The sequence below is a fragment of the Aeromonas sp. QDB30 genome, from assembly GCF_027707645.1.
GTDB classification, from domain to species: Bacteria; Pseudomonadota; Gammaproteobacteria; order Enterobacterales; family Aeromonadaceae; genus Aeromonas; species Aeromonas caviae.
In genome coordinates this window covers 1-45,633 of the sequence record NZ_JAPCIY010000021.1, presented here as the reverse complement: position 1 = coordinate 45,633, position 45,633 = coordinate 1, and the positions used below count along the sequence as shown (strand labels likewise).

41 protein-coding genes and 4 tRNA genes are annotated in these 45,633 nt (G+C 61.2%); 18 read left to right on the top strand and 27 right to left on the bottom strand.

Going from position 1 to position 45,633, the window contains the following annotated elements; genetic code table 11:
* From PG896_RS08905 to PG896_RS08890, 4 genes are all read left to right on the top strand, one after another.
* Positions 1-77: transfer RNA gene (locus PG896_RS08905), tRNA-Met, on the top strand.
* 46 nt (positions 78-123) lie between these two features.
* A tRNA-Gln gene (locus tag PG896_RS08900) sits at positions 124-198 on the top strand.
* A gap of 36 nt (positions 199-234) precedes the next feature.
* Positions 235-311: transfer RNA gene (locus PG896_RS08895), tRNA-Met, on the top strand.
* A gap of 8 nt (positions 312-319) precedes the next feature.
* Positions 320-403, top strand: a tRNA-Leu gene (locus tag PG896_RS08890).
* A gap of 242 nt (positions 404-645) precedes the next feature.
* Here the strand turns inward: PG896_RS08890 and PG896_RS08885 are convergent.
* Positions 646-2,478 carry an SLC13 family permease gene (locus tag PG896_RS08885; RefSeq protein ID WP_029314126.1) on the bottom strand — a complete coding sequence of 611 codons (1,833 nt, stop codon included), beginning with the start codon at positions 2,476-2,478 and terminating at the stop codon, positions 646-648.
* A 270-nt stretch (positions 2,479-2,748) separates the two neighbouring features.
* Between PG896_RS08885 and yqfB the strand changes: the two genes are divergently transcribed.
* The 3 genes from yqfB to PG896_RS08870 all read left to right on the top strand — a co-directional run bounded on the left by yqfB (position 2,749) and on the right by PG896_RS08870 (position 4,537).
* The gene (yqfB, locus tag PG896_RS08880; protein WP_010673841.1) at positions 2,749-3,081 is read left to right on the top strand and encodes a N(4)-acetylcytidine aminohydrolase; all 333 of its coding nucleotides are present in this window, start codon (positions 2,749-2,751) and stop codon (positions 3,079-3,081) included.
* Positions 3,082-3,168: 87 nt separating this feature from the next.
* Positions 3,169-4,089: an alpha/beta hydrolase gene (locus PG896_RS08875; protein WP_010673840.1), complete on the top strand. Its 921-nt coding sequence runs from the start codon at positions 3,169-3,171 to the stop codon at positions 4,087-4,089.
* A gap of 61 nt (positions 4,090-4,150) precedes the next feature.
* Entirely contained in the window at positions 4,151-4,537 is a 387-nt protein-coding gene (locus tag PG896_RS08870) for a DUF1622 domain-containing protein (protein WP_010673839.1), read from the top strand.
* Positions 4,538-4,641: 104 nt separating this feature from the next.
* Here PG896_RS08870 and PG896_RS08865 read toward each other — a convergent pair whose 3' ends face one another.
* A complete protein-coding gene (locus PG896_RS08865) occupies positions 4,642-6,006 on the bottom strand; it encodes an MDR family MFS transporter (protein ID WP_103243569.1) in 1,365 nt (454 codons plus the stop codon).
* Between the two features lie 164 nt (positions 6,007-6,170).
* Between PG896_RS08865 and PG896_RS08860 the strand changes: the two genes are divergently transcribed.
* Positions 6,171-6,797: an HAD family hydrolase gene (locus PG896_RS08860; RefSeq protein WP_103243570.1), complete on the top strand. Its 627-nt coding sequence runs from the start codon at positions 6,171-6,173 to the stop codon at positions 6,795-6,797.
* A gap of 39 nt (positions 6,798-6,836) precedes the next feature.
* Here PG896_RS08860 and PG896_RS08855 read toward each other — a convergent pair whose 3' ends face one another.
* From PG896_RS08855 to tapM, 19 genes are all read right to left on the bottom strand, one after another.
* Positions 6,837-7,088, bottom strand: a complete 252-nt coding sequence (locus PG896_RS08855) for a hypothetical protein (RefSeq protein ID WP_048207156.1) — start codon at positions 7,086-7,088, stop codon at positions 6,837-6,839.
* 179 nt (positions 7,089-7,267) lie between these two features.
* The gene (locus PG896_RS08850; RefSeq protein WP_103243571.1) at positions 7,268-8,065 is read right to left on the bottom strand and encodes a DUF1338 domain-containing protein; all 798 of its coding nucleotides are present in this window, start codon (positions 8,063-8,065) and stop codon (positions 7,268-7,270) included.
* A gap of 69 nt (positions 8,066-8,134) precedes the next feature.
* The gene (gene astD, locus PG896_RS08845) at positions 8,135-9,604 is read right to left on the bottom strand and encodes a succinylglutamate-semialdehyde dehydrogenase (RefSeq protein ID WP_103243572.1); all 1,470 of its coding nucleotides are present in this window, start codon (positions 9,602-9,604) and stop codon (positions 8,135-8,137) included.
* A 67-nt stretch (positions 9,605-9,671) separates the two neighbouring features.
* Complete coding sequence (astA, locus tag PG896_RS08840; RefSeq protein WP_039039587.1) at positions 9,672-10,691, bottom strand: arginine N-succinyltransferase; 1,020 nt, start codon at positions 10,689-10,691, stop codon at positions 9,672-9,674.
* 75 nt (positions 10,692-10,766) lie between these two features.
* Positions 10,767-11,984 carry an aspartate aminotransferase family protein gene (locus tag PG896_RS08835; RefSeq protein ID WP_039039586.1) on the bottom strand — a complete coding sequence of 406 codons (1,218 nt, stop codon included), beginning with the start codon at positions 11,982-11,984 and terminating at the stop codon, positions 10,767-10,769.
* Between the two features lie 278 nt (positions 11,985-12,262).
* On the bottom strand, positions 12,263-12,844 hold the full coding sequence (locus PG896_RS08830; protein ID WP_041215622.1) for an aminodeoxychorismate synthase component II: 582 nt from the start codon (positions 12,842-12,844) through the stop codon (positions 12,263-12,265).
* A gap of 321 nt (positions 12,845-13,165) precedes the next feature.
* Entirely contained in the window at positions 13,166-13,381 is a 216-nt protein-coding gene (locus tag PG896_RS08825) for a hypothetical protein (RefSeq protein WP_010673831.1), read from the bottom strand.
* Between the two features lie 119 nt (positions 13,382-13,500).
* Positions 13,501-14,505 (bottom strand): tryptophan--tRNA ligase, encoded by a 1,005-nt coding sequence (gene trpS, locus PG896_RS08820; RefSeq protein WP_010673830.1) that lies wholly within the window; start codon positions 14,503-14,505, stop codon positions 13,501-13,503.
* A 39-nt stretch (positions 14,506-14,544) separates the two neighbouring features.
* Entirely contained in the window at positions 14,545-15,210 is a 666-nt protein-coding gene (locus PG896_RS08815; protein WP_270835620.1) for a phosphoglycolate phosphatase, read from the bottom strand.
* Complete coding sequence (gene rpe, locus PG896_RS08810; RefSeq protein ID WP_010673828.1) at positions 15,197-15,871, bottom strand: ribulose-phosphate 3-epimerase; 675 nt, start codon at positions 15,869-15,871, stop codon at positions 15,197-15,199. Before rpe ends, PG896_RS08815 begins: the two co-directional genes overlap by 14 nt.
* Before the next feature lie 190 nt (positions 15,872-16,061).
* Positions 16,062-16,934 (bottom strand): Dam family site-specific DNA-(adenine-N6)-methyltransferase, encoded by an 873-nt coding sequence (locus PG896_RS08805; protein ID WP_270835619.1) that lies wholly within the window; start codon positions 16,932-16,934, stop codon positions 16,062-16,064.
* Positions 16,935-17,004: 70 nt separating this feature from the next.
* On the bottom strand, positions 17,005-18,561 hold the full coding sequence (locus PG896_RS08800) for an SPOR domain-containing protein (protein WP_270835618.1): 1,557 nt from the start codon (positions 18,559-18,561) through the stop codon (positions 17,005-17,007).
* On the bottom strand, positions 18,551-19,633 hold the full coding sequence (aroB, locus tag PG896_RS08795) for a 3-dehydroquinate synthase (RefSeq protein WP_270835617.1): 1,083 nt from the start codon (positions 19,631-19,633) through the stop codon (positions 18,551-18,553). The genes PG896_RS08800 and aroB overlap by 11 nt, the downstream gene beginning before the upstream one ends.
* Positions 19,634-19,650: 17 nt before the next feature.
* Positions 19,651-20,169: a shikimate kinase AroK gene (gene aroK, locus PG896_RS08790; RefSeq protein ID WP_010673824.1), complete on the bottom strand. Its 519-nt coding sequence runs from the start codon at positions 20,167-20,169 to the stop codon at positions 19,651-19,653.
* Between the two features lie 191 nt (positions 20,170-20,360).
* Positions 20,361-22,586, bottom strand: coding sequence for a type IV pilus secretin PilQ (locus PG896_RS08785; protein ID WP_128344347.1), 2,226 nt, complete (start codon positions 22,584-22,586; stop codon positions 20,361-20,363).
* A 26-nt stretch (positions 22,587-22,612) separates the two neighbouring features.
* Positions 22,613-23,140, bottom strand: a complete 528-nt coding sequence (locus tag PG896_RS08780) for a pilus assembly protein PilP (RefSeq protein WP_039039609.1) — start codon at positions 23,138-23,140, stop codon at positions 22,613-22,615.
* A gap of 2 nt (positions 23,141-23,142) precedes the next feature.
* Positions 23,143-23,739, bottom strand: a complete 597-nt coding sequence (gene tapO, locus PG896_RS08775; RefSeq protein ID WP_041212566.1) for a PilO family type IV pilus biogenesis protein TapO — start codon at positions 23,737-23,739, stop codon at positions 23,143-23,145.
* Positions 23,736-24,305 (bottom strand): PilN family type IV pilus biogenesis protein TapN, encoded by a 570-nt coding sequence (tapN, locus tag PG896_RS08770; RefSeq protein ID WP_039039579.1) that lies wholly within the window; start codon positions 24,303-24,305, stop codon positions 23,736-23,738. Before tapN ends, tapO begins: the two co-directional genes overlap by 4 nt.
* Entirely contained in the window at positions 24,293-25,354 is a 1,062-nt protein-coding gene (tapM, locus tag PG896_RS08765; protein WP_041212565.1) for a PilM family type IVa pilus assembly protein TapM, read from the bottom strand. Before tapM ends, tapN begins: the two co-directional genes overlap by 13 nt.
* A gap of 298 nt (positions 25,355-25,652) precedes the next feature.
* On the opposite strand from tapM, the gene PG896_RS08760 reads away from it, so the two are divergent.
* On the top strand, positions 25,653-28,142 hold the full coding sequence (locus PG896_RS08760) for a penicillin-binding protein 1A (RefSeq protein WP_270835616.1): 2,490 nt from the start codon (positions 25,653-25,655) through the stop codon (positions 28,140-28,142).
* A 69-nt stretch (positions 28,143-28,211) separates the two neighbouring features.
* Here PG896_RS08760 and oxyR read toward each other — a convergent pair whose 3' ends face one another.
* The 3 genes from oxyR to PG896_RS08745 form a co-directional block, all read right to left on the bottom strand.
* The gene (oxyR, locus tag PG896_RS08755) at positions 28,212-29,108 is read right to left on the bottom strand and encodes a DNA-binding transcriptional regulator OxyR (protein ID WP_010673817.1); all 897 of its coding nucleotides are present in this window, start codon (positions 29,106-29,108) and stop codon (positions 28,212-28,214) included.
* A 129-nt stretch (positions 29,109-29,237) separates the two neighbouring features.
* Positions 29,238-29,882 (bottom strand): DsbA family protein, encoded by a 645-nt coding sequence (locus tag PG896_RS08750; RefSeq protein ID WP_270835615.1) that lies wholly within the window; start codon positions 29,880-29,882, stop codon positions 29,238-29,240.
* Between the two features lie 75 nt (positions 29,883-29,957).
* Complete coding sequence (locus PG896_RS08745) at positions 29,958-30,815, bottom strand: Vmh family MBL fold metallo-hydrolase (protein WP_270835614.1); 858 nt, start codon at positions 30,813-30,815, stop codon at positions 29,958-29,960.
* A 120-nt stretch (positions 30,816-30,935) separates the two neighbouring features.
* On the opposite strand from PG896_RS08745, the gene PG896_RS08740 reads away from it, so the two are divergent.
* Positions 30,936-31,880 carry a LysR family transcriptional regulator gene (locus tag PG896_RS08740; RefSeq protein ID WP_270835613.1) on the top strand — a complete coding sequence of 315 codons (945 nt, stop codon included), beginning with the start codon at positions 30,936-30,938 and terminating at the stop codon, positions 31,878-31,880.
* A gap of 30 nt (positions 31,881-31,910) precedes the next feature.
* On the opposite strand, the gene PG896_RS08735 is transcribed toward PG896_RS08740, so the two are convergent.
* Both PG896_RS08735 and PG896_RS08730 read right to left on the bottom strand, forming a co-directional pair.
* Positions 31,911-32,693: a BPSS1780 family membrane protein gene (locus tag PG896_RS08735; RefSeq protein ID WP_270835612.1), complete on the bottom strand. Its 783-nt coding sequence runs from the start codon at positions 32,691-32,693 to the stop codon at positions 31,911-31,913.
* Positions 32,694-32,733: 40 nt separating this feature from the next.
* Positions 32,734-33,054, bottom strand: coding sequence for a hypothetical protein (locus PG896_RS08730; protein ID WP_270835610.1), 321 nt, complete (start codon positions 33,052-33,054; stop codon positions 32,734-32,736).
* A 137-nt stretch (positions 33,055-33,191) separates the two neighbouring features.
* Between PG896_RS08730 and PG896_RS08725 the strand changes: the two genes are divergently transcribed.
* Positions 33,192-34,019 carry a M23 family metallopeptidase gene (locus tag PG896_RS08725; RefSeq protein ID WP_039039573.1) on the top strand — a complete coding sequence of 276 codons (828 nt, stop codon included), beginning with the start codon at positions 33,192-33,194 and terminating at the stop codon, positions 34,017-34,019.
* 87 nt (positions 34,020-34,106) lie between these two features.
* Here PG896_RS08725 and PG896_RS08720 read toward each other — a convergent pair whose 3' ends face one another.
* Entirely contained in the window at positions 34,107-35,441 is a 1,335-nt protein-coding gene (locus PG896_RS08720) for an MATE family efflux transporter (RefSeq protein WP_223919427.1), read from the bottom strand.
* A 153-nt stretch (positions 35,442-35,594) separates the two neighbouring features.
* On the opposite strand from PG896_RS08720, the gene mscM reads away from it, so the two are divergent.
* From mscM to frdD, 7 genes are all read left to right on the top strand, one after another.
* The gene (gene mscM / locus PG896_RS08715) at positions 35,595-38,870 is read left to right on the top strand and encodes a miniconductance mechanosensitive channel MscM (RefSeq protein WP_270835609.1); all 3,276 of its coding nucleotides are present in this window, start codon (positions 35,595-35,597) and stop codon (positions 38,868-38,870) included.
* Positions 38,871-38,899: 29 nt separating this feature from the next.
* Positions 38,900-39,577 carry a glycerophosphodiester phosphodiesterase gene (locus tag PG896_RS08710; RefSeq protein ID WP_043156366.1) on the top strand — a complete coding sequence of 226 codons (678 nt, stop codon included), beginning with the start codon at positions 38,900-38,902 and terminating at the stop codon, positions 39,575-39,577.
* A gap of 156 nt (positions 39,578-39,733) precedes the next feature.
* Complete coding sequence (locus PG896_RS08705) at positions 39,734-41,611, top strand: methyl-accepting chemotaxis protein (RefSeq protein ID WP_043156361.1); 1,878 nt, start codon at positions 39,734-39,736, stop codon at positions 41,609-41,611.
* Positions 41,612-42,126: 515 nt separating this feature from the next.
* Positions 42,127-43,911 (top strand): fumarate reductase (quinol) flavoprotein subunit, encoded by a 1,785-nt coding sequence (frdA, locus tag PG896_RS08700; protein WP_010673806.1) that lies wholly within the window; start codon positions 42,127-42,129, stop codon positions 43,909-43,911.
* Entirely contained in the window at positions 43,904-44,638 is a 735-nt protein-coding gene (locus tag PG896_RS08695; RefSeq protein ID WP_010673805.1) for a succinate dehydrogenase/fumarate reductase iron-sulfur subunit, read from the top strand. Before frdA ends, PG896_RS08695 begins: the two co-directional genes overlap by 8 nt.
* Positions 44,639-44,654: 16 nt before the next feature.
* Positions 44,655-45,053, top strand: coding sequence for a hypothetical protein (locus tag PG896_RS08690; protein WP_010673804.1), 399 nt, complete (start codon positions 44,655-44,657; stop codon positions 45,051-45,053).
* A gap of 112 nt (positions 45,054-45,165) precedes the next feature.
* Positions 45,166-45,522, top strand: a complete 357-nt coding sequence (gene frdD / locus PG896_RS08685) for a fumarate reductase subunit FrdD (RefSeq protein WP_010673803.1) — start codon at positions 45,166-45,168, stop codon at positions 45,520-45,522.
* The last annotated feature ends 111 nt before the right edge of the window (positions 45,523-45,633 follow it).

Here is a 45,633-nt window from a genome sequence, read left to right as displayed (position 1 = left end):
GGCTATGTAGCTCAGTTGGTTAGAGCATCGCACTCATAATGCGGGGGTCACAGGTTCGAATCCCGTCATAGCCACCATGTTTGAAAAACGTTCCTTCAATCATCCGATTGCAAAGAACACTGTTGGGGCATCGCCAAGCGGTAAGGCAGCGGGTTTTGATCTCGCCATACCTAGGTTCGAATCCTAGTGCCCCAGCCATTTTTGCTTGTATTCGACGCAAGTCGTGCACAAGACGGCTATGTAGCTCAGTTGGTTAGAGCATCGCACTCATAATGCGGGGGTCACAGGTTCGAATCCCGTCATAGCCACCATTATTCTTGCGGAAGTGGCGAAATTGGTAGACGCACCAGATTTAGGTTCTGGCGCCCTAGGCGTGAGAGTTCGAGTCTCTCCTTCCGCACCATCGAAAGCAGTACCAAACAGACCAGCTCAGGCTGGTTTTTTTGTATCCGGCGTTTGCCGCTCTTCTTCCCCTCTCCACGCCATCGCACGCCTGCAACGCCACCTCATGTCTCAACGGCTGAGCCTTGTGCTCTCCTCTAACGGCGCTATGCCCTGCTCCGGCGTGATGCCGCCCTTTTCATCTCGCAGAGCGCTGCGGGCAATAAAAAGGCGGCCCGCAGGCCGCCATATCGTTTGCTGTCGTCAGAACGGGAAGAACCAGGGGATGGCGATGACGCTGACCACCATCACCAGCAAGGTGAAGGGCACGCCGATGCGCACGAAATCCATGAACTTGTAGTTGCCCGGGCCCAGCACCAGGGTGTTGACCGGCGACGAGACCGGCGTCATGAAGGCTGCCGAGGCGGCGATGGCGATGGTCATGGCAAAGGGATAAGGCGAGACCCCCATCTGATGGGCCGTCCCCAGCGCGATGGGCGCCATCAGCACCGCCGTCGCCGTGTTGGAGATGAAGAGCCCGATGACGGCACAGAGCGCGAAGAGGCTGGCCAGCATCACCCTGGGGCCCATCTCCCCCACTGCCGAGATGAGCGCGCCGACGATGAGATCCACCCCGCCGGTCTGCTGCAATGCAAGGGCAAAGGGCAACATGCCCACGATGAGGATCAAGGTCGGCCAGTGGATGGACTTGTAGGCACTCTCCAGATCGATGCAGCGGAACTTGCCCATCAGCAGGCAGGCGATGAGCGCCGCGATGACGTTGGGCACGGGATCCGTCACCATCAGCACTATCATGACCCCGAGGGCAATCAGGGCGTGGATGGCCTGGCTGCGGGCCGGCGCCATCTCGTCCACTTCCGCAGGCAGGCCCAGCAGCAGAAAATCGCGATGATGGGTCTGCAACTGACGAATGAGGCTCCAGTTCCCCACCACCAGCAGGGTATCCCCCATCTGCAGCGCCTCGTCCACCAGCTTGCCGGTCAGCGCCTCTCCATCCCGGCGGATCCCCACCACACTCAGACCGTAACGGGAACGGAAGGTCACCTCGCGGATGCTCTTGCCGAGCAGCCGGGAGCCGGGGATGAGGGAGACCTCCGCCATGCCCACCTCCCGCGCCTGATCGGAGAAATACTCCCCGCGCAATATCATGGGCTCGAGCCGCGCCTCGCTGCAAAACTCCCGCACATCCACCTCGGGATCCGACATGTCGATGAGCAGCACATCCTTGGCCTGAAACTCGGTCACCCCGGTGACACTGACCATCACCCGCCTGAACTTGCGCCAGCGCTCCATCCCGATGACGTTGGCCCCGAAGCGGGCACGCAATTGCAGCTCGTCCAGGGTCTGGCCGATCAGGGGGGAGTCGGGCCGGATCGCCAGTCGGCGTGCTCGCCCGGCCAGCCGGTAGTCACGGATGAGATCTCGCATGGTGCTGCGTCCCATCTGCTTGCCCTTGCCCTCTTCCCCTTCACGCACCAGACGGTTGCGCATCAGCAGCATGTAGAGGATCCCCATCCCCAGAATGATGACACCCATGGGAGTGAAGCCGAAGAAGCCGAACCCCTGGATGTCGTGGCGCATCAGTTCACTGTTCACCACCATGTTGGGAGGGGTTGCCACCAGCGTTATCATGCCGCTGATAAGGCCGGCAAAGCCGAGCGGCATCATCAGTCTGCCCGCCGGGATCCCCATCCGGTTCGCCACGCTCAGCACCACGGGGATGAAGATGGCCACCACCCCGGTCGAACTCATCACGGCCCCCAGGGTCGCCACCGCCACCATCAGCAGCACCAGCATGCGGGTTTCGCTGCTGCCGGCCACCTTCACCAGGGCATCTCCCACCTGATAGGCGATGCCGGTACGCACCAGCCCCTCCCCCACCACGAACAGGGCGGCAATCAGAATGACGTTGGGATCGCTGAATCCTGCCAGCGCCTGCGGCAGGGTCAGGGTGCCGCTCAACACGAACAGGATGATGATCAACAAGGCGACCACGTCCATGCGTACCTTGTTGGTAATAAACAGGAGAATGGCACCCACCAGCATGCTGAGCACCCAGATCAACTCGGAATTCACACTTGCTCCTTTTGTTCAACGTCAACCACGGCCGGCCCCGGACGCCATCAGACCACAGAGCCCGTCCCCTTGATTTGTTACATATCAAGAAAGAGGAGGCCGCATCATCTCACATCCAGGTTCAGTTGCGGCCATTTTACCGGTCCGTGAACGCAGTCGGTCGCCCTTCACATGTCGGGGTAAAAAGTGCTGCACGCTCCCCCCGCCCCTCCTAAAATGGGCCCGCCGCGGCCTGAGCCGCCCTCTCACCCCTTGCCCTTCGGAGACGACATGGCCCAGCACACCCCGGCCTACCCGGCATTCACCTTCTTCAGCCGCTTTGTCGCCGACATCCAGGCTGGCCGAAAGACCATCACCATCCGCGACGAGAGCGAGGCAAACTGGCAGCCCGGCCAGCGCCTGGCCCTGTTCACCAACCCGGAACACCAGCCTTTTGGCACCATTGAGGTCATCTCGGTCAAGGCGGTCGCCTTCGAGGCGCTGAGCGACGAGCACGCCCGTCAGGAGAACATGACCCTCCCCGAGCTTAAAGATGTGATCCGCGATATCTACCCCGCACTGCCGCCCCTCTATGTGATTGAATTCGTGCTGATTGAAGCCTGATTTTGTGAGCTGCCTCAGCTAACGCCGGTTGCGCTCACGGGCCAAAAGCGCACAATGACTGTTTTTATATACAGTCATTGGTGTCTTATGGAAAAACAACTCGAACCGGCCATCGCAGCCATGGTGGCAGACTTCATCGCCGCAGGTCGTCCCAAGGCGAGCCAGCTGAGCTGGCAGGCGCGCCGTGACGGCTACCTAGCCTCTGCCCTGTTGGGCGGTGAGCGGGAAGAGGTGGGCGCCATCGAAGAGTGGCAGGCCGATCACCACGCCATCCGCTGCTATCGGCCCGCAGACAAACCGGACCCCGCGTATCCGGTGCTGATCTATTTTCACGGCGGCTGTTTTGTCAGCGGGGATTTCGAGACCCACGATCGCCAGATGCGGATGCTGTGCAACCGGGCCAGCACCCTGATCTTCGCCGTACACACCCGCCTCGCCCCGGAACACACCTATCCTGCGGCTCACGACGATGCGCTGGCCGCCACACGGGCCATCATGGCCGAGGTGGAGAAATGGCATGGGGATCCGGCACGTCTCGCCATTGCCGGCGACAGCGCAGGGGGTCATCTCGCCCTGGTCACCACCTTGCGGCTCAAGGCTGCCAGCGCCCCCTTGCCCAAGGCCCTGCTGCTTCTCTATCCCATGCTGGATGCCCTCTGCGAGAGCCAAAGCTACCGCGATCTCGGTGACGACTACCTCATCACCCGGGACATGCTCGAAAGCGGTTTTCACGCCTACCTGGGCAGCCTGCCCCCCAGCCATCCCGAAGCCAGCCCGCTCCACCATCCCGCCCTGTCAGGATTACCGCCGACCCATATCGTCACGGCGGAATATGATCCGCTGCGCGACGAAGGGGAAGCCCTGTATGGCAAGCTGGTGCAGGCTGGCGTCGATGCCACTTGCCAGCGGCAGCATGGCGTCATTCATGGCTACTTCCAACTGGCGGCCATCAGCCCTGCCGCTCGTCAGCTCATCGACCAGATAGCCATGATGCTCAGAAGACTCTGAGTTGGAACCGGCCCCCAAGCCGTGTTAAAAGTGTCTCTTTTGAATCAGGGAGGTAACCCGAGTGTTCGAGATAGCGAGCCTGAAAGAGGGCATGATGCACGGGGTGGAGCTGTTCCAGCTGCTGCTGGAGATCATCTCCATCGCATGCGTGGTCATCGGCCTTGGCAAGACCCTCTGGCTGGCGGCCAGAGTGCGGGATCACGAGCCCGGCTTTCCCCGCATCCGCCTCTGCTTCGGCAGCTGGCTCATCCTGGCGCTGGAGTTCCAGCTCGCCGCCGACATCCTGGCCACCACAGTGGCACCGAGCAAGGAGGAGCTGGTGCGCCTCGCCATCATCGCGGTCATCCGCACCTTCCTGAACTACTTCCTCGGCAAGGAACTCGATGCCCAGGCCGAGCGCCAGCAACCCGAGCCTGTCAGGTCACCTTCCCGCCCCGACGCCCGATGAGCGGGCTGAGTGGCACAAGGCCCCGACACGGAAGGAAAGGCACCAGCCTGATCCCATGAAGAGGGCTCCCCGCGGGGAGCCCTCTTTGTATCCGATAGCAACTATCAGACGTGCTTGCTGGCCAGCTCGTGGCGCTTCAATGCCAGCAAGGTGACCAGCAGGGCGGCGGTGGCGATCAGCGCCATGCCGATATAGGTGGCGCTGAAACCGGGTGCCAGTTCGGCCGGGCTCAGGCTGACCAGATTGGGGCTGCTGCCTGCTGGCAGGGCGGCATGGAACAACACGGCGCAGATGGCGACACCGACCGCCCCACCCAGCTCCCGGCAGAAGTTGAACAGGGACATGCCGATACCGCGATCTTCCCGCGGCAGGGCATTTTGCACCACCACCGACAGCGCCGGCAGCACCAGACCCAGCCCCAATCCGGCAAACCCCAGTCCCACTCTGGCCCAGACGTCGAAGTGGATCTGCCACAGGGCCAGCGCTGCCAGGGCAAAACCTGCCACCACGAAACGCTTGTAGTGACCGGTGCGACCGATGAGCTTGCCGCCGACGAAGGCCCCTGCCGTGATGCAGACCATGAAGATCACCATGATCCCGCCACTGTCACTGGCACTCATCCCCTTTTGCCACTGCATCTGCAACGGCAGGTAGACCAGCACGGCAAACATCAGCAGCTGCGAGGCCAGCGCCAGCAGCACGCTCACCAGATAACCCGGCAGGCGCACCAGGTGGGCCGGCAGTATGGGGTCGTGGGCCCGCCGCTCCACCAGGATCAGCAGCAACAAGGCCGCCCCCAGCGCAGCCGCGAGCCAGACGGCGGGCAAGGCCGCCTCCGGCGAGAGCAGCAACAGGGTGAGGGTGGTGACCGTAATGAGCAGTGCCGCTCCCTTCCAGTCGAAGCGGCTGTAGCGGCGCACATTGAGGTGACCCAGATTGCGGTTCACCAGCCAGAGGGCGATAGCGCCGAGCGGCAGATTGATCCAGAAGATCCAGCGCCAGCTGAGCTGCTCGGTAAAATAGCCACCGAGCAGCGGGCCTGCGATGCTGGAGACCGCATAGACCGCCGAGATATACCCCTGATACTTGCCCACCTCCCGTGGCGGAATACAGTCGGCGATCACGGTAAAGGCGAGTGCGATCAGCCCCCCGCCCCCCAACCCTTGCAGCACGCGGGCGGCCAGCAGGGTTGGCAGATCCTGGGCCAGGGCGCAGGCCACGGATCCCGCCAGAAACAGGCCGATACCGATGTTGAGCATGCGTACCCGGCCGAACATGTCGCTCAACTTGCCATAGATGGGCAGGGCCGCAGTGGCCGCCAGCAGATAGGCGGTCACGACCCAGGTGAGGGCGGCACCGGCGTTCAGCTCAACCCCTATGATGGGCAAGGGCGTGGTGACGATGCTCTTTTCCAGTGAGCCCAGGGCGATCACCAGGGCCACGCTCGAGAAGACGGTTTTGGGGGACATAGGCAGGCTCGCTCATGTGAGATATCGGCACAGGGGGTACAAGGCACATTATTGTCTCATAAATCATTAGCCGATGGTCAAAACCACTGCCAACCATGATGAAGGTCGCGACATCTGCGAGCCGGATCTGCTAGGGTGAGTCTTTGCCGAAGAGGACGCCCCCCATGCCCCAGTCATCCCCCTGCGATCATCACCAGAGTGAACAGCCCCGATTCGACGAGTACGACGCCCTGATCTTCGACATGGATGGCACCCTGGTGGACTCCATGCCTCTGCACCTGGATGCCTGGGAAATCACCAGTGCCGAGTTCGGCCTGCCGTTTGATCGGGCACAGCTCAACGAGTACGGCGGCATCCCCACCCGCAAGATAGTGACCATGCTGGCAGAGCAGCACGGGATGACCATCGACGTGGAAGCCTTTGCCCGGCGCAAGGTGGCCCTCTACCTGGCACGGATCGACGACGTCCGGGTGTTTCCCGCCATGTGGGAGCTGGTCAGGCAGTACCACGACAAGGTGCCCATGGGCATAGGTACCGGCTCAACCCGGGAACATGCGGCGCACATCCTGCGTCAGACCGGGCTCGATGCCTTCATCTCCGTGCTGGTGAGTGCCGATGATGTGGTCAATCACAAGCCCCACCCGGACACCTTCCTGAAAGTGGCCGAGCAGCTCGGCGCCAACCCGGCCAACTGCCTGGTGTTTGAAGACACCCGGATAGGCATTCAGGCGGGCAAGGCCGCCGGCATGACCACCTTGCTGGCCACCGAAGGGGCACTGCAACGGGTGTGAGCGGTGCGGGCCCATCCTAACCGACTGGCCCGCACCAGTTTACTCGGCCTCATTCTCCCCCTGCTTCCCACCTGCCGGTGCCGGGCCGTCCGGCCGCTCAAATCCCAGATCTGACATGCAGTTGTCAAATTCCGACTCCCCCGGTTTGCCATGCTCCTTGCAACTCTCAAACGCCGCTTTCATCTCGGCCGACAGCTCGCGCGGAGGCTTGGGTGGGGTACGGCTGCCCTGATCGCCCGCTGCGGCGGTCAGAGTAGTGAGGGAAAACAGCAAAGGCAGAACAATCTTCATGGCATGACTCCAAAACGGGTGGCATACACCGGCACGGTGCGGCGATGGCCCACGGCAGCGGGCGGTATCATGCTAGCGAATCGCCGCGAACTGATGGGTTAAGGGGAGGTAAAGAGGTGTCAGGTCGGCGTAAATCTATAAAAAACGCCCCAGACGGGGCGTTGTTTTCATGGCGGCCATTACATGGCGTTGGTGGATTCGAAGATCTTGTCGGCCGACGCTTCGACGAAGCCAGGGTAGAGCACGCCATCGGCCTGCGGGTAGCGCAGGGCAAACTCGTAAAAGCAGCTCGGGATGGTGCGCACGCCGTCGCTGAAGGGCACCTCGGCCTTGTCTGCCATGGTGGAGGATTGCTCCAGCATCACCTCGGGATCGCCCTTCACCTCGCCGCCAACGGTGTTGAGCACGAAGCCTGCCGCCTTGAGCGCCGCATTCACCTGCTGGATGGTGTCGAAGTCCTTCAGGCGGTTGATGTTGACGGTGAAGTGGTTGGCACGATAACCCCAGGCGGCCATCCAGGCGGCATACTCGCTCTCTGCCAGCAGGGTCTGGTAGTCGGTGTGGGAGACCTGCCAGGGCGCGCCGGCGTAGAGGAAAGCCGGGGGGTCGGTGAGGTGATCGGGTACCTGATCCACCAGCTTGTGGATGATGGCCTGGGCACCTTCGGAGAGCTCTTCCACCTTCAGCTCGCTGATGAACACCTTGGGCGCATCAGGATCTTTATGCTCGAAGTGTTTGGCATAGAGCTTCTTGGCCTTGAACACATACTCGCCCTTCTCTTCGTACCCCAGGGTACGGAAATGGGCCGCCAGTTTCTCGAGACCGAGCTTGGGCAGGTTGTAGGTCCGAAACGCCACGTGATCGTTGATGATGGGGGCACCGCCGCCCAGCAGTTGATGAACCTTGTGAGCACTGGGGGTGACCTGAATGTAGTTGTCCCACAGATGGCCAAACAGGGTGTCGATATCCTTTTGCATCTCTCTTTCCTTTGATTGCGGGTACAGACAGGGGCACCTGTTCAGTGCCCCTCTTTTATTTTCTTGTTATCAGAAGGTCAGACCGGGAGACAGCTGATCCGGCATAGCAGCCTTGCTGTCTTCGACGGAGGCGACCGGGTAAGCACAGTAGTCGGCGGCGTAGTAGGCGCTCGCTCTGTGATTGCCGGAGGCACCGATGCCGCCGAAGGGGGCGGCACTGGAAGCACCGGTAATGGGCTTGTTCCAGTTGACGATACCGGCACGGATGCGCTTGAAGAAGTGGTTCCAGTCCGCTTCGTTGTCACCGAGCAGGCCGGCCGAGAGACCGAAACTGGTGGCGTTCGCCTTCTCGATGGCCGCATCGAAGTCGTCGTAGCGAATGAGCTGCAGCAGCGGGCCGAAGTACTCTTCATCCGGCAGCGCGCTGACCGCGGTCACGTCTATGATGCCCGGGGAGACAAAGCCGGTGCCCGCTTCCAGGTGCTTGAGGGCAAGCAGGCTTTCGCCACCGAGGCGCTGCAGGTTGGCTTGCGCCTCGACCATGCCGAGTGCGGCCTTCTCGCTGATCATGGCGCCCATGAACGGCTGCTCGGCGGCGTCATAGAGGCCGACCTTGATCTGGCCGACCACCTCCACCAGGCGCTTGACCAGGGCATCGCCCCGTTCGCCGCGCTCGACAAACAGACGGCGCGAGCAGGTGCAGCGCTGGCCGGAGGTAATGAAGGCGGACTGCACGATGGCATGGACGGCGCCGTCGATGTCGCTCACATCTTTCACGATCAGCGGGTTGTTGCCACCCATCTCCAGTGCCAGGATCTTGCCCGGCTGGCCGGCAAACTGCTGATGCAGGAAGTGGCCGGTACGGGAGGAGCCGGTGAAGAAGAGGCCGTCGATGTCCGGGTTGCCGGCCAGCGCCTTGCCGGTGTCGACCTCCCCCTGCACCAGGTTGAGCACCCCCTTGGGCAGCCCCGCCTCCTGCCACACCTTGACCATGGCTTCAGCCACCATGGGAGTCAGCTCGGAAGGCTTGAACACGACCGCATTGCCGGCGATGAGCGCTGGCACAATGTGGCCGTTGGGCAGGTGGCCCGGGAAGTTGTAGGGGCCGAACACGGCCACGACGCCATGGGGCTTGTGGCGCACGAACGCCTTGGCGCCCGGCATGGGATTTTCCACCGTGCCGGTACGCTCGTCATGGGCGCGGATGGAGATGGCAATCTTGCCCTGCATGGCCGCCACTTCGGTGCGGGTCTCCCACAGGGGCTTGCCGGTTTCACGGGCGATGGTCAGGGCCAGCGCCTCCTTGTGCTCGCCGAGCAGGTCGGCATAGCGGCGCACGATGGCAAGGCGCTCTTCAAGGGCCAGATCGGACCAATGGTAGAAGGCCGTGCGGGCCGCCTTGACGGCCGCATCCACCTGGGACTGGCTTGCCGCCTCACCCCGCCAGATCACCTCGTTTTTGGCCGGGTCGATGGATTCGAACGGCTTGCCTTCACCGGCCAGCCACTGGCCATCGATAAACTGGACTAAAGACATCATCAATTCACTCCCTGTGGGTACGCAGGCCGCCTCGGCAGCCTGTCTCAATGCTGTGGTGCGGGGCGGGTCAATCCAGATCGACGACGCGCACCATGTCGCCATTTTCCACCTTGAGGGCGGCCGCCATCTTGGGCGGAATGATGGCTTCGTGCTTGTCCAGATCGACCCGGATGTTGCCGTAGCAGGCGCGGTATTGCTCGAACCTGGTGTTGCAGATGAGGTAGGTATGGCCGCCGATGGGCTCACCCACCAGCACCGCCAGCTTCTGGCTGCGGCGCACGCTGCGAATGTTCTTCACCTCGCATTCGACGGTGGGGCCGGCGTCGAAGATGTCGACATAACCGCGATTCACGAACCCCTCATCCTGCAGCATCTTGAGGGCAGGCCGGGTCTTTTCGTGGGTCTTGCCGATGACGGCGCGCGCCTCGTTGCTCAGCAGATTGACGTAGATGGGGTACTTGGGCATCAGCTCGGCGATGAAGCGCTTCTTGCCGATGCCAGTCAGATAGTCGACGGTGGGAAAATCCATCGAGAAGAAATGTTTTTGCAGCCACTCGTAGAAGGGGCTGTGGCCGTTGCCATCGGAGACACCACGCATCTCGGCAAAGACGGTACTGTCAAACAGCTCGGGGTGTTCGGCCATGAACAGGAAACGGTGCTTGGAGAGCAGACGGCCGTTGAGCCCCTCGCGGGCGCATTCACGCAGAAACAGGGTGCAGAGCTCGGAATTGCCGGTGTAGTCGTTGGAGAGGGTGAGGGTTTCCACGACATTGTAGATGCCGAGCTTGGGAGAGGAGTGCACCACCTTGCCGATGTGATAGTTGTAGAACGCCTGGGACAGGCCGACCGCCGCGTCGATGGCGCAGGTACCGACCATCTCCCCGGTCTCCAGATCCTCGGCCACGAAGAAATAGAGGCACTCGCCCTTGCCGGCGGGCTTGTCCAGGAAGGTCTGGGTCGAGGCATCGATCTTGCGTTGCAGCAGCTCGTCGTTGACCGGCAAGGATGTCATGCCGGTGCCGGATTCGATGGCACAGGTCTTGAGGCCGGCGAAGTCGCGCTGCTCGATAGGACGGATAACCAACATAAATGACAACTCCCTTTCATTGACGACAGGTGGGGTCCCGGCTCCTGCCGGGAGGGCTCCCCACCTCAATTTGGATCAGGCGTTGACCACCTGAGCGACCGCTTTCTCGAACCGTGCCAGCCCTTCCTTGATGTCCGCTTCCGGGATCACCAGGGAGGGGGCAAAACGCACCACGTTGGTACCGGCAACCAGCGCCATCAGGCCTTGATCGATGGAGGCGAGCAGGAAGTCTCGGGAGCGGCCCTTGAAGTCATCGTTGAGCACGGCGCCCAGCAGCAGGCCCTTGCCGCGCACTTCGCTGAAGCAGTGGTACTTGGCGTTGATGGCTTCCAGCCCTTCGCGGAACAGCTGCTCGCGCTGCTTGATGCCGCTCAGCACTGCCGGGGTGTTGACCACGTCGATCACCGCCTCGGCCACGGCACACGCCAGCGGGTTGCCGCCGTAGGTGGAGCCGTGAGTGCCCACTTTCAGGTGGGAGGCGATCTCGGTGGTGGTCAGCATGGCCCCGATGGGGAAGCCACCGCCCAGCGCCTTGGCGCTGGTGAGGATGTCCGGGGTGATGCCCAGACCCATATAGGCAAACAGCTCGCCGGTACGACCGACACCGGATTGCACCTCGTCATAAACCAGCAGGGCGTTGTGCTTGTCGCACAACTCGCGCACCCCCTTGGCAAACTCGTCGGTGGGGCTGATGATGCCACCCTCGCCCTGCAGCGGCTCCATCACCACGGCGCAGGTGTTGTCGGAGATGACGGCAGCCAGCTCCTCCAGGTTGTTGTAGGCGACGTGGGTGATGTCGGCAGGCTTGGGACCGAACCCATCGGAGTAGGCAGCCTGGCCACCCACGCTGACGGTAAAGAAGGTACGGCCGTGGAAGCCCTGGTGGAAGGCGATGATCTGGGTCTTGTGGGCCCCGAACTTCTCGATGGCGTAGCGGCGGGCCAGCTTGAGGGCCGCTTCGTTCGCTTCGGCACCGGAGTTGCAGAAATAGACCTTCTCGGCGAAGGTGGCGGCGACCAGTTTCTTGGCCAGGCGCAGGGCCGGCTCGTTGGTCATCACGTTGGAGAGGTGCCACAGCTTCTCACCCTGGGATTTCAGGGCCTCGACCAGTTTGGGATGGCAATGGCCCAGGCCATTGACCGCGATCCCGCCCGCGAAATCCACATACTCGCGGCCTTCCTGATCCCAGACACGTGACCCCTCGCCGCGCACCGGGATGATTTTGGCCGGCGCATAGTTGGGAACCATCACTTCATCAAACACTTCACGTGTCACTGCCAACAACTCTGACATATTGCTCTCCTGCTATCTCGCGGCAGAATAATCCACCGCCCAAAAGTTAAATTCGTGTAAACGTGGCGGAATTATCACAGAAAAAAAGTAAAAAGTCTGTAACTTAACCGCCTATAAGGAACAATGTTCGATTGCCTTTGAGATTTTAGGCAACCGCATTGCATAACGGCTCAGGGGGTGTTGGCAAGAGATAATTTGGACAGGGAGGAGGGTGAATAAAGTCTCAGGGAAATTTTTTTTTGCCTCATGACGGTTTTGAGACAGACATCGCAATTTTTTCAGGAAACGGCCAAAAAGTTGGCCAGCAACTGGTGCCCCTGTTCGCTCAAGATGCTTTCCGGATGGAACTGCACTCCCTCCAGCGCCAGTGTTTTATGCCGCAGCCCCATGATCTCGTCCTGGCTGCCGTCGGCATGTTCGCTCCAGGCGGTGACCTCAAAACAGTCGGGCAGCGACGCCGCCTCCACCACCAGAGAATGATAGCGGGTCACCCGCAGCGGGTTGTTGAGCCCCTTGAATACCCCCTCCCCTTTGTGACGGATGAGAGAAGTCTTGCCGTGCATCACCTGACGGGCACGCACCACCCGGGCACCAAAGGCCTGTGCCAGGGACTGATGGCCGAGACAGACGCCGAGGATGGGGATCTCGCCGGCAAAACGGGAGATGGCGGCCAAAGAGATGCCCGCCTCGTTTGGCGTGCAGGGGCCGGGAGAGATCACCAGATGGCGGGGGGCAAGCCGGGCTATCTCCTCCAGGCTCAGCTCATCGTTGCGCCTGACCACCACCTCTTGCCCCAGAGCGCCGAAGTATTGCACCAGGTTCCAGGTAAAAGAGTCGTAGTTGTCGATGAGTAGCAGCATGCAAACACCCTGGGAATAAGACAGAGACGGTGATCGGACAGCCCGTTACGAGCGCGGGCAGACAAACGCCGCGCATTCTGGCATGTCTCATTGCGTTAATAAACCGGCGATCACCTCACCTGCTGTGCAGTCTGTCCGCTCTTCAATGGCGATCCGGGCCTGTCGACCCCACCCGGCGGTGGGCCTGTCCCCGATCGGGCAGCATCAGCCGCTCCATGTCAGGATGGCAAGGTAAAAGAGACGGGAGGCGACCGGGAAAAGGGCACAGGTCGTGACAGGCAGATGGGAAGGAGTCACCTTGGCAAGGGCTGACAACGGACCTCAGCGGTCCAGATAACGGCCCTGTTCCAGTTCCCGTTCCCGCTGGCACTCGGCCAGATAGATGGCAGCCGCGATGGCCGGGGTCTTGTGGTGCTTGTCGATGGCGTTGGAGACCATCAACTGCAAGGTATTGAGGCTCTTGGCCTTGCGAAACTTGCGCAGCCAGTGACCCTTGTCACCCAACTCTTCACTCAGGGTTTGTGATTCGACAGACATGCTTTCTCTTGGGGCAAAGCCCGTGTTTGACATTGGGGAGGTTGCGACAAACCGGAAGGTGTAAAACAAAGAAAGCCAGGCATCCACCCAGCTCTCTTCTACTACACCTTCCCAGTATGTCAGGCTCGAGGAACGAAGCCGACGACATCATATACGCTGATCAGGGTTTTTTCAGCCCTTTCACGCGCCTTTTGTGCGCCAGCCGCCAAAATGGCCTGCAGATGGGCCTCATCCTGACGCAGCTCGCGGAAGCGCGCCTGGATGGGTTCCAGCAAGGCGACCACGGCATCGGCCGTTTCACTCTTGAGGTGGCCGTACATCTTGCCTTCGAAGTGCTGCTCCAACTCCGGGATGGAGCGGCCGGTCACACCGGACATCAGGGTCAGCAGATTGGAAACCCCCGGCTTGTTTTCGGGATCGAAACGCACCACGGCCGGTTCGTCGGAGTCGGTCATCGCCCGCTTGATCTTCTTGACGATCTGCTTGGGATCTTCCAGCAAGCCGATGAAGTTGGCCTCGTTGTCGTCGGACTTGGACATCTTCTTGGTCGGGTCCTGCAGGCTCATCACCCGGGCCCCTTCGGTCGGAATGAAAGGTTCCGGCAGGGTGAAGACTTCGCCATAGAGGTTGTTGAAGCGGGTGCAGATGTCGCGGGTCAGCTCCAGATGCTGCTTCTGGTCATTGCCAACCGGCACCTGATTGGCCTGATAAAGCAGAATGTCGGCTGCCATCAGCACCGGATAACCGAACAGACCGACGTTGACGTTGTTCTCGAAACGGGCGGACTTGTCCTTGAACTGGGTCATACGCGACAGCTCGCCCATCTGGGTGTAGCAGTTCAGGATCCAGCCGAGCTCGGCGTGCTGGGGCACGTGGGACTGGATGAAGACGGTGCTCTTGGCCGGGTCGATGCCCACCGCCAGATAAAGGGCGGCTGCGTCGAGGCACGCCTTGCGCAAGGCGGCCGGATCCTGGCGGGTGGTGATGGCGTGCAGATCGACGATGCAATAGAGGCAGTCGAAGTCATCCTGCATGCTGACCCACTGACGCAGGGCTCCCATGTAGTTGCCGATGGTCAGCTGGCCCGAGGGTTGGGCACCGCTCAATACGATTGGTTTAGTCATCAGAGTAGTAATCCTTGTTATCCGCCAGCCCGGTCTGGATCAGACCAGCAGGGCGTCGAGTTCGGCAAACTGCTCGCAAACCCAGTCGGGGCGGGAGTCTGCGATAGGGCGGCCATAGTTGTAGCCATAGGTGAGCCCCACCACCTTCATGCCGGCGGCCTGGGCGGCCAGCACGTCATTTTCGGAATCCCCCACCATCAAGGTGCGGGACGGGCTGACACCCAGCTCGTGGCAGGCGTGCAACAGCGGCTCCGGGCTCGGCTTCTTGACGGGTACGCAGTTGCCCCCGAGCCAGAGTGCGAAACAGTCGCTGATGCCGAGGGCCTCCAGAATGGGCTGCACGAAGTGACTCGGTTTGTTGGTCACCACGGCCTGGCGATAGCCGAGCCGTTGCAGGCGACGCAGGCTCTGCTCGACCCCTTCATACATCCCCAGGCCTTCCAGAAGACAGGCCTGATAGTGACGGTCGAACAGGGGGCGGGCCTTGGCAAACTGCTCCGGGGCGTCGCGGTAATCGAGAGCCCGCTGGATCAGCTTGTCGGCGCCGTTGCCGACCCAGGTACGCACCACGGCCTCGTCGGCCTCGGCCAACCCCAGCTCCGCCAGGGTACGATTGACCGCCAGCGCCAGTTGCGGGGCGCTGTCAATCAGCGTGCCATCCAGATCGAACAGCACCAGGTCAAAGGGGCGATCAGCGACGGACATGGGCAAGCTCCGCGCGCATCTGGTCGATCACCGCCTTGTAATCCGGCTTGCCGAAGATGGCAGAGCCCGCCACGAACATGTCGGCACCCGCCTCGGCAATCTCGCGAATGTTGTCGACCTTGACCCCGCCATCGATTTCCAGGCGAATGTCGCGGCCGCTCTCGTCGATCAGGCGGCGCACCTGGCGCAGCTTGTCGAGGGTGCCGGGGATGAAGCTTTGACCGCCAAAGCCCGGGTTGACCGACATCAGCAGGATCACGTCCAGCTTGTCCATCACGTACTCCAGGCAGGTGAGCGGGGTCGCGGGGTTCAGCACCAGACCAGCCTGGCAACCCTGCTCCTTGATGAGGCCCAGGGTGCGATCCACGTGATCGGAGGCTTCCGGGTGGAAGGTGATCAGGCTGGCACCGGCCTTGGCAAAATCAGGCACGATGCGATCCACCGGCTTGACCATCAGGTGCACGTCGATGAGCGCTTCGATGCCGTAATCGCGCAGCGCCTGACAGACCATGGGGCCTATGGTCAGGTTGGGGACATAATGGTTGTCCATCACATCGAAATGGACCACGTCGGCCCCGGCGGCCAGCACCTTGGCCACATCCTCACCCAGACGGGCAAAGTCGGCGGAGAGGATAGAGGGGGCAATCAGAAAGTCTTTCATCAGCGTCATCCATTGGCAGCGTGGCAGAAAAAACGGCGCAATTTTATCGCAAAAGGGCGATGAAAACGACCCGCATCTACAGAACACGCCGCTCCGGCACCATGGCCGGCAAACGATGCCAGGCGCGGCTCACGGAATACCAGCGGCAGCATCAGAAATGACAACGGCCCCCTCAGGGACCGTTGTTCACTCAGCCGACGGCAACCAGCTCCGCCTCACCGGGATAATAGCCCTGTTCGGGCTCGATGCCGGGCGGATAGAGCGCCAGCAGCTCGGCCACCTTGTTGCGACCACCGCCGTTACGGCTGATGGTGCGCTTGACCAGGATTTCGTCGAGCCGGGCGCCGCGATAGAGCTCGCGGGTCAACTCGATGTCATGGTTGCTGATGAGCACGGGCACCCCTTTATGGGCGGCGATGTGGCGAGCCAGCCTGGCCAGCAGCGCCTGATCGTCCAGGGTGAAACCGCCTGCCGAATAGGTGGTGAAACTCGCCGTGGTGGAGAGGGGGGCATAGGGCGGATCGCAGTAGATCACCCAGTCTTCCTCTGCACGGGCCATGGCGTCGGCATAGCTTTCACAGATGAACGTCGCCTTCTGCGCCTTCTCGGCAAACGCCCACAGCTCTTTCTCCGGGAAGTAGGGTTTCTTGTAGGAACCGAAGGGAACGTTGAACCCCCCCTTCTTGTTGTAACGGCACAAGCCGTTGAAACCATGGCGATTCAAAAACAGGAACAACTGAGCCCGTTCAAACCCGGCCGCGGTCTGGTTGAACTGGGTACGCAGCCGATAATAGGCGGTCTTGTGGTTGTGCTCGGCCACGAACAGCTTGCGGGCCTCACTGATGAAGCTGTCCGGCTGCTGCTTGAGGTGGTTGTAGAGGCCAATGAGATCCGGATTGATGTCGTTTAGCACATAGGCGTCGTAATCCGTGTTGAGAAACACGGATCCCGCCCCGACGAAGGGCTCCAGCAACACACGCCCGGCCGGCAAACGCTCGGCGATCTCTTCGACCAGGGAGTATTTTCCCCCGGCCCATTTTAAAAACGCGCGTGTTTTTTTCATGGAAGTCCGGTGTTGACAAGGCTATGCCCAAAAAAGGGGGGTGATTCTACCCCCTTCTTCGGGTGGCTGGCTATTGCTTCAATTCTTTTTGTATCTGGGCGAATGACTTGGGCCAGGGTTGTCCCTTGAGCAAGGCAGGCGACAGCTTGCGAATGGCCGCCTTGGCCTGGGCACTGTTGGCGTAGTCTCCCTGCACCACTACATACCAGGGACTGCCACGGAAGCGGGTCTTGTAGACCCACACCTTGCCCGCCAAGCCATGCTCGGCCACAAAGCTGTCTACCGCCTTGGTGTTGCTCGCCCCCATCAACTGGATGCTGTAGTGATTCTTCGGCTTCTTGTTGAGAGTCGCCACCGGCGTCAACGCCACCTTGGCCGCTGGGGCCGCGACCGGCGCTGTCTGCGCGCCACTGGCCGGTTGAGCCTCTGTCCGGGCCGGGACACGGCTCGGGGCCGGATTCTTGACCTGGGCCGTCGTTCCGGTCGGGACCGCACGGGAACCGCTCCCCACCAGCTCATCCACCACGGCCGTGGGCAAGGCGCCGCTGACGTTCGGCTGGTTCATCAATTTCTCGACCACTTCGTCGGAGATGACGACCCGGCGCCCCTCATAGTTGGTTGACTCCGTGGTGACCGTCTCACTTTCGACCTTCTTGGGCAAGGGCTTGGCATCGGACTGCCAATCGCGGGCAACCTGATTCCCTGACGGGATGGCAGCGGCGCCACTGTTCGCCTGAGTACCCAAAGCCCCGCTCGCCGCACCGACGTTCACAGGATCGCTTGAGACGGGATCGGGCAACGCCATCCCCTGGGACGGAGCCTGGGCGGGGTCCTGGCCTGCACTGTCGAACAGGGGCAGATAGCTCAGGGCCAGCAACCCGCCCGCCACCAGGGCAAGCACGATCGCTATCTTCTTGACGGGCAACTCGGCCTGACGTTTCTTGGGCCTTCTGTCGGTCATGGTATCCTCCAGTAACTGCATGATGGCTGACGGATGTCCGCCCGCCCCATTCAGGATCTCTTCCACTTTCGGCTTGGGCAAGAGGGCTGTCGGGATCTTGAGCTCTTTGGCCTTCTCATACAAGAAGATACGTTGCTCAGGAGCGCTCAGTGGCGCGACCTCCAGCTCGAGGGCTGGCATGGCCCGTCCCTTGAGGAGCGCCTTCTGGTTACGACACCAGGCGTCATCACCCGAGAGCAGGATGGCCAGTTTATGAGGAGATGCCAGGGTATCGTTGTGACGACAGAGCGCCCACAACTCCCCCACCAGCTCGGCAGGCAAGGTATCGGCACGTTCGATGATGAGCAGCAGTCTGGCAGGCTTGTCACCCACCATGCGAAAGAAGCTGTCCGCCAGGGCATCCTGCGCGTTGAACAGGGGACGTGCCACCACCTGCTGCAACAGCAACTGGCGCACATCCGCCATCTTCATGGACGGGCTGCCGATGAGGCTGGCCACCCGCACCGCATCGGGCAGTTGGGCAAGCAGCGACTCGCACAGTGTGCCACGGCCACTGCCTGGCTTGCCGGAGAGAAAAACAAAGGGGTGGTTGAACTCGATCAGGTGCAGCAGCCGGTCAACCAACTGCCGCTGAGAAGGCAGTTTGAGCAATTTATTAGTGGTCACGACCAGACTCGATCACCGCCATCAATTGCTCGTCTGTCACATCGGCCACGACCTGGGCCTGTCCGATCCCGATCGGCAGCACCAGCCTCAGTTTGCCTTCCAGCACCTTCTTGTCACGGCGCATATGGCGAATGAAGGCGGCAAAATCCATATCGTACGGTGCCTTGACCGGCAAATCGGCGGCCAACAGCAGATCGCGGACTCGTACCACCTCTTGCGCCGTCATGTCGCCACGGGCCAGGGCCGTCTCGGCCGCCAGCATGGTTCCCGCCGCCACGGCTTCACCGTGCAGCCAGTTGCCATAACCCTTCTCCGCCTCGATGGCATGGCCGAAGGTATGTCCCAGGTTCAGCAAGGCGCGCACGCCGTGCTCGGTCTCGTCCTGACCGACCACATCAGCCTTGATCTCGCAGCAGCGGCGAATGGCATAGGAGAGTGCATCACCGTCGAGGCGCTGCAGGCGAGTCATGTTGGTTTCGAGCCAGGAGAAGAAGGCGGCATCCCAGATGATGCCGTATTTGATCACCTCGGCCATGCCGGCGGCAAATTCCCGGGCAGGCAGGGTCTTGAGGCAGTCGGTATCGATGATCACATGCTTGGGCTGATAGAAGGCCCCCACCATGTTCTTGCCGAGAGGATGGTTGACGGCGGTCTTGCCGCCGACGGAAGAGTCAACCTGGGAGAGCAGCGTGGTAGGCACCTGAATAAACGGAATGCCTCGTTGGTAGCTTGCCGCAGCAAAGCCGACAACATCGCCTATCACACCGCCCCCCAGAGCGATCAGAGTGGTATCACGACCATGGCTGGTTTCCAGCAGAGCAGACATGATCCGCTCGAAGGTCGCCAGGGTTTTGTAGGCCTCGCCATCGGGCAGGATCAGGTGTTCCACCTGAAAACCGGACAGCAACTGAATGATCTGTTCAAGATACAGGGGCGCGACCACGGTATTGGTCACTATCATGACCCGCTTGCCCTTGATCGTCTGCGCCAGTACCTCGGGGCGTTGCAGCAGACCGGCAGCTATCTCTATCGGGTAGCTGCGTTCACCCAGTTCGACCTTCAACCTTTCCATGGACGTCCTCTAATGAATTACATACCAATCAACTTGACGATTTGATTAGCGACAACTTTGGCACTCTGGTCATCCGTCTGGATGACAAAATCGGCAACCTCTTCGTACAGGGCGTTGCGCTCTTGCGCAAGACGCTCAAGCACTTCACGGGGCGGCTCTTCGGTTTGCAGCAAGGGACGACGCTTGTCTCTCTGGGTTCGCGCCAATTGCTTTTCAATGGTGGTTTCGAGGTAGACCACGATGCCGCGTGCGGAGAGTTTGTTGCGGGTTTCACGGCTCTTGATGGCACCGCCACCCGTTGCCAGCACGATACCCTGCTGTTCGGCGAGCTCACCGATCACCTTCTCTTCGCGGATCCGGAAACCTTCTTCGCCTTCAACATCGAACACCCAGCCGATATCGGCACCACTGCGGCGCTCAATCTCATGATCTGAGTCGAAAAACTCCATGTGCAGTTGTTCTGCCAGATGTCTACCTATGGTGCTCTTGCCCGCACCCATGGGACCTATCAGGAAAATATTGCGTTTCTCAGCCATGTCTTTTCGTTAGTAATTACAAACTGTATGGCCCCGGTAAACACTCGACCGGGGTACCTATGAACCTTATCTTGCGATGGATCAGGAGGGGGATTATCTCAGTAGAAACCAGGACTGGCAACCGCAGCCCTTACGCCCCAGCCTCATCGGGGCGTAAGGTTATATGTGTTTTACTCTCACAAGTAAAGTTTTCAGAGGGCGTCGGTCACTATCCTCGGGGTCACGAAGATCAGCAGTTCACGCTTCTTGTTTTCACTGGTGGTTTTCTTGAACAGATAGCCCAACCCGGGGATATCCCCCAGCAGCGGCACCTTACTGACATCACTCTTGATGGTCTGTTGATAGATGCCGCCAAGCACCAGAGTTTCACCGTTGTTGACCAACACCTGGGTGGTGATGGACTGGGCGTTGATGGACACCGCATCCCCGGTTCCGGTCGGCACGGTTTCACCCTTGGTATCCTGAGTCACGGTCAAGTCCAGGATCACCCTGTTGTCCGGGGTGATCTGCGGCGTGACCTTGAGGCTCAGTACCGCCTTCTTAAAGGTGACCGAGGTCGCCCCGCTGGAAGAGGACTCCACATAGGGGATCTCGGTCCCCTGCTCGATCAGGGCCGGCTTCTGGTTGGCCGTGGTGACACGCGGACTGGCGATGATCTCGGCCTTGCTCTCCTTTTCCAGAGCCGAGAGTTCAAGATCCAGCAGAGTACCATTGGCAAGACGGGCGACCTGGAACGCCAGCGTGCCGGCCGCGTTGGTCACCGGCAGGTTAACGTTGAGTCTGTCTTCTACGTTGGGGCGAGTGATGGTGGAACTGCCATCATTGTTTCCGGCGCCATCATTACCCTCTATGGTGCCCGAGGTGCCGTTGCCATGACCGTCTGTCTTGGTCACACCCCAGCGCACCCCCAGTGCCTCATCGAAACCATCATCAATGGTCACCATGCGCGCCTCGATCACCACCTGCTTGACCGGGATATCGAGGATATCCAGCATCCGCTTGACGTTGCTGATGACATCCGCCGTGTCCTTGACCACAAGCACATTGGTACGTTCATCCACGCTGACCGCCCCTCTGGGGGAGAGCAGCTTGGTGCTCTCGGAGGAGAGCAGGGCCGCCACTTCCGATGCCTTGGCATAGTTGATCTGCAGATACTCGGTGTAGAGGGGAGCGAGATCCGCCACCTGGTTGCGGCTCTCCATCTGCTGTTTCTCGCGAGCGGCAATCTCGTCCGCCGGTGCCACCAGCAGGATGTTGTTGTCCAGCCGTTTGTCCAGCCCTCTGACCTTGAGGATGATGTCCAGCGCCTGCTCCCAGGGCACGCCATCGAGACGCAGCGTGATGTTGCCGGAGACCGAGTCCGTGGTCACCAGATTCAGATTGTTGAAATCGGCGATGATCTGCAACACGGTACGAACAGGAATATCCTGGAAGTTCAATGAGATGGGCTTGCCTTGGTACTGCTTCGCCGCCGTGGTGGCCACCCGTTTTTTCACCTCGATGATGAACATCTTGTCGGCCTGATCGTAACGGTAGTCAAACTGGCCGTTCACCGAGAGCTCGAACAGGGTGTCATTGCCCTGGCGGAACACCTCCACCTGGGAGACCGGGGTAGCAAAGTCCTGCACATTGATGAGGTTGAGCTGATCATCAGGCACCCGGGTACCGTGGAACTTGGCCAGCACTTTCTGACCACGGCTGCTGACATCCACCGCCGCCGAACTGTTGTCCAGCGTCACGAGGAACTCCCCCTGACCTTCCTTTCCACGACGAAAATCCACGCCCTTGACCGAGTTGAAGTAGGCGCCACCCATGTTTGCCTGAGACACGGACAACACCGGCTTGCCGGGGGCAACGGGCGAAGGAGCCACGGTAGGCGTGGCAGCCACGGCAGGCTGAGCCTGATACTGGGACTGGTTCTGGGCAACCCGCTGGGTGTCAATCAGCGCAGACTGGGTCACTGGCTGGCTTCTGACGAGCGCAGACTGACCGGCTGCAACAGGCGCCGCCGAGGAGGCGACCGGCTGCCCTGCCTTGTCTCCCAGCGCCACCAGCAATTTATTGCCCTGCTGATGGACCTGATAGGGGGTGAGCTGATCGAGGGCGATCTTGATGTCGAGCCCCTGCCCCTTCCCCTCCACCAGGAGGTTGTTCACCCCTTGCTGCTTGATGGGCAGGGGATTGACCGTCAGGGCACCGATGGCCCCGGGTACGTGCAGCAGAAGCTGATTGGGTTCATAGGTCAACCTGTCCGTAAAACCGCTGACCGGTTCGCTGAAGCTGAGCTCCAGCAGGAGTTGATCGGCCAGCAGGGGATTCACCTTGACCTCCTGCAACGCGGGTACTGCCCACACCTGAGTGCATCCGCCCAGCCACAGCAGCGCCACACCGGTCATCCTTCTTATTGTTGTTCTCATCTCTGCTCATCCCTGATCATCCCTGATCATAGTTTTGCGTCGAGATTGGCCATGGCCAGCTGGGTTTCTCGGGTGACCCAGCATCCTTTGCCATCCGGTACCGTCTCCATCAAGTCAACATGCGTGTTCGTTATCTTGATGACCCTGCCCTGATCCAGCCCCATGTGCTGGTTGAGCCCGACGCGCACGGCTTGCCCGTCCGGGGTTTTGATCAATGCCCACAACTGCCCCTGCTTGCCGATGGAGCCTTTCATGCTCAGGCTGGCAAGCGAGTAGCGTTCCAGCACCTCCTTTTCCCGATTGGCCACTATCTGGGCACAGTCCGGCTTGGCCTTGGCGTCCAGCCTGGAACTGGTTTCCGGCTGGGGTGCAATGAACGGACTGCGCTGATCGCTGCGTTGATAGACCATGGGAGAGAAGGGCTTTATCTCCGGCAAAGGTTCGATCGGTACCGGCTTTCTGGCCTTGGTCTGTTTGACATATTCATCCATGTCCTCCTGTCCCCCACAGGCCGTCAACAGCAGCGCCGACAAGAGAAGTACGCCCGCTCTCATGCTCATGGCTTTTTCTCCACGGTTTTGCCGTTGTACTTGTAGGTCTTGGCCTGCATGGACATACCGATCAGCTCCCCCCCCTTCCCCTGGCTGAGCTGGAAAGAATCCAGGATCACGATGCGCGGCAAAGCAGCCATGTCCGCCGTGAACTTGCCAAGTTCGTGATAGGTGCCCACGACCTCGATGCGCATGGGCAGCTCGGTGGAGAACTCGTGTTTCACCTCTGGCTCCCAGTTGATCCTGTTCAATGTCAAACCGTTGTCGGTGGCAATGAAGCTGATGTCATCCAGCAAACCGGCGACTTCGTGGGTGTTGGGCAGCTGTTTGAGCTGGGTGTCGACCAGATGTTCCAGCTGGACCATCTGCTTTCTGTATGCTTCCAGGTTCGCGGCCAGCATGGCCTTGCTCTCGAATTGTCCCTTGAGCTCGGTCTCTTTTGCGGCTTCACGACCCAGAGCCGCCAGGGAATTGGCAATCACGTAGTAATAGAGTGCCCCGCCAAGCAGAGCACAGCAGAAGAAGACAAAGATGCCCTTGGCGATCGGCGGCCAGCGGGCAATGTCATTGAGATCCAGGTCGTTGAGTTGTTGCAGGTTCATTTTTGCCCCTTAGCCACGTTGGGTAGCGCCGTGGCAATCTGGAACATCATGGAGAACTGGCTCAGGGCGATGGGGGCCACCTCGGCCGTGAAAATGGTGCTGAGCTGGGATTGTGTCAGCCAGCCGGAACCGTCGATTCGGCGCATCATGCTGGCAACCCTGCCATAGGCTTCGGTCTTTCCCTTCACGTCTATCTTGTTGTTTTGCAGAGCAAGGCTATCAAGATACACCCCGTTGGGGACCAGCACCGGCAGCTGATTGAACAGACGCACAGGGATGTTGCGGCGCATCTGCAACTGCTCGATGAGTTGCATGCGGTCAATCAACTCCTTGCGCCGTTCCTTGAGAAGCCTGATCTCCCCAAGCTGGGTGTCCAGGGTTGCCATCTCCTGCTGCAACCGCTGATTGCGCTGCTGCTGGTAACCGATCTGCTGCTGCACCAGCCAGTCTGCGGCAAAGGCGATGGCTGCCGTCCCCGCCAGGAACAGACCGAACAGGATGCCGAATTGTTTCTTCTGACGCTGCGCCCGAGCCTGCCGCCAGGGCAGAAGGTTTATATTTGACATGGTGTGAAGCTCCTCAGTGCCAGCCCGAGCGCCGTCATGTACTTGGCCCCATGAGTCAGCCCCCCCTCTCCCTGCGGCTTGCCAAAGAGTGCAAAGGGATCGGGATGCAGCACCTCGCAGTTGAGCTCGCTGCCGATTTGTCCGGCCAGCCCCGGCAGCAGGCTACCCCCTCCGGTCAGCACCAGCCTGGAGAGCTCCTTGTTCCCCGAAGAGCTGCAAAACAGCTGCACGTTGCGCCGTATCTGCAACACCAGGGTGCTGAGGTGAGGCAACAGGACATCCACCTCATGATCCGCAGGCAAGGAGCCCTGGAGCTTGGCCAGTTCCGCCTCTTCCATACTCATGCTGTAAAAAGAGGCTAATGCCTGGCTGTATTGATCACCACCAAAATTCTGCAACCGGGAATAGATGACCTGGCCCCGTAGCAGGGCGGCGAAAGTCAGGGCGCTGGCACCGATGTCGACGATGCCAACCGGTTTCTCCGAGGTTTGCAGGTCGGGCAGGCAGGCCAGCACGGCGCGTCCGAGCGCATGGGCCCCCACATCCACCACCATGGTCGTCATGCCTGCCTCCGTCAGGGCACTGACCCGACCACTGACGCTCTCGGTCCGCGCGGCACTGAGCAGGACCTCCTGACGCCCGTTGTCGCCCGCCATGCCGAGGATTTCAAAATCCAGGCTCACTTCATCGAGGGGAAAGGGGATGAGCTGCTCAGCCTCCAGGTGAACCTGGTTCTCCAGCTCGCTCTCGTTGATGTTGGTATCGACCTGAATGATCTTGGTGATGACGTTGGAACCGGTCACGGCCGTGGCCACGTTCTGGCAATCCCCTTGCACGAGCCGCTTGAGCGACTTGAGAGACTGACTGACCCGTTCAATGTCCTGAAGTTGATAGTCGACCAGCGTTCCTCTTGGCATGGGGATCTCGGCAACCGAGCCGAGGTGCACCTTGCCGGGACGTCCGCTGATGGTGACGGCCTTGATGGTTTGACTGCCAAAATCAATGCCCGCCATGGAGACGAGGGATCCCTTACTTAATAGCCCAAACATATACACATCCATGCGTTATTGGGTTTTCGGACTTATTGTAGGACAGCGCGTCATGATGTGACGGCTTAACTCAATATAATGCTCTATCTATCAATGTCATAAAGTTTGTGTCAAAAGTTGACGCCCCTCTCCTTTCGGCCTTGATTGCGGCCCCCTTGGTAATTGTGCCCTGGAGTGCTACCCTCCCGCCTCTTCTCGGGGTCGCCTGTTTGCGGACAGGAAAACCTCGAATCCGCGAGGGTAAAAAGGCTATACTCTGCGCCCGTTGGCTAATTTTAAGACGATTGGTAGTTCTTCCATGCTGAAATGGCTCGTTCGCCTGTTTATTGTCATGATGCTGGGTGCTGTGCTGGGCGTTGCCAGCCTCATCGGCATCTACTTCTACATCAAGCCCCAGTTGCCGGACGTCAGCGCCCTGCGCGATGTCAAACTGGCTACCCCCATGAAGGTCTACAGCCGGGACGGGGAATTGATCTCCCAGTTTGGCGAAATTCGTCGCATCCCCCTGCGGCTGGACGAAATTCCCCAGTCCATGATCGATGCCGTACTCGCCACCGAAGATGCCCGCTTCTATGAGCACCCGGGCATTGACCCCATCGGCATCATCCGTGCCGCCACCGTCTGGGCCGTCTCCGGCCAGGCGCGCCAGGGCGCCAGTACCATTACCCAGCAGGTGGCTCGCAACTTCTTCCTGAGCAACGAGAAGACCCTGGTACGCAAGATCAAGGAAGTGTTCCTCGCCTGGCGCATCGAGCAGAACCTCTCCAAGGACGAGATCCTCACCCTCTATCTCAACAAGATCCCCCTCGGCTACCGGGCATTCGGGGTCGGCGCGGCCGCCCAGGTCTACTTCGGCAAGGAGGTCAAGGATCTGACCCTGGACGAGATCGCCATCATCGCGGGTCTCCCCAAGGCCCCCTCCATGCTGAACCCAATCCGCTCCCCGGAGCGCGCCTTCGCCCGCCGCAACGTGGTGCTGGGTCGCATGCTGGAAACCGGCAAGATCACCCAGGCCCAGTATGACGAAGCCTCCAAGATGCCGGTCAAGGCCCGTTTTCACGGTGCAGAAACCACGCTGAACGCCCCTTATCTGAGCGAGATGGTACGCCAGAAGATGGTGGAGCAGTTTGGTGAAGATGCCTACACCATGGGGCTGCACGTCTACACCACCGTCACCGCCAAGCGTCAGCGCGCCGCCCATCAGGCGCTGCTGGACGGTGTCTTCGACTACGACACCCGCCACGGCTACCGTGGCCCGACCGCCTTGCTGTGGAAAGCCGGTGAAACGGCCTGGGACTACGAGCAGATCATGGCCCATCTGGCCAAGCAGCCGACCTATCAACCCCTGATGGCCGCCGTGGTCACCCAGCTCGGCGACAAGAGCGCCACCCTGGTGCTCAAGAATGGCAAACAGGCCGAACTGGGCTGGAATGGCATCAAGTGGGCGCGCGCCTTCATCACCGACGATCGCCAGGGTTTTGCCCCGAAATCGGCGCGGGATGTACTCAAAGTCGGCGCCCAGATCTGGGTCAGGGAGAAAGGGGAAGAGTTGCTGCTCTCCCAAATCCCCGACGTCAACGCCGCCCTGGTGGCCATGAACCCGCAAGACGGCGCCATCGAGGCCCTGGTCGGCGGCTTCAGCTTCGAGCTCTCCAAGTTCAACCGGGTCGATCAGGCCCGTCGTCAGGTCGGCTCCAACATCAAGCCTTTCCTCTATGCCACCGCGCTGGAGCAGGGCTATACCCTGGCGTCCCTCATCAACGATGCACCGATCAACCAGTGGGATCCCGCCAAGGGCCCCATGTGGCAGCCCAAGAACTCGCCCGCCATCTATGAAGGGCCGACCACCTTGCGCCTCGGCCTTGCCAAGTCCAAGAACGTGATGTCGGTCCGGCTGATGCGCGCCATCGGGCTGGATACCTATATCGACGGCCTGACCCGCTTCGGCTTCGCCCGTGATCACATTTCCGCCAATGAATCCCTGGCGCTGGGTGCGGCGGAGTTTACCCCGCTGGAAGTGGTGCGCGGCTACTCGGTGCTGGCCAATGGCGGCTTCCAGGTCACCCCCTACTTCATCACCGAAGTGACTGACAGCTTCGGCACCCCCCTGTTCGAGGCCAACCCGGCCGCCGCCTGTCGCGACTGCGGCGTGTTGGCCGCCGCCGGTCTCGACAGCGCGGATGCCTATGCCAATACCACGGCAGACTGGAAGGCCCAGTGCCCCATCGATCCTGTCGTGCCCAACAACATGGCACCGCAGACCATCAGTGCCCAGAGCGCCTTCCTCATCACCGACACCCTGACCACCGCCATCTGGGGTGGCAATGGCTGGCGTGGCACCGGCTGGCGGGCAGCCCGTGACCTCAAGCGTCACGACATCTCGGGCAAGACGGGGACCACCAACGAATCCCGGGATGCCTGGTTCTCCGGCTATACCCCGAATCTGGTGGCCACCTCATGGATCGGTTTTGACAACCACCAGCGCGGTCTGGGCCGGGCCGAGTTTGGCGGCGGTGCCGCCCAGCCCATCTGGATTGACTTCATGAAGACGGCTCTGCACCAGGTGCCCGAACGCAAGATGCTGGTCCCCGAAGGGATCATGCAGGTCCGCATCGATCGTGAAACCGGTCTGCTGACCAATCGCGCCGATGGCAGTACCACGGAGGAGTTCTTCAAAGAGGGCACAGAGCCCACCCGCTACGCGAGCCAGATCTCCGATGGCAACCAGGTGTATGGCGGTGACGATGCGACCACAGACGGTCCCGTCTCCACCGACGACATCTTCTAGGTCCCCCTGGAAACAACAAAACCGGCGCCCAGGCGCCGGTTTTTGTTTCGGGATGACGAGCGGGCTGCGTCAGCCCAGCAGGGCTTTCATCAGACTCGAGATGCGGGCCGCCAGCTCATTGAAGCAGGGGCGGCGAACCGAGTAGTGACGATATAGCAGGGAGATGGTGCGCCCCGGCACGGGGTTGATTACCGGGCGATAGCTGACGCCCCCCTCCTCCGGGTTGGCGGGCACGGCGAGCCTGGGCACCAGCGTCATGCCGCTGCCGGCGGCGACCATGTTGCGCAAGGTCTCCAGACTGGTGCCCTTGAAGCGCTGATCCTCACCGATGCCCGCGGCAAAACAGAAACCCATCGCCTGATCCCGCAGGCAGTGACCGTCGGCCAGCATCAGCAATTTCTTGCCCTTGAGATTGTGCAGGGGCACCGCCTTGGCGCTCGCCTCCGGGTGATGCTGGGGCACGGCCAGCCACATGGGCTCCTGATAGAGAGGGATGGCGCCAAACCCCTCCATCCCTTCCAGCTCCGCCAGCACGAGGCAATCCAGCTCCCCCTCCTCCAGCCGCTTGAGCAGCACCTGGGTCTGATCTTCGTAGAGGTAGAACTCCAGCTTGGGGAAGTGTTCACGCAGATCCTGGATGATGTGGGGCAGCAGATAGGGGCCCACGGTGGGAATGAAACCGATGTGGATCTCGCCGGACATGGGCTCGGCGAAATGCTGGCCTATGCTCTTGAGCTCTCGCGCCTCTTTGAGCACCTTGCGTGCCTGACGGGCCATGGCATCGCCGGCGGGCGTGAACAGCACCTTGCGGGAGGTGCGCTCGATGAGGATCACCCCCAGTTCATCTTCCAGCTTGCGCAACTGTCCACTCAGGGTCGGCTGGCTGACAAAGCAGCGCTCCGCCGCCTTGCGAAAGTGTTTCTCCTCTTCCAGCGCTACCAGATATTCGAGATCGCGAAGGTTCATAGGTACTGCATCCTGCCGTTCAATGAGGCCGATAGCATGCACAAGAACGGTGCGGGGGACAAGGGAGGCGCGCAGACGGGTCTGCCCTCTCCCTCTCCTTTGACAAGCCGCAGGCGATGGGTGAGAGACTCACCCCATCAGGGAAGCGATGTGATCCGCGAATGCCGATGGCTCTCCCAGATAGGAGGAGACAGGCAGCGCAACGACGCGCTCCCCTTGCATCAATCCCAGGGTCGGGAACCCCTGCCCGCCGAGCCGGCGCAGCCACGCCTGGCTTGTGGCCAGATGGCCCACAAGATCGACCCGTCCAAAGGCCAGGGCGAATGCCTCCGGTGTCAGCCCCTGCTCCCGCGCGAGCGCCGCCAGCCGTGTCGGGGAACCGACCCATTCCCCATCCCGGTAGTGGGTCTCCTGGATGCGGTGCAACAAGGCAAGGCCGTCGCCGCCAAGCTCGCTCACCGCCAGAACGGCGCGAATGGGCGGCTCGGAGTCGAGGAGCAGTGACTCGTTGAGCAGGAGCTCGTTGAAGTAGAGCTCACCAAAGCGCTGTCCGGTGAGGGCGTGGATGCGCTCGTCATGGGGACGCACATAGTCCCGCAGGGGCTGGCCCATGGCCTGGCGCCTGGCGCCCATCCAGAGGCCACCCCCATGCAGTTCGATGCGAAGGCCCGGGATCTCGGCAGCGGCTTTCAGCAGGGGGGCGGCGCCATAGCACCAGCCACAGAGGGGGTCATAGACATAATGGAGGGTTGTTTGCGCTTCGTTCATCATCATTCTCGCTTCAATGCTGGATAAAAAACCGGGCCCTCGGGCCCGGTAAAAAAACACAGGGATGTAGGCGTCAGGGAGTTACCACTTCATCTCGCCGGTATTGACCTTGGCACCGATGGCCAGGCCATCGTCGACCGGCAGGGAGGGGTAAGCCTTCTTCAGCGCTTCAATCAGCTGGCCGGAGTGCTTGGTCTTGGCCAGCGCTTGCTCAAAACGCTGCACGTAGTCACGGGTGAAGGTCACGGCTTCGGTACCCTTGGGCGCAGTCCCCAGGAAGTGACCCGACACCACACGTTCAGGTTTCAGCGCCAGCAGGTTGTTCAGCGCTTTGACCCAGTTGCTGCGAGCGGCCTTGGACTGGCTGTCCGCCATCCAGACGTGCACGCCGCTGTAGACCGGCACCCCCCCAAAGGCCGTCTTGATGGAAGGGGCCCAGAGGTAGGCATTCGGGGTGTTCATCTCTTTGATTTCAATCTTCTCGCCATCCAGCGTCAGGTGGCTGGCCGTCATCACTTGCGGCACGGTCAGGCTCTTGGGTGCATCCTTGCCCAGGATCGGGCCCCAGTAGCTCAGCTTGGCATCCTTGGTCTGCTTGATATGGTCGACCACATGCTGGTCGGCCAACACCTTGACATCCGGGAACGCCGCCATGACGGGTTCCAGACCGAAGTAGAAGTCGGGGTCACCGGCACTGATATAGACAGTGGTCAGCTTCTTGCCGCTCTTCTTGATCATGTCCACCAGCGCCTGACCATGTTGCACGTCGAACTGGGCATCGATCAGGATGGCCTCTTTGTCACCGGTTACCAGTGAGGAGGAGACGGGGAAGATCGCCTTCTCACCGGAGTTGTAGACGGTCACGGTCAGGGGGGCCGCCAGGGCGGAACCCGTCATCAGGAGGCTGGTCAGGGTCAGGGTACGCAGTGTGTTGTTCATCAGATAACGCTCATCGGTGTGGATTAATGGAATGAGCGCAGTTTATTGCATCACCATTGATACAAATACCGCATAATAGGCGCATCACTGTTGCACAAATCGAGCATATAGGGGCACAAGATGGATAGGCTGACCGCATTGCGGGTCTTCGTCTGTGTGGTGGAACAGGGCAGCCTGAGCGGCGCCGGGGAGAAACTGGAGATGTCCCGCGCCATGGTGTCGCGCTACCTGGCCGAGCTGGAACGCTGGATGGGGGCCAGATTGCTGCACCGCACCACCCGCCGGCTGAGCCTGACCGGGCCGGGAGAAGAGGCGCTGAACCGGGCCAGAGCCATGCTGGCCCTGGGGGAAGAGATGGAACACCTGGCCATCCGCCATGACGAGGCCCCCAAGGGGCAACTGCGCATCACCAGCAGCTACTCTCTCTCCGAAGCCCTGCTGGTCGGGGCGGCGAACGACTACCTAGCCCGTTACCCCGGCACGGCGATCGACATCCTGCTGCTGGACCGGACGGTCAATCTGGTGGAGGAGCGAATCGATCTCGCCCTGCGCATCACCAACGACCTCGATCCCAACCTGGTGGCCCGCAGGCTAGGCACCTGCCACTCGGTGGTGTGCGCCAGCCCCGCCTACCTAGCCCGCCATGCTCCGCCCCAGCAGGTTCAGGATCTGGCACTGCACAACTGCCTCACCTACACCTATTTCGGCAAGAGCCTGTGGGAGTTTCTAGGGCCCGATGGTCCCGAATCCGTCCCGGTAAGCGGCAACCTCAGCGCCAACATCTCCAACCTGCTGCTGGCCGCCACCCTGGACGGGGCGGGGATCAGCCTGCAACCCGCCTACTCGGTTCACCCCCATCTGGCAAGCGGCGCCCTGGTCCCCCTGCTCACCCCGTGGCAGCCCAAGCGCCTCGGCGTCTATGCCGTTTATGGCACCCGCAAACAGATGTCCCCCCTGCTGCGCAGCTTCCTCGACTTTCTCGTGGAGCGGATGGCGGACGATCCCCTGTGGCAGGAAGCCCCTCCCTCTCTCGGATCCCTGCGAGCCGCACAAAAAAGGGCCTAGCGGCCCCTCTTTGCTCCATCCTGTGCCCGGTCAGGCTTCGAAACCGAATGCCTTGACCGGGGTCTCTCCCTCCTCGGCCTCCTGATCCTCCAGATAGATGTCGTGATAGGCGGCATAGATGGAGTAGTTGATGGCAGGCAGCACCACCAGCAGGCCCACCAGCATCAGGAGTGCGCCAAAGAAGATCAGCACGGCCCCGAGCAGCCCCCACCAGAGGAAGGGCCACATGTTGCGCAGACATCCCTTGAAGCTGAGCCGGGCTGCCTGCCAGACCCCGACCTGATGGAAGAGGATAAGGGCGGGGGCGAAGGTGATGGCCATCAGCACGGGAACGAACAGTGCCAATCCCACCAGGGCACAGACGAGGAAGCCCTGTGCCTGCTCCGGGGTCAGCGCCAGGGAGCCCGGATCCGCGGACAACAGGCCGGTGAGTCCCCACTGGTGCAGCAGGAACACGCAGATCATCAGGATCCCCATGATGAGGCCGAGCACCATCAGGCCCCCCAGCATCAAGGGGGTCAACCGATGGCGGAAACCGGCAAAGAAGTCGCAAAATTGCAGCGCCTCGCCATGGTGACCCCGCCGCGCCACCGCCACCCAGCCAGCCCCCCACACCATGTAGAGCAACTGGGAGATCAAGCCCCCCGCCGGCAGCTGATCCAGCACGATGCCTACCACAAACCAGAGCACTATCATGGCCACGCTGGCACCCATCCCCTTGTTGAAGATGTCGAATCCGGTGCGGATCCAGATCCAGCCCTGTCCTATGCCATGGCGTTTGGGTTCGTGGCGCAGGGCCCTGTCACTGTTCATCATTGACCTCGTCGAAAAATAGGGGCGAAGCGGCGTCTCCTCAGGGCACGCTCACCGTGACCATGATGGTGCCGGTGTAGGGGCCGGTGCGTACTACCTGGCCCGGCAGCCGGGTCGGGTAGAGCCTCACCTTGTAGTCGGTGGCCTGGGTCGCCGCCGAGTAGGGTACCGCGATGGCGGTATCGAATGGAATAGGGGTCAGGGCCCCCTGCTCGACCATGCCCACCCCGACACCGGCCAGGCTGGTGGTGATGAAGCGGTTGTCGCTCGCGAGCACCCCCGAGAAGCTGTAGCGCAGCGGCCCCCTGCTCAGGCTGGCAACGTCGAAGGGAAGGCTGGCACCCGCAACCAGAGCATTCACCTCGCTGCAATGGCGTGTCCGTTGCGTCTTTCTGGGCCGCAGCCGACGAGTTTATCGCCCACGGTTGACGGACAGCACCGCCAGAATGTGGCATCATCTCCCCCCTCTTGCTTTCCCCCTGATCCGATGGAGCCATCATGCGCCGCCTCTTCTTTCTTCTCCTGCTGCTCGGCAGCCCTGCGCTTCACGCCGAACCGGGGTTTATCAGCCGCCTGCTCAACCACCCGGTGCCGGGGGGCGTGGCCGTGGTACCACTGGGAAGCGGGGCCAAGGCGCCCGCAGTGCGCTATCAGGACAAGCCTGTGCTGGTGGTACAGGAAGACGGGAAGACGTGGATCGCCATCGTCGGCATCCCGCTCAAGAGCGCGCCCGGCCCCCATCAGGTGACCACCAGTGATGGCCGCACCTTGAGTTTCACGGTCGGTACCAAGCACTACCGTGAGCAGCACATCAAGCTCAAGAACAGCCGCCAGGTCAATCCGCTGGCCGAAGACATGACCCGCATCAACCGGGAGCTTGCCGAACAGACCCGCGCCTACCAGACCTTCAGCCCGGCTCAGCCGAGCAACCTGCTGTTTGACAAGCCGGTCCAGGGCCCGCTCTCCAGCCCCTTCGGGCTGCGCCGCTTCTTCAACGGCGAGGAGCGCAACCCCCACTCCGGCCTCGACTTCGCGGTCGGAGCCGGCACTCCCATCAAGGCACCAGCCGCTGGCAAGGTCATCCTCATCGGCAACTACTTCTTCAACGGCAATACGGTGTTCGTCGACCACGGCCAGGGCCTCATCAGCATGTTCTGTCACATGTCGAAGGTGGACGTGAAGCTGGGCCAGAGCCTGCCCCGCGGCGGCATCGTCGGCCGGGTCGGCGCCACCGGTCGCGCCACCGGCCCCCACATGCACTGGAACGTCAGCCTCAACGACGCCCGCGTCGACCCCGCCATCTTTATCGGCGCCTTCAAGCCCTGAGGCCGGCGACCTGCTGCCCACAGGCAGGGGCACTCAAAATGAAAAAGGCAGCCGAGGCTACCTTTTTCATGGACGCATGACCACATCTCAGGCAGCGCTGTACTGGCGCCCCTCCCTGCTCATCGCCCGCCACATCACCAGGACCAGCAGAGTGCTGCAAGTGGGCAGCGCCAGCCAGACACCGGCCACTCCCCACAGGGAGGAGAAGCCCCACAGGAAACCGCCGATCAGCACCAGCTTGCCGCCGGTGAGCAGGGAAGCGATGCGGGCCCGGTTGATGGCCTGGAAATAGGTGGCCCCCACCAGCAGCAAGCCTTCCATGGGCAGCCCCCAGAAGTAGAGCCAGATACCGAGGGTCGCCACCGGCAACAGGGCAGCATTGTCCCCCGCAAACAGATAAACCACTGCCTCCGGCCACAGATACAGCGGGATCATCCCGCACAGTGCCACCGCCATGGTCACTCCCAATGCCAGGTTGCGCACCCGCAGCACTCGCGACCAGTTGCCCGCCCCGGCATTGAAGCTGGCGATAGGCTGGATGCCCATGGCGATCCCCTCGAAGATGAGATAGAAGAAGGCCTCGCTGTAGCTGATGACCCCATAGGCGGCCACGTGCAGCGAAGTGCCCACCGAGAGCAGCGCCTTGTTGTGCAGCGCCAGCACCACCGAGAGGTAGAGGTACATCAGAAAACTCGACACCCCGAGTCGCAATGTCTCCCCCATCAGCCGCCAGTCGGGCACCAGGGTATCCCAGCGAATGCGCAACTGGCTGCGGGGGGTGAAGAAGTGCCACAGGCACAGGCCCCCGGTGACCGCCTGGGAGAGCATGGTCGCGATGGCGGCCCCCGCCAGCCCCCAGGGGATCACCGCCATCAGCAGGTAGTCGAGCAGCACGTTGAGCACGCCGCCCCCCACCAGGATCCAGGTGGTGAGGCCGGGTCGCCCGTCGTTGCGCAGCAGGGCGGTAAAGGCCATGGAGAGCACCGCGAACACCCCGAGCCAGGCGTACCACTGCAGATAGGCGAAGCCTGCGTCGAAGATGACCCCCTGCGCCCCCATCCAGACAAGCATGGCCTTGCCGTAACGAATGCCAATGAAGGCGAGCAGCGCGGAGGCGATGAGCACCATCACCAGGGCATTGCCGACGATGTGGCGCGCCCTGGCCTGCTCCCCCTTGCCCAGATAGAAGGAGGCCAGCGACGAGGATCCCATGCCGATCAGGGCACCCACCGCGTAGAGCACGGCGCAGATGGGGTACGCCAGCATCATGCCGGCCAGCCCGTCCTGGCCCAGGATATGGCCGACGAAGATGCCGTCTATGGTGACATAGATGCCGGTGACCAGCATGGCGGCCACCGTGGGGGTGACGTAACGCAAGAAGAGGCGGGAAAGGGGGGCCGTGCCCAGATCGACGGAGGACATAAATTGCTCAATGAAGGGGAACGGCCAGAATAATAGCCAAACAAGACCCGGATCACCCGTTATTTGTGCCGTGGATCATTCATCTTGAGGGCTTTACCCGCCCCGGCCCCTGCTTTAGGCTAGGGCGACTTCTCCTGAACGGAAACGTGCGCCATGTTGCAACGCCTGCTCTGTCTGATGCTCTGTCTCAGCCTGTTCCCCTTCTCCGCTGTCCAGGCTGATGATGCCATCACTCAGGTAGAGGAGCTGCTGCAAAGCATCCCCAAGACGGATACCCCGGAAAACCAGCAACTGCGGGAGAGCTACCAGCAGGCGCTGCAATATGCCCGGGATGCCCAGCGCTACCGGGAACAGGGCAAGGCCTACCAGCAGATCCTCATCGACTACCCCAAGGAGTCCGCCCGTCTCAAGGAGGGGCTGCACAACTATCAGCCCCAGTCCCGCCCGTCCCTCTCCTCCCTCAAGGAGGATGCCCTGCGCCAGGCCATCAGCCTGAGCAGCAACCGCCAGCTCAACCTGCGCAAGGAGCGTCAGGCGGTGACCGACAGCCTCAACCAGCTTGAGAGCACGGGCCAGGAATATCACCTGCGGGTCGACGAGTTGCGCAAGCAGTTGCTCCAGACCCGCTCCCTGCTCGATCGCCTGAGCTTCAGCAACGAGTCGGACAGATTGCAGGAGGCCCAGCAACTGGCCACCCGACTCAAGGAACAGAGCCTCTCCGACCGGATCCAGATGCTGGAGCTGGAGCAGCTCTCCGCGCAGCAGCGCAACGATCTGGGCAAGCTCAAGCTGCAGGAGCTCAACCTCGCCATCACCGACGAGGATGAGTGGCAGACCAGTCTGCTTGCCCAGCAGAACCAGCTGCGCCGGGACAAGACCGAGCAGGCCCTGGCCGAGAGCGAACGCCTGCGCCGCCAGCTCACCTCTGACCTCCCCCTCTTGCAGGAGCAACAGCAGCAAAACCAGGCCCTCTCCCTGCAACTGGGGGCCCTCGAGGACCAGATTGAACGGGTGCAGGACGAGCAACGGGGGGTGGACACCTCCCTCTCCGGGCTCAACGAGCTGGTCAATTCGGTGCGCGAACAGCTGGAGTGGTTGCAGATAAGCAACGCCTACGGCGAGAACCTGCGCAGCAAGCTGGCCGATCTGCCCGCCTACTTCCCGCTGGAGCGGCTGGAGTCAGCCATCGTCAAGGCGCGCATGGCCAAATACCAGTACGAGACCGAGCAGGATGCCCTGAAGGATCCGGTGCAACTGCGCAACAGCCTGCTCAGTGGAGACGGCATCACCCTGGACAGGGCCCAGCGCGCCGTGCTGGACAACCTGCTCAAGGCGAGGCGGCAACTGCTGACCCGGCTCAACGATGCCTCCGACACCCTCATTCAGGAGCAGACCCGCCTCAAGCTGCTCTACAGCCGCCAGAACAGCAAGATCGACGAGATCCGCGAACTCAGCGCCAGCCATCTGTTCTGGATGCCGGACGTGCGCCCCCTGAGCCCGGCGGTGCTGCTCGGCGTCCCGGCCGCCCTCGGCCTTGCCTTCAACCCGGCCAACTGGCTGCAACTGCCCAGGGCCATCGCCGAGAACACCCCCCTGAGCCTGACCCTGGCTGGCCTCGGGCTGCTGGGGCTGGCCTGGTGCTGGCTGAAACTGGCCCGCCACCTCATTCAATACAGCCACTACATTGCCCCGCGCATCGGCAAGGTAACCCAGGACAAGTTCAGCCTCACCAGCCGGTTGCTGGTGCGCTCCGTGCTCGCCGCCCTGCCGCTGCCCGCCATGGTGCTCATGGTGCACGGCCTGCTGGACGGCGCCTGGCAATATCCCTTCGCGGTGGCGGTGGCCCGGGGCCTGGGTGAAATCTGGTTCCTGCTGCTGGCCCTGCTGGTGGCGCGCCATCTCACTCTGGAGAAGGGGATCCTCATCCTCCACTTCCGCTGGCAGAAGGAGCGGGTGCAGCGAGTGTGGGGACAGTTTCGTACCCTGCTGCTGGTGCTGATCCCGAGCTTCTTCGTGCAGGGCATGGCGAGCAGCTATCAGGAGCACGCCTTCTACGACTCCCTGGGACGCCTCGCCTTCATCATCGGGGCCCTCTGGCTGCTGCTCTTCTTTGCCCGCCTCAACCGGGAAAAACTGCCCCTCACCTGGGGTCAGGCAGACATGACCAAGCCCCATCTGCTGCACCACTTCATCTGGAACAGCCTGATGCTGGCCCCGCTGCTGGCGGTGCTGGGCGCCCTGTTCGGCTACTTCTACACCTCCCGCACCCTGCTGCGCCAGCTGGAGCTGAGCCTGCTGGCGGGGCTCGGCTGCCTGCTCGTCTACTATCTGGCCCACCGCTGGATGCTGATCCAGCGCCGCCGACTCGCCTTCGATCGCGCCAAGCAGAAGCGGGCCGAGATCCTGGCGCAGCGGGAGCGGGAAGAGGACGATCTCAGCTCCGAGATCCCCGATGTGGTGGAGGAGCCCGAGCTGGATCTGGATACCATCAGCGCTCAGTCCCTCGGCCTGGTGCGCACCCTGCTGATGCTGGGCTTCACCATGCTGGTGGTGGTGCAATGGTCGGATCTCAACTCGGCATTCAGCTTCCTCAGCAGCATCGAGGTGTGGCAGGTGAGCAGCAAGGTGGCCGGCATCGAGCAGCTCTCCGCCATCACCCTGCAGGATCTGATGCTGACCGTCTTCGCCTTCATCCTGACGGTGGTCACCGCCCGCAACCTGCCAGGGTTGATGGAGCTCACCCTGCTCCAGCATCTGAGCCTCTCCCCAGGCACCGGCTTCGCCCTCACCACGGTGAGCAAGTACCTGGTACTGCTGATTGGCGCCCTCACCGGCTTCTCCATGCTCGGCATCGACTGGTCCAAAACCCAGTGGCTGGTGGCAGCACTCTCCGTGGGGCTGGGCTTCGGGTTGCAGGAGATCTTCGCCAACTTCGTCTCCGGCCTCATCATCCTGTTCGAAAAACCAATCCGCCTGGGTGACACCGTCACCATCCGGGATCTCACCGGCACCGTCACCAAGATCAAGACCCGCGCCACCACCATAGTGGACTGGGACAGGAAGGAGATCATCGTCCCCAACAAGGCCTTCATCACCGAGCAGTTCATCAACTGGTCCCTGTCCGATGCCATCACCCGGGTCCGCTTGCGCATTCGCATTGGCCTGACCCAGAATCCCAAGCAGGTACAGCAACTGCTGGAGCAGAGCGTGCGCGAGTCCACCCTGGTGCTGGATACGCCCGCCCCGGAGGTGTTCCTCATCGAGTTCACCGACTCGGCCCTCATCTACGAGATCCGGCTCTACGTCAACAACATGGATCACCGGATGCCCATTACACACGAGGTACATTCCCTGATCCTGGAGAAACTCGGCCAGGTCGGCATGCATCTGCCACATCAGCAGATCGACATCCGGATGAGCCGGGGATGAAGCCGCCAAAGACGACAACAGGAGCCATCATGCAGATCATTGCCCATCGCGGTGCCAGCGGCCTGGCCCCGGAGAATACCCTCAAGGCGATGAGCCTGGCGCTGGATCTGGGTGCCAAAGCCATCGAACTGGACGTGCAGTGGGCCGACGGAGAGCTCTGGGTCTTCCACGACCGGCGGCTGGAGCGCTGCACCAACGGCCAGGGTGTGCTGACCGGGCAATCCCGGGAGTACCTGGCGAGCCTGGATGCGGGGGACGGGGAGCGGATCCCGACCCTGTGGCAGGTGATGGCACTGGTGGCGGGGCGCTGCGAACTGCACATCGAGCTCAAGGGCGCCCACACCGCCGAGCCGGTGGCCGCCCTGACCAGGCGGGCCGAGGCCGAGCTTGGCTTTACCCAGGCGCACTGGATCGTTTCCTCCTTTCATCATCCCGAGCTGTTACGCTTCAAGGGACTGCGACCGGAAATCAGGATCGGCGCCCTCACGGCCAGCCTGCCTCTCGACGGCGCCGCCTTCGCCGAGACGCTGGGGGCCTGGTCACTGAACTGCGACGTGGATTTCGTCGACGAGACCCTGGTGGCGGATGCCCATCGCCGGGGGCTCAAGATCCTGGTCTATACAGTCGACGAAGTGAGTGATGGGAGCGCCCTCGCCAGCATGGGTGTCGATGGCATCTTCACCAACCGGCCAGATCGATTCAGCTGAGTATCGGCGCGGCCTGGCAGGCCACAAGGAGGTGAAAAGAATTGAAAAAATGCGGTGCACCGGGATACATAAAGTCCATAGCCAGCCGATACAGAGTTGGCTCATAACAATAACAAACACCATGGATCTCTGACTGACGCTCACAAGGATGTAAACATGAACCTATCCATCAAGAACAAGCTGGTCCTCTCCATCGGGGCCATCATTCTGGTCATCACCGGCCTGCAGGTCTGGTACAACACCTCCCAGTTGCGCAGTGAAACCCAGCGGCTGATCTGGAGCTTCATCGACGACAGCTCGGTCGCCAACGTCAAGGGGATCTCCCGCTGGCTCGACGCCCGCATCAATCTCGTCACCGCCACCAAGGAAGCCTTCGCCAAGGAAGACGAGCCCCTCAGCCACCTGGCCCAGTCCATGAATGCGGGCAACTTCGATCTCGTCTACGTGGGCACCAAGGATGGCCGGATGATCCAGAGCAAGCCGACCGATCTGCCGGCCGGCTATGATCCGCGCCAGCGCCCCTGGTACAAGGACGCCATGGCCGCCGGCAAGCTCGCCATCACGGCTCCCTATGCCGACATCACCACCGGCCAGCTCATCATCACCATCGCCGAGCCCTTCAGTCGTGGCAACACCGACGGCGTCATCGCCGGTGACGTCTCCATCGACGGTCTGGTGAAAGACGTACTCGCCATGAACTCGGAAGGCACCTATGCCATTCTGGTGGACAGCAACGGCACCATCATCGCCCACCCGGACAAGGATCTGACCCTCAAACCCGCCACCGCCATCTCCCCGGAGCTGACGGCAGCCAAGGTCAACGAGCTGGCCCATGACAACACCATCTCCGAGATGGATATCAGCGGCAAGGCAAGCGTATTCGACCTCACCGAGATCCCCAACACCAACTGGTATTTCGGCATCGTGGTGGACGAAGCGGTCGCCTACCAGTCCGTCTCCCGCATGGTCACCTCCGCCCTCCTCCAGGGATTGCTGACCATCCTCATCGTGGCAGGCTTCTCCTATGTCGCCATCAACGGCTCCCTGGCACCGCTGAAAACCCTGGGCGAGGCAATTGCCGATCTCTCCCGCGGCAACGGCGATCTCACCCGTCGCATCAAGATCGAGCGTGAAGACGAGGTCGGTACCGTCGCCAAGCACGTCAACACCTTCATCGAGCGCATCCACGTCATGGTGCAGGACATCTCCAACTCCTCCACCCAGCTCAACCAGCAGGCCAGGTCTTCCCACGACATGGCGGAGAAATCCAACCAGGGGCTGGCCCGCCAGCAAAACGAGATCTCCCAGATTGCGACCGCAGTGCACGAGATGTCCGCCACCGCCGTCGAAGTGGCCAGCAACGCCGAGCAGACCGCGGAAGCGGCCCGCAGCTCCTCCAGCAGTTGCGAGCACGGCAAGCAGGTGATTGCCCGCAACCAGCGCTCCATCACGGATCTCGCCACCCAGGTCAAGCAGGCCTCCGGCATCATTCAGGAACTGGAGAAGAACGCCCAGGAGATCAACACCATCCTCTCCACCATCCAGGGCATCGCCGAGCAGACCAACCTGTTGGCGCTCAACGCCGCCATCGAGGCCGCCCGGGCTGGCGAGCAGGGACGCGGCTTTGCCGTGGTGGCCGACGAGGTGCGGGTGCTTTCCCAGCGCACCCACAGCTCCACCGTCGAGATCCGCAGCATGATCGAGACCCTGCAGCGCAACACCCAGGGCGCCGTCAGTACCATGCACGAGGGCCAGCTGCTGGCCCAGAACAGCGTGGAAGATGCCAACGATGCGACCCAGGCGCTGGAGCAGATCACCACCTCCATCAACCAGATCTCCGACATGGCGACCCAGATCTCCAGCGCCGCAGAGGAACAGCGTGCCGTCACCGACGAGGTGAGCCGCAACATTCAGGCGGTCAAGGATGTCTCGGACGAGCTGGCAGTGGATGCGGACAGCTCCCGCAATCTGTCGGCCCAGCTTAAAAATATTTCAGGTGAATTGAATAATCAGGTCGGCATGTTCCGCATCTGATCGACCATGGGAAGAAAGGGGCCGTTCAGGCCCCTTTTTTTATAAACCCTTTTTGTTTCAACGGTTATAATCCCCTTTCGAGACCCTCAACCCTGTGATCGACATCTCCTTTTGCCCATGTGTGGGAGACGGGCCCAGTCTGTCATGGCTATATTCGCATTACTTTTTTGATGCCTAACCTCGATATGTCATCGTGATAATAGTTATCATTAAACTGTTTTGATAAAAAACTTAAAAACTTTATGGGCAATACCCAAAAAGAGAGGCATTTCTCATTTTTTTGAAAGAAAACTACGTATAATCTTGGAGTTAAAATCACCAGAGTAACGAGTACGGCTGATCCAGATCACTGATGGATGGCGATAATGACGGCATTTTCATCCAAGGAATGGGGTGGTTGTAATAAAAATCACCGTTGCCAAGCACTAAAACAAAGCAGTTTGACTTGCATCAAGCCTGAATTTTTTTCATAGAGCAAAATCGTGCCCAGCAAATCTATCCCTAAGGAGGCAGATGTGGATATTATCAAGACCGATGTTGCCATCATCGGTGCCGGTGGCGGTGGCCTGCGTGCCGCAATCGCCATTGCAGAAGCCCACCCGGAGCTGGAAATCGCCCTGATTTCCAAGGTCTATCCGATGCGCAGCCACACCGTGGCCGCCGAAGGTGGCGCCGCAGGCGTCGTCCGTGATGACGATTCCCTGGAAAACCACTTCAACGACACCGTCTCCGGTGGTGACTGGCTGTGTGAGCAGGACGTAGTCGAGTACTTCGTCAACAACGCCACCAACGAGATGATCCAGCTGGAGCACTGGGGTTGCCCCTGGAGCCGCAAACCGGACGGCAAGGCCAACGTGCGCCGTTTCGGCGGGATGAAGATCCCCCGCACCTGGTTCGCCGCCGACAAGTCCGGCTTCCACATCCTGCACACCCTGTTCCAAACCTCCATCAAGTACCCGACCATCAAGCGCTTCGACGAGCACTTCTGTCTGGATCTCATCGTGGAAGATGGCCGCGTCCAGGGTGTCGTCACCTTTGACATCCAGAACGGCATCACCCGCTTCATCCAGGCCAAGTCCGTGGTGCTGGCCACCGGCGGCGCAGGTCGTGTCTATCGCTACAACACCAACGGCGGCATCGTCACCGGTGACGGCATGGCCCTGGCCTACCGCCACGGCGTACCGCTGCGGGACATGGAGTTCGTCCAGTATCACCCGACCGGTCTGCCGGGCACCGGCATCCTGATGACCGAAGGTTGTCGTGGTGAGGGTGGCATCCTGCTCAACAAGGATGGCTATCGCTACCTGCAAGATTACGGTCTGGGCCCGGAAACTCCGGTCGGCCAGCCAAAGAACAAGCACATGGAGCTGGGTCCGCGCGACCGTCTCTCCCAGGCCTTCTGGCAGGAGCAGCAAAAAGGCCGCGTGATCCAGGGCCCCATGGGCGACGTGGTTCACCTCGACCTGCGCCACCTTGGCGAGAAGTACCTGAAAGAGCGTCTGCCCTTCATCTGCGAACTGGCCAAGGCCTATGTGGGTGTGGATCCGGTAAAAGAGCCGATTCCGGTACGTCCGACCGCCCACTACACCATGGGTGGCATCGAAACCGACGGCAAGTGCGCCACTCGTCTGGCCGGTCTCTATGCCGCTGGCGAATGTGCCTCCGTCGGTCTGCACGGCGCCAACCGTCTGGGTTCCAACTCCCTGTCCGAGATCGTGGTCTTCGGCAAGGTGGCCGGTGAGCAGGCAGCCGAGTTTGCCGCCACCCAGCAACACGGCAACACCCAGGCGCTGGTCGCCAAGGCCGAGGCGCTCATCAAGCAGCACCTCTCCCTGCTGGACATCGACGGCACCGAAAACCCGGCGGATATCCGCAACGAACTGGGCATGTCCATGGAAGCCGGTGTCGGTATCTACCGTACCGAAGAGCTGATGCAGGGCACCATCGACAAGATCAACGAGCTGAAAGCCCGTTACAAGAAGATCAAGATCAACGACAAGTCCTCGGTCTTCAACACCGACCTGCTGTACGCCATCGAGCTGGGCTACATGCTGGACGTGGCGGAAGCCATGGCGCACTCCGCCATCAACCGCAAAGAGTCCCGCGGTTCCCACCAGCGTCTGGACGGTTACGAGGAGCGCGATGACGTCAACTTCCTCAAGCACACTCTCTCCTTCTACAACGGCGAAGGGGCCCCGACCATCGACTATTCCGATGTGAAGATCACTAAATCCCAACCGGCCAAGCGCGTGTACGGTTCCGAGGGTGAGAAACAAGACGAGGCTAAGAAGAATGGCTGAGATGATCGAAATTGAAATCCTGCGCTACCGTCCCGAGCAGGATAACGAGCCCTGGATGCAGACCTTCCAGGTGCCCTACCTCAAAGAGATGTCCCTGCTGGATGCGCTGCAATACATCAAGGATCATCTGGACTCCACCTTGAGCTTCCGCTGGTCCTGCCGGATGGCGATCTGCGGCTCCTGCGGCATGATGGTCAACGGCATTCCGAAACTCGGTTGCAAGACCTTCCTGCGGGATTACCTGCCGGGCAAGATGACTATCGAACCGCTCAACAACTTCCCCATCGAGCGCGATCTGGTGGTCGACATGTCCGACTTCATCGAGAAGCTGGAGAGCATCAAGCCCTACATCATCCCGTCCGAGCCGCGCAACCTGTGCGATGGCGAGTACACCCAGACCCCAGCTGACATGGCGAAGTATCACCAGTTCTCCATGTGCATCAACTGCGGTCTGTGCTACGCGGCCTGCCCGCAATATGGCATCAACAAGAAGTTCACCGGTCCGGCGGCCCTGGCACTGGCCTATCGCTACAACGCCGACAACCGCGACAGCGCGTCCAGGGAGCGGATGAAGATCATCAGCCAGGACGAGGGCGTCTGGGGCTGTACCTTCGTGGGCTACTGCTCCGAAGTGTGCCCGAAAGGCGTGGATCCGGCCGCCGCCATCCAGCTTGGCAAGGTCGAGAGCGCCAAGGACTACATGATCGCCATGTTCAAGCCGGATTGAGACCAGGAGTGAGACCATGAACAACACTGAGAGCAAACGTAAGCCTTACGTGCGCGAGATGAAAAAAGACTGGTGGCTGAAGAATGCCTTCTACACCGGTTACATGATCCGCGAAGGCACCAGCATCTTCGTCTCCATCTACGCCGTCGTGCTGATGTGGGGTCTGCTGCGGCTGGTACAGGGTCAGGAGGCATTCAATGGCTGGCTGGAATCCCTGCAGAGCCCCATTGCCATCCTGTTCCACGTCATCGCCCTGGCAGCCTGCCTGTTCCACGCCAAGACCTGGTTCGCCCTGGCCCCGAAAGCCATGCGCATCTTCCGTGGCGAAGACCTGGTGCCGGAGAAGCCGATCGTCATCGCCCAGTATGTGGCGCTGGCGGCGGTATCCCTGCTTGTCCTGATCATCGTGGCCTGAGGGGAAAACAATGAGACGTTCTGACGAACCCGGTTATTGGTGTCTGTTTGGTACCGGGCTCTCACTCAGAAACGTTGGCCACGATCACTCAATCATGATTTGAGGAAAAAATATGAGACGTTCTGACGAGCCAATTTACTGGGGTCTGTTTGGTGCGGGTGGCATGGTGGTTGCCATGCTGCTGCCGGTCATTGTCCTCATCACAGGTCTGCTGGTGCCCATGGGCATCATGGACGTGGAGACCATGAGCTACGAGCGCGTGCTGGCATTCGCCAGCTCCTGGTGGGGTGCCTGCATCCTGCTGGTGATCATCGCCCTGCCCGTCTGGCACGGCATGCACCGCATCTACCACGGCCTGCATGATCTGGGGATCCACACCACCAAGCTGCACCACTATGTGTTCTATGGCTTCGCCTTCCTGGTGTCCGCCATCACCGTCGGTCTGCTGATGGTGCTGGTGCTCCAGTAAGCACATCCTGACTGCATAACAAACCGGGCCCAGTGCCTAATGCCGATCAGTTAAGGATCCATTGACCGATCCTCAGGCTGTGTAAGAATCCGAAACTCCTTGTTGGGTTTC

Coding starts and splice junctions, on each gene's coding strand:
- PG896_RS08710 (WP_043156366.1), top strand. CDS start 38,900: ATGCAGATCATTGCCCATCGCGGTGCCAGCGGCCTGGCCCCGGAGAAT.
- PG896_RS08830 (WP_041215622.1), bottom strand. CDS start 12,844: ATGCTGCTACTCATCGACAACTACGACTCTTTTACCTGGAACCTGGTG.
- yqfB (WP_010673841.1), top strand. CDS start 2,749: ATGGCCCAGCACACCCCGGCCTACCCGGCATTCACCTTCTTCAGCCGC.
- PG896_RS08745 (WP_270835614.1), bottom strand. CDS start 30,815: ATGAACAACACACTGCGTACCCTGACCCTGACCAGCCTCCTGATGACG.
- PG896_RS08720 (WP_223919427.1), bottom strand. CDS start 35,441: ATGTCCTCCGTCGATCTGGGCACGGCCCCCCTTTCCCGCCTCTTCTTG.
- PG896_RS08815 (WP_270835620.1), bottom strand. CDS start 15,210: ATGTCCGTCGCTGATCGCCCCTTTGACCTGGTGCTGTTCGATCTGGAT.
- astA (WP_039039587.1), bottom strand. CDS start 10,691: ATGTTGGTTATCCGTCCTATCGAGCAGCGCGACTTCGCCGGCCTCAAG.
- aroK (WP_010673824.1), bottom strand. CDS start 20,169: ATGGCTGAGAAACGCAATATTTTCCTGATAGGTCCCATGGGTGCGGGC.
- PG896_RS08805 (WP_270835619.1), bottom strand. CDS start 16,934: ATGAAAAAAACACGCGCGTTTTTAAAATGGGCCGGGGGAAAATACTCC.
- PG896_RS08695 (WP_010673805.1), top strand. CDS start 43,904: ATGGCTGAGATGATCGAAATTGAAATCCTGCGCTACCGTCCCGAGCAG.
- PG896_RS08855 (WP_048207156.1), bottom strand. CDS start 7,088: ATGAAGATTGTTCTGCCTTTGCTGTTTTCCCTCACTACTCTGACCGCC.
- mscM (WP_270835609.1), top strand. CDS start 35,595: ATGTTGCAACGCCTGCTCTGTCTGATGCTCTGTCTCAGCCTGTTCCCC.
- rpe (WP_010673828.1), bottom strand. CDS start 15,871: ATGAAAGACTTTCTGATTGCCCCCTCTATCCTCTCCGCCGACTTTGCC.
- PG896_RS08750 (WP_270835615.1), bottom strand. CDS start 29,882: ATGATGATGAACGAAGCGCAAACAACCCTCCATTATGTCTATGACCCC.
- PG896_RS08865 (WP_103243569.1), bottom strand. CDS start 6,006: ATGTCCCCCAAAACCGTCTTCTCGAGCGTGGCCCTGGTGATCGCCCTG.
- oxyR (WP_010673817.1), bottom strand. CDS start 29,108: ATGAACCTTCGCGATCTCGAATATCTGGTAGCGCTGGAAGAGGAGAAA.
- PG896_RS08735 (WP_270835612.1), bottom strand. CDS start 32,693: ATGAACAGTGACAGGGCCCTGCGCCACGAACCCAAACGCCATGGCATA.
- tapM (WP_041212565.1), bottom strand. CDS start 25,354: ATGTTTGGGCTATTAAGTAAGGGATCCCTCGTCTCCATGGCGGGCATT.
- PG896_RS08780 (WP_039039609.1), bottom strand. CDS start 23,140: ATGAGAGCGGGCGTACTTCTCTTGTCGGCGCTGCTGTTGACGGCCTGT.
- PG896_RS08785 (WP_128344347.1), bottom strand. CDS start 22,586: ATGAGAACAACAATAAGAAGGATGACCGGTGTGGCGCTGCTGTGGCTG.
- aroB (WP_270835617.1), bottom strand. CDS start 19,633: ATGGAAAGGTTGAAGGTCGAACTGGGTGAACGCAGCTACCCGATAGAG.
- PG896_RS08850 (WP_103243571.1), bottom strand. CDS start 8,065: ATGCAAAAGGATATCGACACCCTGTTTGGCCATCTGTGGGACAACTAC.
- PG896_RS08725 (WP_039039573.1), top strand. CDS start 33,192: ATGCGCCGCCTCTTCTTTCTTCTCCTGCTGCTCGGCAGCCCTGCGCTT.
- PG896_RS08825 (WP_010673831.1), bottom strand. CDS start 13,381: ATGTCTGTCGAATCACAAACCCTGAGTGAAGAGTTGGGTGACAAGGGT.
- frdD (WP_010673803.1), top strand. CDS start 45,166: ATGAGACGTTCTGACGAGCCAATTTACTGGGGTCTGTTTGGTGCGGGT.
- PG896_RS08835 (WP_039039586.1), bottom strand. CDS start 11,984: ATGTCAGAGTTGTTGGCAGTGACACGTGAAGTGTTTGATGAAGTGATG.
- PG896_RS08705 (WP_043156361.1), top strand. CDS start 39,734: ATGAACCTATCCATCAAGAACAAGCTGGTCCTCTCCATCGGGGCCATC.
- PG896_RS08690 (WP_010673804.1), top strand. CDS start 44,655: ATGAACAACACTGAGAGCAAACGTAAGCCTTACGTGCGCGAGATGAAA.
- tapN (WP_039039579.1), bottom strand. CDS start 24,305: ATGTCAAATATAAACCTTCTGCCCTGGCGGCAGGCTCGGGCGCAGCGT.
- PG896_RS08860 (WP_103243570.1), top strand. CDS start 6,171: ATGCCCCAGTCATCCCCCTGCGATCATCACCAGAGTGAACAGCCCCGA.
- tapO (WP_041212566.1), bottom strand. CDS start 23,739: ATGAACCTGCAACAACTCAACGACCTGGATCTCAATGACATTGCCCGC.
- PG896_RS08760 (WP_270835616.1), top strand. CDS start 25,653: ATGCTGAAATGGCTCGTTCGCCTGTTTATTGTCATGATGCTGGGTGCT.
- PG896_RS08740 (WP_270835613.1), top strand. CDS start 30,936: ATGGATAGGCTGACCGCATTGCGGGTCTTCGTCTGTGTGGTGGAACAG.
- PG896_RS08875 (WP_010673840.1), top strand. CDS start 3,169: ATGGAAAAACAACTCGAACCGGCCATCGCAGCCATGGTGGCAGACTTC.
- astD (WP_103243572.1), bottom strand. CDS start 9,604: ATGATGTCTTTAGTCCAGTTTATCGATGGCCAGTGGCTGGCCGGTGAA.
- trpS (WP_010673830.1), bottom strand. CDS start 14,505: ATGACTAAACCAATCGTATTGAGCGGTGCCCAACCCTCGGGCCAGCTG.